Below are 57,671 nucleotides of genomic sequence, written 5' to 3'. Positions count from 1 at the left end.
CAGTTTGATCTTTTCAATAATATAGCTGAGGGTGAACAAATCATAATCTCTGATAATGATAAAGTAACATCCGTATTAAAGAGTTTATTAATGAATGCGATAAAATTCTCATCAAAAGGCGATAAAGTTACCTTAAGCTGTGATCGTGGTAGTTCTGAATTGCAATTCATTATTTCCGATACAGGTGTTGGAATTCCAAATGATAAAATAGATGTTGTATTTAACCCATTTTACCAAGTCGATTTACAACAGACTAAGGCATTACATGGGTCTGGAATTGGTTTGTCTGTAGCTAAAGCTTATGTAGAATTGCTAGGTGGGAAATTAACCTTAGAAAGTAAAGAAGGAGAAGGTGCTACTTTTATGTTTAGTATATCCGATAATGTTAATCGTTAATGTTTAAATAAAGAAAGCACTTCTACCAAAGACAGAAGTGCTTTATATATATAGACGCCAAAAGGCGGAAAGTATAAGATATACGTTTTAAAGTGAGACTTTAGACGTGAACCTTATACTACAGGTTACAAAAGTAAGTCCTATTTTCGAAAGCCGTATTATTTCAATGTTATTTTTATATCAGTAAAATTCAAATTCCATTTTCCACCCTCTTGTTTATGGTCAGTTGCTATTTTAATGCCGTTAAAGTCTTTGTAATTTTCAAAAGTGGTTGTTAATGATGGTTCATCGGCATTTCCTTTTCTGAAAATCCACTCCCTAATAACATAATCTTTGTCATAAAAAATATCATAAGCATCGCCTGGGGTATATCCACCTTCGTTTGGATAGCTTATAGTAATCTTATGAAGTTCAGTCTTACTTATTGGTGCGTGAACCTTAGTTGCCTTAGATATTTTAGCACTAGAATCCCATACCAATTGAAATGGAACTAACAACCAAAATTTATCATTGATAAAAGCCCTATCGGCAGCAATATGGGTACTATCCATAGCATTTCTGGAATACTTTACAGTGTTCTTAGCAGTAGCCATTATTATATGATTCGTTTTAGGTTGCCATGTCCAAGATCTTCCTTTTCCTTTAATGCTGTCTTGATCCACTTGAAATGTAAATTTGACTTCAGAGACATTATTCCAATTTTCAAAGCCATGAGCATTCGCTATTTTTTCGGCAATAGATAGTTCTTTTGTTTCAATCGTTTTTATGGCTTCTGATTGGTCAGATTTACATGCTGAAAATAAAAGCAAACAGATTAAACTTAGATATAAGGATTTCATTATAAAAGTTATATTAAATTACATGTAAAATTAGCCAAGGATGAAGGAGTACACTAATTATTTTGAAGTAAATAAAGCCACATGGAATAAAAAGGTAGGCATTCATGCCGAAAGTGAGATGTATGATTTAGCTGCTTTTAAAAATGGAAAATCGTCCTTGATGCCTTATGAATTGCGTGCATTAGGAAATGTTGAAGGAAAGTCGTTATTGCATTTGCAATGTCATTTTGGGCAAGATACCTTAAGTTGGAGTAGAATGGGAGCGAAGTGTGTTGGTTTAGATTTAAGTGATGAAGGCATTAAATTGGCGAAACAACTAAATTTTGAACTTCAGCTAGATGCCGAGTTTGTATGTTGTAATGTTTTAGAAGCTTCTGAACATATTTCAGAAACTTTTGATATTGTATTTACCAGTTACGGAACTATTGGCTGGTTACCTGATTTAAAACCTTGGGCGCAAATGATTTCAGAACGACTTAAAGTTGGAGGCACATTTTATATTGTAGAATTTCATCCTATAGCGTGGATGTTTGATTATACTGAAGGTAAGGCTGAATTGAATTATCACTACAGTCAAGATGAGGTTATTTATGAGGAGTACGAAGGTACTTATGCGAATCACGATTCAAAAATGGTCAGTAAAGAATATGGCTGGAATCATGGATTGAGCGAAGTTGTGAATTCACTAATTGAAGCTGGACTACAAATCGATTATTTGAATGAGTATGACGAAAGCCCGTATGATGTTTTTCCTAATTTGAAAAACACAGAATCAGGAATGTATAAGTTGGACAATCAGTTGTATCCATTGATTTTTGAGATTAAGGCGACCAAAAAGTGAGAACGGTTTTGGCTATTGAAGTTTTAAATGACTTAATCTGATGTTAAATTCCATTCTAGATTAGAACCAACTCCTCTTTCATTGTCGCATTATTTATTGTCTTTTTTGAGTAATTCGGGAAACTTAGCCTTAAACCGATTTAATCTCGGAATGGAAACTGATTTAATATATGGGTGATTTGGATTTCGTTTTTCAAAATTTTGATGATAGGCTTCAGCTACCCAAAACTTTTGAAACGGATACACTTCCGCAGCAATTTTAGTATTTAACTGCTTTTCTAATAGAGCAATTTTTTCTTCGATGATTTTCTTTTGTTCATCATTTTGGAAGAAGATAATTGATCGGTATTGCGACCCGTGATCAGGACCTTGACCATTAACTTGACTTGGGTTTTGCGAACCAAAATAGACGTCTACCAAGGTGGCAAAACTTATTACTTCAGGATTGTAGATAACCTCTACGGCTTCAGCGTGACCAGTTCGTCCAGTATTACTTTTTTCATAGGTGGGATTTTTTGTAAATCCGCCTGCATAACCACTTATCACTTCGTCTACACCATTAATACTTTCGTAAATAGCTTCAACACACCAAAAGCAGCCGCTAGCAAAGTAAGCTCTTGCTTTTCCATTTTCAATGGGCACCACAATAGGGTCGGCATTAATTACCTCTTGTTGTTTTGGATTGACTTGTGCTTGGTTATGGCAACTAAAGAATAATGTTATAATTAATAGTGTGATTAACTTTTTCATATTAGTTTTCTAGATAAAATAGGGATTCAATTTAATGATACATTTTGAATGTGATGAACTGCTCTAGAAAGTTACGATTCCAAATCTGAAATTATTCTAAAATTATACTAAATAAAAAAGCCCTTGCGAATGCAAAGGCTTTGATAGTATATGTTGAAATTAATTATTTACTAAGTTTAGCGAATAATTTTTCCATTTTTGCTTTTTCTTCTTCAGCTAAAGCAGCATCAATTAAGATACGACCACTGTGCTCATCTGTAATAACTTTTTTACGAGATGCAATTTCTACTTGAACTTGAGGTGGAATTGTAAAGAAAGAACCTCCAGAAGCACCACGTTCGATAGGTACAACAGCAAGACCATTTTTTACATTATTTCTAATTCTGTTGTAGGCTTTAACTAAACGCTCTTCAATTTTCTTTTGAAATTCTTCAGACTTTAATTTTAAAGCTTCTTCTTCTTTTTCAGTTTCCTTTAAAATATCATTAAGCTCGCCTTTCTTGTGCTTTAAATGCGCAACGCGATCTTTTAAACGATCTTTTGTTTCAGAAATTACTTCTTTTTTCTGCTCAATCTGAACTTTAAACTCTTTGATATGCTTTTCAGCTAATTGAATTTCTAATTCTTGAAATTCAATTTCCTTAGTTAGTGAGTTGTATTCTCTGTTATTTCTAACATTCTTTTGTTGCTCACTATATTTCTTGATTAGGGTTTTTGCCTCTTCGATTAAGTTTTTCTTTCCTTTAATCTCGTCATCAATAATAGTAAGGCTATCGTTTAGCTTTTCTAATCTTAAGTTAAGTCCTTCAACTTCGTCTTCTAAATCTCTAACTTCTAAAGGAAGCTCACCTCTGACATTTCTTATTTCGTCTACTCTAGAGTCAATTAATTGTAAATCATATAGTGCTCTTAATCGCTCTTCAACAGAAACTTCAGCTTTTTTTGCCATAATTATAAATACTTTACCGGATTTGTATTTGTCTTTGATAAAATGATGGCAAAATTAGTGATTTTTTTCGAGAGATACTCTACTAAAAACGTTTTTGTGAACTGTTCGCTTTCATAATGCCCAATATCTGCTAAAACTATAGCGTTCTCTGCACTAAAAAAATCGTGGTATTTTAGATCTGAAGTCACTAAAAGATCAGCACCTGCCGCTTTTGCTGCGGGTATGGCGAAAGCACCAGAGCCACCTAATACTGCAATTCGTTTGATAGGCTTGTTTAAAGACTTCGTATGCCTAATACAGGATGTATTCATCCGTGTTTTAATTAATTTGAGGCAATCTTCTGTTTCTAAAGGTGTTTCTAAGTCGCCAATCATACCAATTCCAATATGCTGATCCGTGTTTTCTAAAGTGGAAATTTCGTATGCAACTTCTTCATATGGATGGGCAGAAAAAAGTGTTCTTAATAATTTTGATTCGATGTGCTTATTAAAAGTCACTGAAACAGCTGTTTCTTTCTCAGTATGCAATACACCTTTCTGGCCAATTACAGGATTAGAATCTTCATTTCCTTTATAAGTGCCAAGGCCATTAATATTAAAACTACAGGATTCATAATTTCCAATATTGCCAGCTCCTGCGTCAAATAAAGCTTGTCTTAAGGCTTCAGCATTGGCTTCAGGAACATAGGTTTGAAGTTTTTTAATCGTTCCTGATTGTGGGATTAAAATCTGTTTATTTGTTAAGCCTAACTGATCACAGATGATAGAATTTACGCCATCAATAGCATTGTCTAATGCCGTGTGAATTGAAAAAATCGCTATTTGGTGCTGTATCGCTTTGATTACAACACGTTCTACATAGGTTTTTCCTGTTAATTTTTTAAGACCGCTAAAAATAATAGGGTGGAAGCTCACAATGAGATTGCAATTGTTTTCAATAGCTTCATCTACAACGGCTTCAAGAGTATCTAGTGTGACAAGGATACCTGTTACTTTTTTGTTTTTATCACCAACCAAAAGACCAACATTGTCAAAATCCTCAGCATAGTCTAAGGGAGCTAAGTTGTGTAAGTGATTAATTACGTCTTGTATGATCATAAGTGTATATTTGTTTCAAAAATAATATAATTTAGTACTTGTGAAGATTATCCGTATCATATTGTTTCCTATTACGCCTGTTTATTACCTGATCACTTGGGTGCGCAATTGGTTGTATGATAGAGGGATTAAGCCATCTAAGTCCTATGATTTTCCTGTAATTTGTGTTGGAAACCTGAGTACAGGTGGCACTGGAAAAACACCCATGATTGAGTATTTAATTCGTTTACTGAAAGATGAAAAGCGACTTGCGACTTTAAGTAGAGGCTATAAACGAAAAACTGAGGGCTTTGTATTAGCAGATCATAGTGCAAATGCGGATACTATAGGTGATGAGCCATTTCAGTTTTATAATAAATTCAATGAAGTTTTAGTTGCTGTTGATGCCGATAGGCAACACGGAATAGCAGAATTAAGGCGTTTAAAAGATGTTCCTGAGGTTATTTTATTAGATGATGCATATCAACATAGAAAAGTAAGAGCGGGTTTAAACATCTTGTTAACAGCTTACAATAATCTTTATTATAAAGATATTGTATTGCCAACAGGAAATTTAAGAGAGCCTAGGTCTGGAGCGAATCGTGCGGATTTAGTTGTTGTTACCAAATGCGATAAAAATATTTCTGAAGAAGAGAAGCAGGAAATTTCGTCAAAATTGAAGTTGAAAAAGCACCAGCAGTTATTTTTTAGCTATGTCGATTATGCATCAAAGGTGATATCTAAATTTGATGAATTAGAATTAACTCAGCTTGAAGAGTTCACTTTAGTAACTGGGATTGCTAATGCAAAACCTTTGGTTGATTTTTTAAAAGATATGGGATTAAAATTCGATCACTTGGAGTATAGCGATCATTATAATTTTAAGACTTCAGATATTGAAAGTATTGATACAAAGAAATTAATAGTGACTACAGAGAAGGATTATGTTCGTCTCTCTAATCATAAGAGCTTAGAAAGTAAATTGTATTATTTACCAATTGAAATAAAAATTGATAAGTCGGAGCAATTCAATGCTGCAGTAAAGAAGTTTGTTAACTAAAGAAACTTGATACTATTTTTTCGCCTGAAAGCGCAGCATATAGTTTAGTTTCAAAATCTTCTTGCTTAAATGGTTTAGAAATAATATCGTCGAAACCAGCTTCGCCAAATTCTTGCATTTTATCCTCTAAAGTAACCGCAGTAAGGGCGAATATTGTAAGCTCTTTGTCAAACGTTCTTATTATTTTAGTAGCTTCTAGCCCACTAATTCCTGGCATGTGAATATCCATTAGAACGACATCGTATTTGGTTGTTTTAACAATCTCTACTGCATCTTCCCCGTTTTCTACAACATCACAGTATAATCCCATTTTGTTTAAGATCTTCTTGGTAATCATTTGATTAATCTTGTTGTCTTCAACAATGAGAATCTTAACTTTACTTAAGTCCAATTCTTCCATCTTATTTGATTTTTTAACTTCTTGCACTTCTGGTTTTAAAGCATCCTTATCATATTCTAATGGAATTTCAAAAAAGAATGTCGTGCCTTTGCCAAGCTCACTCTTTAAATAAATTTTTCCTTTTAGAATTTGAATAAGACCTTTTACAATTGATAAACCTAAACCAGTTCCGCCGTACTTTCTGTTAATTTGTACAGAGCCTTGTGAGAAGCTTTCAAACATGTGGTTTTGTTTTTCTTTTGTAATTCCTATGCCATTATCTTCAATTTCGAAGCGGAGATTATACAGGTCGCCATTTTGGTCAACTTTGTAAGTTCTCACCCAGATGTCTCCACCTTTTGTGAATTTAATAGCATTTCCAAGTAAGTTAATTAGGATTTGGGAAATCTTAAGTTGGTCACCAATAAATGTTTCTGGTAAACCTTTTTCGTAATCTAAATGAATTGTGGTATCCTGATCTTTAGCGGAGTTGCTAAGTGCAGAAATTACATTTTCTAATTTATGTTTAAGATTAAAGTTTTCAGGATCTAATTCAACTTTATTAGCTTCAATCTTATTGATTTGAAGTATATCGTTGATAAAAGTTAAGAGGTAGTCTCCTGAGAATTTTAACGATTTTAAATGCGGAATTTGATGTTCTTTGGGATCTTCATCTAATAACATATTTGTTAACCCTGTTACAGCGTATAACGGTGTACGTAACTCGTGAGTTACTGTAGATAAAAAATTAGCTTTGGTTTTAGATGCTAATTCCGCTTTCTCTTTAGCAATAATAAGTTCATCATTCTTCTTATGAAGCATGGTATTGGTGTTCAACCTGATATTATTGTTCTTATAAAGAGATAATGTTAAAAGGGATAAAATAGTAATTAAAGCAATACTTAAGATTGTAGTTATACGTGTAAAGGTACTTTCAGCGCTCACTTCATCAATTTGGGCTTTTAGTTGAGCGTTTTTGGCATCTTTATAATTACTTATAGTTTGAACCGAAGTACCTGATGCTATATTTTCGCGCTTCACGTTTAATATAGAATCAGATAAGTGTAAGTGTTTTTTAATATAAATTAAAGAATTTTTATAGTCCTTCTTTGTTTCATATATGGTACTCAGCACCATATAAGCTTCATTTATATTTTCTAAAAGGTTAAACTCTTTGGCAATGGCTAATCCATCTTCGGTTTGAGATAGAGCTAAATCTTTATCATTTAAAGTACATGATATTTTTCCACTTTGAATTAGTGCACTACTTAGGCGACGATTTTGATTGTGCTTAGTAGCAATTATAATAGTCTTTTCTAACTGATCTTTAGCCTCTTCATAGCGTTTTTGAGCGATATAAGCTTTAGCTTCATTTAAGGTAACTTCGGAAATATACTGTTCTAAGTCTTCCTGTTCGAATAAGCCTTTGGCTGAATTAAAATAATCGAGAGCAGATTTATATTTCTCTTCGGTACTGTAAATTACCCCTTTAATATTGTAGCTAATTGCTAAATTGGCAAAATCATCATTTTCTCGTTGAATTTTAATAGCCTCGTAGAGGGAGCTATTCGCTTGATCTTTTTCATTCATCAAAAATTGCACTTTTGCAATCTTTGTATGAAGTACACCTTGATTGACTTTATCGTCAATTTTTTTAGCAATTTCTAATGCTTTATCTAAGTTGTCTTTGGCATTGTAATAGTTCCCACGTTCACTATCTAAAGTGGCTTTCTTAATATGACTACGGATGGTCAATGCAAGCATGTCTTTATCTTCAGATACAACTTGTTGTGCGAAAATAAGACTACAAAAACATGCTAAAAAAACAAATATTTTATATTTGATCTGGGACATTCAGCTCCATTTAATTCAAACAAATATAATTATTTATCCGATAAAAGTGGATGTTTGTTCGATATATTGCGAATTAAATCCAGAATTCTAGAGCTGTAGCCTGTTTCATTATCGTACCATCCCACTATTTTTACCATATTTCCAATAACAGATGTCATTTGAGAATCGAAAATACAAGAGTGAGGATTTCCAACGATATCTATAGAAACTATCGGGTCTTCAGTATATTCGAGGATGCCTTTAAGTTGATGATCTGCTGCGTGCTTAAATATTTGATTTACCTCTTCTATAGAGGTAGGTTCCTTAACATTTATAGTAATATCGGTTAATGACCCATTAGCAACAGGAACTCTAATGCCACAACCTCCAATCACTTCTGATAAGTCAGGGAAAATTTTTGTTAGTGCTTTAGCTGCTCCTGTCGTTGTTGGAACTATAGACTGTCCAGCTGCTCTTGCTCTTCTTAAATCTTTATGAGGTTGATCGTGTAAACTTTGGTCGGTAGTATAAGAATGAATCGTAGTTATATAAGCCTGTTTAATACCAAGTTGCTTCTGAATTAAATCAATCATAGGAGCAGCGTTATTCGTGGTGCATGAGGCGTTCGAAATTATTAATTCCGTTCCGTCTATAGTCTCGTCATTGACTCCTAATACAATGGTTTTAATATCATCATCTATGGCAGGAACTGATAATACTACACGTTTTGCTCCATTATCTAAATGATGCTGAAGGTCTTCTTTAGTTTTAAATTTTCCTGTAGATTCAATTACAAAATCAGGTTGAACTTTAGACCAATCTAATGCCTTCGGATGTGATTCTCTGTATAGCGGAATTGAAACATCATTGACAATAATGTTATTCTCATCATGTGAAATGTTTTCCTTTAAAACACCATGAATACTATCGTATTTTAAAAGGTGACTTAAAGTTTTTGTATCCGCTAAATCATTAATAGCAACAATTTGTACCTCGGGATGTTCTAATGCTAATCTAAAAACGCGTCGGCCAATTCTTCCAAAACCGTTAATGGCTACCCTAATCATTAATTGATATGTTTTTGAGCTTTGTAGGATGATCTTACTAATGCGCTACTTTCCACATGTCTAAAACCTAAGTCTAAGCCAATTTCTTCGTATTCCTTGAACTGATCTGGATTGATGAATTGCTGAACTGGTAAGTGTTTTTTACTCGGTTGTAAATATTGACCAATAGTTACTACATCTACGTCATGTGCTCTTAAATCATAAAGCGTCTGAATAACTTCTTCACGTTGTTCGCCAAGACCTAACATAATGCCAGATTTTGTTCTGCGTTGGCCTTGCTCTTTTAAGTATTTTAGAACACCCAAACTACGATCGTATTGAGCCTGAATTCTTACTTCTCGCGTTAAACGTCTTACGGTTTCTATATTATGAGACACTACTTCTGGTGCAACATCTATAATACGATCTATATGTCTTTCAATGCCTTGAAAATCAGGAATAAGAGTTTCTAATGTGGTTTCGGGATTCATTCGTCTTACTGCTTTTACAGTTTCAGCCCACATGATGCTTCCCATATCTTTAAGGTCATCTCTATCTACACTCGTTAAAACCGCATGTTTAATCTGCATGAGTTTTATGGAACGTGCTACTTTTTCTGGTTCATCCCAATCTACTGTTTCAGGACGACCTGTTTTTACACCGCAAAACCCACAAGAACGCGTACAAACATTACCTAAAATCATGAATGTTGCTGTACCTTCTCCCCAGCATTCTCCCATGTTAGGGCAGCTTCCAGAAGAACAAATTGTATTTAATTTGTACTTGTCTACTAATGATCTTAATTCTGTGTATTTTTTACCTGTAGGTAGTTTTACTTTTAGCCATTTTGGCTTACGTTCCGGTAATATATTTGAAGCAGTTGTTGTTTCCATGCAATTTTTCAATTTCAGAAAACAAAGATACAAAGTAAATAATAAAAATAGTTTATCGTAGAGAAAGATACAGGGGTAGAACTCAAATAGAAATTTAGAATTTTAGCTCTATTAGTTTTACTTCTTAATGATAATTTCAGCAAGAAGTTTTTTAGCCCTGAGCAATTTGACTTTTACATTATTAATCGGCTCGTTGAGTTCTTCTGAAATTTCTTTATAACTCAATTCTTGAAAATACCTTAAATTAATTACTTCTTGATAGTGCGGTTTAAGTTTTTTAATATCACGTAAAAGTTTGGCTAAATTTTGTTCGGTAATAATTTTATCTTCAGGCGTAGGTGAATCGTCAACAATATCGAAATAATTATCCTCATTATCTTTAGACGTATTGTTAATGGAGTTTTTCTGTTTTCGAATTAAATCGATATGAATATTTTTCGATATGGTAATTAACCAAGTTTTAAACTTATAATCTTCATTATAGGTGTTAATCTTATCAAATGCTTTGGAGAACGTTTGAATCGTAATGTCTTCAGCATCATTTTCATTTAGTGTACGTTTCAATTGGAATGAATAAACGTCATTCCAAAAGGTGTCTAATAGAAAATTGAATGCGACTTGATTATTCTTTTTTGCTAGATTAATGGCCTCTTTTACTTCCAATGTTTTGGTTTAGATATGAGATTAGCAATAAAGATACTTAATTGTGCACTAATTAAAAATAATTCCAAGAAAGGTGCGAAGATGATAAGGTCTGTTTCTTCAAATTTTCTTGCGGTTAAACCAAAACATAGCCATTGTATAATGAAACGAATGCCTATAAGTATAGCTACCCAAGGCCAATAGATTTGAGTGATTAAAAGAAGAGTCCCTAAAATCCAAAATGATAAATTGGTAAAATAGAATAGAGCTAAAAGAAATTTATGCTTCTGTTTATAAAATTTAGCCGTACTAATATGTCTTCTTTTTTGAAGAATCCAATCCTTAAAAGTAGTTTTGGGTTCAGATATGGTAAAGCTTTCTTTAGTAAAACATAGTGCTGTGTTAGATGGGGTTGCAACTTCATTAATAAACAGATCATCATCTCCAGATTTTAGAGTCATATGACTATTGAATCCACTGTTATTAAAAAATAATTCTTTTCTGTAAGCCATATTTCTACCAACTCCCATATAAGGCATTCCCATTTTAGCATAACTAAAATATTGTAGTGCTGTCATCACCGTTTCAAAGCGTATAAGTTTATTTAAAAAGGATAATTTCTTTTTAGCATAAGCTCCATAACCCAAAACAATTGTTTTACTCTTCGAGAAATTAATAACAATCTGTGAAAGCCATTGATTAGAATTAGGTACACAGTCGGCATCTGTAAATACTAACACATTGTGTGTGGAAGCTTTTATGCCTAAAGTGAGTGCATATTTTTTATTTCCCCAAAAAGCTTCAGTTGGAATGACATTGACAAGCTTTATATGGCTGTGTTTTTCAGCAAAAGCTTTCATTATTTTCAAGGTGTTATCCGAAGAGCCATCGTTAACTAAAACAATTTCGAAATTGGGATACTCCTGATCAATTATTAGAGGTAAATTTTTCTTAAGATTCTCGGCTTCATTTTTTGCACAGATAATTACGGATGCCGGGAATTGATTTGAGTTATGCAATTCTGCACGCTTAATACTAAACGAAAATAAGAAACTAGAATAATAACCTACTTGAATACCAACCACCGCAATAAATGCGTAAAACAATACTGTGGATAGTATCATTGAGACTTAAGAATGTTGAGTTTCGTTGCAGTTTTTGTATTCTTCAGGTGATTTTCCACAAAATCCACAAGCTTCACCGTCTTTATTAAGCATAGGGTTTTGACTTGCGCAAGTGCCAGCAAATTTACCGTCCTTTTTAGCCCATATTTTTATGGTTATTCCTGCTACACCTAAGGCGAGTAATCCAAGAGTAAGAAGTAATAATTTCATTGTAATGCTTAATTTAGTGCAAAGATAATACTTTTGCGTTTATATGCGATAGCTTTTTTAGTCGAGAATTTATAAGGAACCTAACTTTCATAGAAGAACTTTTGATATAAAAAAAGAGGCATAGTTAAAACTACGCCTCTTTAAAATCTTTATTTAATATGTTCTAATTCTCTTTATCTTTTAGAGATATTTCAGCAACTTCCGTGCTATTTTCTTCTGTATTGTCACCTTTGTTTCCAATCTTTATACTTAATGCTAAGGCATCTTCCATATAAGGGATTTGTTTCAACTTACGATCAGACTCATCTAAGATCCCTAAGTTAACCATTCTGTCCTGAAGTTCTGCCCAAATTTGGTATTGCTGCTCTTCTGGTAAACGAGGTAATGTAATAACATCAATCATAGATGTTTTTTCAACAGGGTTGATATATGCAACCGTCTTTAAATTCTTTGCACGTTCGTTACCGTTTATGACATATTTTTTAGAATTCGGATTGTTTAATTTCAATAACTCTCTTGATAATTCATCCAGTTTCGAATTGTTATATTCGATATCACTACGCAAATCATAAATTTCTTCAACGACGATATTGTTTTCACTAGTTAGTTGAAGATTTTTTTGATAAAGCATAAATGAGGTCACTGCAAATACTACAGCAGCTACACTCGCCGCAAAACTAAACCAAGGTGTTCTTCTGCTCTGAGCCATATGAATTACTTTAGAATCCGTAGGTTTATCTTCTATGGCATCTAAGATATTGCTTAAGATATGATTTGGTGCTTCTTCAGCTCCAACTTTTGCTACAATTTCTATATTATTCTGAAGCTCATCAAATGCTTGTGCTGCTTTCGGGTAATTCGAAATAAAATGTTCTACCTCCTTAGATTCTTCCAAAGAAGTGTCTCCGACCAAATACCGACTGAGAAGGTCTGAGTTTAAAAAGTTGTTTAATTTTGTTTCCATGATCAAATAATTTATGGATGGTAAACTTTTCTAAGTTCGCGCAGTCCTATTTTTAATCTAGATTTAATCGTGCCAAGAGGAATGTCTAATTCTTCGCTAGCCTCTTGTTGTGTCATGCCTTGAAAAAACAATGCGTCTAACACAATTTGATATTTTTCTTCTAGTTTTCCAACATGTTCTTTGATGTCCATGACATCTTGATTAAAGTTCGATGTTGGTAATATATATACGTCTGAAGTTTCAATTTGGACTTCTTTATGAAAGCGATTATTGAAACTTCTGAGTTTATCAATGGCTGTATTCCTCGCAATACGAAACAACCAAGTAAATAGCTTAGCTTTTGAAGCATCGTATTTTGAAGCGTTTTTCCAAACTTTAACAAAGGTTTCCTGCAAAGCATCTTGAGCGATCTCTTCATTGATGGTGATTTTTAGAATCACACCATAAAGACTATTGGAGTAATTTTCGTAAAGTAAGTTTAAAGCACGCTTATCTCCTTTACCAAGGAGTTCAATGATTTTATCTTCTGTAGGAGTAGTGCTCAAAATGTTAAATTATAGTTATTTTCTGTTATGAAACGTCCAAATTGAACTTATTCACGTAAATATAAATAATTAATTACACCATTAATGGTGATAATTATACAATATTAGAATGGTTTTACCTTAGTAAGAGTTTGATTAATAGCATTTTTAAACCAAATTATTCTAAAGTCAAAAGTCGCAATGAAAATTGTGACTTTTGTTTTATATTATATTAACTTCAGTCTCAATTTTAATATCAAATAGTCGCTTAATAGTTTTTTGGATTAACTGTGCTAGTTCAAAAATTTCTTTTCCACTTGCGTTGCCATAATTAACTAATACCAAAGCTTGATTACTGTGTACCCCATGATCATTAAATCGCTTTCCTTTAAAACCGGCTTTTTCAATAAGCCAACCTGCTGGTACTTTTATGTGAGTATCTGAAACTTTATAGGATGGGACATCAGGGAAATTACTTTCTAATTCTAAAAACGAATCTAAAGTAATTATAGGGTTTTTGAAGAAGCTTCCACAATTACCAATTTTTTTTGGGTCTGGTAATTTACTTTGTCTAATGGCTATAATCGCTTCAGAAATATCCTGTATAGTTGGAGTTTCTATTCTGCGATTTTTTAATTCGGTTTGAATGGCTCCGTAACCCGTGTTTAATTGATGATTGTTTTTTGTGAGCTCAATTTGGACACTTGTTATTATATATTTCCCTTTTAAGTCTTGTTTAAAAATAGATTCTCTATAAGCGAAATGGCAATCTTCTTTTGTAAAGCTGTCTATAGTTTGATTTTCAATATTCATGGCTTCACAGCTCACAAAGACATCCTTTAGTTCAACTCCATAAGCACCTATATTTTGAATAGGAGCAGTACCTATATTTCCAGGTATTAAAGATAAATTTTCAATGCCGCCATAATTATGTTTTAAACACCATAGGACAAAATTATGCCAGTTTTCACCAGCCATAGCTTTAACAATTACGGTGTTTTGAGTCTCGCGTACAACTTCGATTCCTCTTAAATTGATATGAAGAACTAAAGCATCGATATCTTTTGTGAGGAGCATATTGCTGCCACCTCCTAAGATAAATAACGCCTCTTGCCGATGTTTTTTTAAGACATCGGCAAGGACGTTAATTGATGTAATATTGCAAAACGATTGTGCTTTGGCGTCTATTCCAAAGGTATTATACGCTTTTAATGAGACATTATTATTAATGGTCATTAGTCTTTATAAACTTTTAAGGCTTCCTCTAATATTTTAACAGCAGTTCTTAAACTGTCTTCGTTTAATACATAAGCAATTCGAATTTGGTTTAGGCCAACGCCAGGAGTAGAATAGAATCCGGCAGCAGGAGCCACCATTACCGTACTGTTCTTATAATCAAAAGATTCTAAAAGCCATTTCGCAAAGTCGTCAGAATTTTTCACTGGTAATTCTGCGATACAATAAAATGCACCATTAGGTTTTGCGACTTTGACTCCGTCAATCTTTTCTAATTCTTCAATTAAGGTGTTTCTACGCTTTACATATTCTTCTTTTACCTCGTCAAAGTAACTTTGTGGCGTGTCTAAAGCAGCTTCACAAGCAATCTGAGCTAGAGTTGGAGGACTTAATCTTGCTTGAGCAAATTTTAAAGCTGTTTTGATAAAGGCTTTGTTTTTTGAAACTAAATATCCAATACGTGCGCCACACATACTATAGCGTTTAGAAACGGAATCAATAACAATAGCGTGTTCTTCTAAACCAGGTTCTTGTAAAATTGAATAATGTTCAATGCCATCGTAAACAAATTCACGGTAGACTTCATCTGCAATTAGAAATAAATCATGCTTTTTTACAATCGAAGCAAGTTGTTTTATTTCTTCTTTTGAATACAGATAACCTGTCGGGTTTCCCGGATTACAAATTAAAATAGCTTTAGTTTTTGGAGTGATTAATTTTTCAAATTCCTCAATAGGAGGTAATGCAAAATTATCTTCAATCTTAGAAATAACAGGAACAACGTTTACACCAGACGCCGTTGAGAATCCGTTGTAGTTCGCATAAAACGGTTCTGGAATAATAATTTCATCACCAACATCCATAATGCTACCAAAAGCAAATAAAAGTGCTTCACTACCACCAGTTGTAACAATTATATCGTAGTGTTTAACTTCAATAGAGTTATGCTTATAGTATTCTGCGATTTTTGTTCTGTAACTTTCAGAACCTTCCGATCTGCTATAAGCGATGGTTTCAAGAGTGTTATTTTTAATCGCATCGAGAGCAACTTGAGGCGTTTTTATGTCAGGTTGACCAATATTTAAGTAATGTACTTTTTTTCCCTTTTTTACTGCTTCTTCTGCGTATGGTACCAATTTTCTAATTGGTGATTCTGGCATATTAGTGCCTTTTTTAGATATTGCTGGCATGTGATATTGTTTTTAAAATGCTAAGGTCTGAAATTTATTAAAGCTTACAGAAAAATTACTGTAAAAAAAATGAGCTCTCAATTTGAGAACTCACTTATAAACTTATTTTATGACTGATTATTGTTCAATCATACTTTTGCTTTTCTTTTCTAAAACACTTGTTTTATTAGGGTCAACTACTAAACCTTTAATCTTTAAGGCTACGGTTGGTGTTTCAGCATTAGAAATAACAGTAATTGTTTTTCTAATTGGGCTTACTCTGTTTGTGTCATATTTTACTTCAATCTCGCCAGTTTCTCCAGGCATGATAGGACCTTTAGGCTTTTTAGGGATTGTACATCCGCAAGTCGATCTTACATTAGAAATAATTAAAGGTGCATCTCCAGTATTTGTAAATTCAAATACGCGCACACCATCAGCACCTTTTTCTATAGTACCATAGTCAATAACATCTGTTTTAAACTCGATCTTTGCTACTTTTTCTTGAGCAAAAGAACCTAAGCTAATTAACCCTACAAATAAAATTGTTATTAAATTTTTCATCATTTTAATTTTAAAATTGATTATTCAAAACTACTCACTTTTTGCCTCCAATCAAAATATATTAGTTGTAATGCATTCCATTTAACAGAAATTATGGTTTTCTCACCTATATTCTTACACTAATTAATTTCTAAAAAAAGGAATTATAAGTACTTTTGCCTATTACAGTACAAAAACAATACCAAAATATGGAAATCCCATCTAAATATAATGCATCGTCAGTAGAAAGTAAGTGGTACGATTACTGGATGCAGAACAAATACTTTCATTCCAAACCAGACGAAAGAGAGCCTTATACCATTGTTATACCTCCGCCAAACGTAACAGGAGTCCTGCATATGGGGCACATGTTAAATAATACAATTCAGGATGTATTAATCCGTCGTGCTCGATTATTAGGTAAAAACGCGTGCTGGGTACCGGGTACCGATCATGCTTCTATTGCTACTGAAGCTAAAGTTGTTGCTAAACTCAAAGAACAAGGAATTGACAAAAACGATTTATCTCGTGAAGAGTTTTTAAAATATGCTTGGGAATGGACAGATGAGTATGGAGGTGTAATCCTGGAACAATTAAAAAAGTTAGGTTGTTCTTGTGATTGGGACCGAACCAAGTTTACCATGGATGACGAAATGTCTGAAGCTGTAATTAAGGTGTTTGTTGATTTATACAACAAAGGCTTAATCTATCGAGGCTACAGAATGGTGAACTGGGATCCAGAAGCGAAAACGACTTTATCGGATGAAGAGGTTATTCATGTAGAACAACAAGGTTCACTTTATTATTTAGAATATAAAGTGGAGGGTAGTGATGAAAAATTAACGATTGCTACAACGCGACCAGAAACCATATTTGGAGATACTGCTATTTGTATCAACCCGAATGACGAACGTTTTACACATTTAAAAGGGAAGAAAGCTATTGTTCCTATCTGTGGAAGGGTAATTCCTATTATTGAAGACGACTATGTAGATGTTGAATTCGGAACAGGATGTCTAAAAGTGACACCTGCTCATGATGAAAATGACAAAGTTTTAGGTGATAAACATCAGCTTGAAGTTGTAGATATATTTAATGATGATGCAAGTTTAAATAGCTATGGAATGCATTACGAAGGTCAAGACCGTTTCGTAGTAAGAAAAGCTATTGTAAAAGAATTAAAGGATGCCGGTGTTTTAGTAAAAACAGAAACGCACCTTAATAAAGTAGGAACTTCTGAACGAACTAAGGCAGTTATTGAGCCTCGTCTAAGTGATCAATGGTTCTTAAAAATGGAAGATTTAGCGAAACCTGCTATTGATGCCGTTTTGAAGACTGGAGAGGTTAAGTTGTTTCCAAAGAAGTTTGAAAACACGTATAGACATTGGATGGAAAATATTCGCGATTGGAATATTTCTCGTCAGTTACTTTGGGGACAACAAATTCCTGCTTATTTCTATGGCGATGGAAAAGAAGATTTTGTTGTTGCAGAGTCGCTAGAAAAGGCTGTGGAACTAGCAAGAGAGGCTACGAGTAATCCAAGCTTAAAAGCAGAAGATTTAACTCAAGATACAGACGCATTAGACACATGGTTCTCATCATGGTTATGGCCAATGAGTGTTTTTGATGGTATCAGGAATCCAGAAAACGAAGAAATTAAATATTACTATCCTACTAACGATTTAGTTACAGGTCCAGATATTTTATTCTTTTGGGTAGCGCGTATGATTATTGCGGGTTATGAATATAAAGACCAAAGACCATTTGAAAATGTTTACCTAACGGGTTTAGTTAGAGATAAACAACGACGTAAAATGTCGAAATCTTTAGGAAACTCTCCTGACGCATTAAAACTTATTGAGGAATATAGTGCTGATGGTGTTAGAGTTGGACTATTATTAAGCTCTGCGGCTGGAAATGATTTAATGTTTGATGAAGCTTTATGTCAGCAAGGAAAAGGATTCGGAAACAAAATATGGAATGCCTTTCAGTTAACTAACCTTTGGGAAGTTGCCGATATTGAGCAACCAAATTCAAGTAAAATAGCTTTAGAATGGTACGAAGCGAAATTCCAAAAAGTATTAATCGATATTGAAGATCACTTTAGTAAATACAGATTAAGTGATGCTTTAATGGCCATCTACAAATTAATCTATGACGATTTTTGTGGTTGGATGTTAGAGATGGTTAAACCAGCATATAAGCAACCTATTGATACTACAACTTATAATAAAGTGATGTCTATTTTTGAAGATAACTTAAAAATAGTGCATCCTTTTATGCCATTCTTAACTGAAGATATTTGGCAATATATCAAGGAACGTTCTCCTGAAGAAGCTTTAATCGTTGCAAAATGGCCGGAAGCTAAGCCAATAAACGAAAATTTGATTTCTGAATTCGACTTCGCTTCAGATGTCATTACTGGAATCAGAAATATTAGAAAACAAAAGAATATAGCATTTAAAGATGCAATCGATTTTTCTGTAGTTAATAATGAGAAGGTAGCCAATACATTTGATGATGTTATTGCTAAGTTAGGCAACCTTAAGAGCTTCGAATATGTTACAGAAGCGGTTGAAGGTGCTTTAACTTATCGAGTTAAATCGAATGAATACTTTATTCCGATGGAAGGCAGTATTGATGTAGAAGCCGAAATTAAAAAGCTAACAGAAGAATTAAACTATACTGAAGGATTTCTTAAGTCTGTTCAAAAGAAATTATCTAACGAACGATTTGTTGCAGGAGCACCAGAGCAAGTAGTAGCTTCGGAAAAGAAAAAGGAAGCAGATGCTTTAGCTAAAATCGAAACCATAAAGGCAAGTTTAGCAAGTTTGAAATAAAACTAGTTTATAAGATGATAAAAAAGACTGCTGTAAAGCGGTCTTTTTTTGTTTACCATTCGTTGATCTTATTGCTATCTAATTTAACAAATATAAATAAGAGAATTGTAAAGCCCCAAAGTCCAGAACCACCATAACTAAAGAAGGGTAGGGGAATCCCAATAGTTGGAATTAATCCCATAACCATACCAATGTTAATAGTGAAGTGAATGAATAGAATAGAAGCCACGCCATAACCGTATACCCGACTAAATTGCGACTTTTGGTCTTCAGCTAAGTATAGCACTCTTAGAATTAAGAGTACAAATAGAATTACAACAGAACTTGTGCCTATAAAACCCCATTCTTCGCCTACTGTACTAAAAATATAATCTGTATGTTGTTCGGGAACAAATTTACCTGTTGTTCTTGTACCTTGTAAAAATCCTTTTCCGGAAAAACCACCAGAGCTAATTGCTTGTTCGGATTGAAGAAGGTTATAAGCTTCTTCTTTCTTCATTTTCTCTAATTTAGCAGGGTCTTTTTCTAAACGTAACCATAAGCTAATTCTGTTTTGTTGATGTACTTTAAGAATATTCGTGTAGAAGAATTTAATTCCGAAAGAAATAAGAACTGAAGCTAAAAATATCACAACAAATCTAGGTATCAAACCTCGTTTTTTTCGTCTAAAGAAATAAGCTATTACAAGTATTAACGCAGTGGCTATTGAGGTTATGATAATTCCAAATTTAAGTGATAAGACAGCTAGTATGATTAACGATATTGCAATTATTAAATACACTTGTTGTAAGCCTTCTCGGTAAAAAACAAAAAAGAAAGCTAAATAAACTAATGTACTTCCTGCATCATTTTGTAGTAATATTAATAAGGCAGGAATTAGAATAATGGCAGCAACTCTCAACTGATCTTTTATGGTTTGCATATTGGTCTGCAGGTCGCTAATGTAGCGTGCTACAGCCAGTGCTGTGGCAAATTTCGCAAATTCGGCAGGTTGTATGGTCATGCTTCCAATGCCATACCAAGCACGGGCACCATTCACTTCCTTTCCGAATATAAACAGTCCTACTAAGGACAACATGGCGACTATATATATAATACTAGCAAACTGTTCATAGAACTTGGCCTCTAAGGAGAGGGTTAATACTATAAGTATAAGAGTTAGTGAGATAAAAATTAGATGTTTGCCGTAAGACTGACTTGTATCAAAATAACTTGTGATTTCTCCTTCGTGTGAAGCAGATAAGATATTTAAATAACCAAAAGCTACTAATAGTAGAAATAGGATAATAGTTATCCAATCAAATTTAAAATGTCTTTGGTTTTCTCTCAGCATGAATGGTTATTGTTTTACCTCTAATTATTTTGAGTTGTCAATGGCATAATTCTCTATGACCTGTAGTGAGGATTGTCCATTTATTTTAAAAGGTTCTCCCGACTGTGGTTTTTCATATTCGTTTTCTAAACTGTGGGTGAATATCCATTGTTCCAAATCGGTTCTTGTAATATGGCCTCTTATATATTTTTCAATCATCAAACTAGCCATCCTGCCTGCGAAACGGCTTCCCCAATATCCATTTTCAACAAAGATAGCTAAAGCGATTGTTGGATTATCTTTAGGTGCAAATGCCACAAAAATTGAGTGATCGGTAAGTTGAGTTCGAACATTATCAATTTTTACAAAGTTTTCTGCCGTACCTGTCTTACCACAAATATCTATACCTGGAACCTGTAGATATTTAGCTGTTCCCTTGGTGTAAACATCAAACATACCTTGTACTACTGGTTCAAAATGTTTTTTGTCTATAGTTGTGTATTTAGGTGTAGTATATTTAGATGGAATAGTATCGTCTTCAATTTCTTTGATAATATGAGGTGTATAAAAATAACCTCGATTAGCGATTGCAGCGGTCATATTTGCGAGTTGAATTGGAGTTGTTTCAACTTCACCTTGTCCAATAGCATTAGATACAATATAAGTTGATCCCCAACGGTTATCACCATAAGCTCTATCGTAATAATTTCCATCAGGAATTCTACCTGGGCGTCCTATATTTAAATCGTATCCTAAAAAGTCACCTAATCCAAAGCTCTTAGCATGATCTGCCCATTTATTTTGACCTACACCAGCATCATCATATTTGTCAATAATTCTTCGATATATATTTACAAAATAAGCATTACAAGATTGTGCAATACCATTTACCATGGCAATAGGACTAACATGATGGTGGCAGCCCGTAAGTTTTCGGCTTCCATAATAATATCCTAATCTACAGGTTACTTGATCGTCTACGTTAACTACGCCTTCTTGCAATCCAATGAGTGCATTAATTACTTTAAATGGCGATCCTGGAGGATATTGTGCTTGTAGACCTCTATCGAATAAGGGTTTCGCAATACTGTCCCTAAATAGCCTTGTGAAATTTTTTGAACGATCTCTACCTACTAAAAGATTTGGGTTATAACTGGGAGCTGATACTAATGCTAAGATTTCACCCGACCTAGGATCTATAGCGACAATACCCCCTCGCTTATTTTTCATTAATAATTCACCGTATTTCTGCAATTCAGCATCAATAGTGATTTTGATGTCTTTACCAGGCTGAGGTAAAGTGTCAAATTTTCCGTCTTTATAAGGGCCTATGTTTTTATTGAATCTATCTTTTTGAATAAATTTAATTCCTTTAACGCCGCGTAGCTGTTCTTCATAAGATAACTCTACTCCTTGTTTTCCTATGAGGTCACCCATTTTATAATAGGGTTGTTTAGAAATAATAGAACGGTTAACTTCCCCTATATCTCCTAAAACATTCGCTCCAATTGAAGTTTGATAGGATCGTAATGAACGTTTTTGAATATAGAATCCTTCAAATTTTCGCATTTTTTCTTGGAGTACGGCATAATCGCTTTTGGATAACTGTGGTACGAAAGGAGATGGTAATCGCGGCGAATAATTGGTCGCTTTTCTAAGTTTACTATCGTACTCTTCTCGAGTTATTTTTAAAAGAGCGCAGAATTCTTCAATATCTAGAGAGTCTAAAGGAGCAACTTCTCTTGGAATTACCATGACATCATAAGATGGTTGGTTAGCTACTAATAATTTACCATTTCTATCGTATACATATCCACGTTTGGGGTAATTGTATACCTTTCGAATTGCGTTGTCTTCAAATATATTGTACGCAGAGTTATCGTAAACTTGGAGGTAAAATAAACGAGCAATAAAAATGAGTCCAACAAGTATAACCGTGGTTATTAATAACAGTTTTCTCATTTACGTTTTCGGCTAAATAGAATTATAATTAATACACTAAGAATTATAGTGAAAATACTCGAGAATAACGTCTTTTTTAGGACTAATAGTATATGGGTAATGTTAAAAGTTTCCAGAGAGAACATTATGAAATGATGTATAACCGTACCCAATGAAATATAAGTTATTAAGCTGCCAATATCCGTGGAGTTAAATTTAATACTTTGGTGTTCGTACAGCATTCCGTAAGAACTTTTAAGCAATACAGGTCTTATATAAGCCAAGCTAACTGCCGCCGCCGCATGTACGCCTCCTGAATCTGAAAACACATCTACTAAAAGGCCAAGCATGAAGCTTACGATTAATAGAATCAAGCGTTCTTCACGGATTGGAAATAGAAAGATGAAAATGATATAAATGTAAGGATTCACATAACCGAAGAAGTTGATATGGTTACATATCACCACTTGCACTAGTAATAGTATGATAAATCGAATGATATTTGAACCAGCAATATTATTCATTACCATCGTTTTCTAATGAAAGGATTTCAGCACGATCCAAATTTTCTAAAATATAAACTGTTCCAAGGTTGGTCATATCATTGAATAATTTAACTTCGATAATATAAGTATCGCCACTTATATCTGTTTCAAAACTATCAATAGTTCCTATTCCAATTCCTTTTGGAAAAATTGTAGACTCACCACCAGTTTGTATAGTATCACCAACTTTTATAGGCGCAAATTGAGAGACGTCCTCCAACTGAACATAAATTGGAGATTCTCCATTCCAGGTTAAAGAACCGATATGATTTGATGATTTAATTTTAGCATTAATTCTACTTCTTCTGTTAAGAATGGATAGTACCGTTGAATAATTTTTAGAGGTGTTGTCAATGATTCCAATAATACCATTAGAGTTTATCACTCCAAAATCCTGTTTAATACTATCGTTTTTACCTTTGTTTAAGGTGAGATAATTATTTGGGAGCGAGTAACTGTTTTTAAACACTTGTGCGATGGTGATTTTATACCTACCCTCGGCATAGGTTGTGTCTACAAATGAAGAATCCAATGAGGCTTCTCGAATAAGAAGTTGTTCTCTCAAGCGTTTGTTTTCCTCCGCAAGTAATTCGTTCTCGGTTTTTAAATGAAAATATTGATCTACAGAATTTACGGTACCATAAACCCCACCAGTTAAAGCATTGGCCGAATTTATGAATTTACTCCTGTGATAAGAATGCGATTGAATGGTTAAACCTAAAGCAATACTAAAAAGCAATAAAAACAACAGAAAGGTTTTGTTTTTTATAACAAAATTTAAAATTTGTTGCATTATTTACGTCTTATTTAATCAATATGCTTTTGTATTTAGGTAAATTTTTAAGCACTATTCCTGTACCTCTAACCACAGCTCTTAATGGATCTTCTGCGATGTATACTGGTAAATCTGTTTTTTGAGATAAACGCTTATCAAGACCTCTTAACATAGAGCCACCACCTGCTAAATAAATTCCAGTATTGTAAATATCTGCTGCCAATTCTGGTGGCGTTTGAGATAAAGTTTCCATAACAGAATCTTCAATACGTAAAATAGATTTATCTAAGGCTTTAGCAATTTCACGATAAGAAATTTGAACTTGCTTTGGTTTTCCGGTTAACAAATCACGACCTTGAACACTCATGTCTTCTGGTGGTAATTCTAAATCTTCCGTAGCTGCACCAATTTGAATTTTAATTTTTTCCGCAGTTCTATCTCCAACATATAAGTTATGTTGAGTTCTCATGTAGTATATAATATCGTTGGTGAACACGTCACCTGCAACTTTTACAGATTTATCACATACAATTCCTCCAAGAGCAATAACTGCAATTTCCGTTGTTCCACCACCTATGTCAACAATCATATTCCCTTTAGGCTGCATAATATCTACACCAATACCAATTGCTGCTGCCATTGGCTCATGGATTAAGTATACTTCTTTTCCATTAACACGTTCACATGATTCTTTTACCGCGCGCATTTCTACTTCGGTAATACCAGATGGAATACAAACGACCATACGCAATGCTGGATTGAAAAATTTCTTTTTCAATGCAGGTATGTTCTTTATAAACATACTAATCATTTGCTCAGAAGCATCAAAATCAGCAATAACTCCGTCTTTCAAAGGACGAATAGTTTTGATGTTTTCATGTGTTTTACCTTGCATCATGTTGGCTTCCTTACCAACGGCGATGATTTTACCGGTAATTCTATCTCTGGCTACTATAGATGGATTATCAACAACAACTTTATCGTTATGTATTATTAATGTATTCGCGGTTCCTAAATCTATGGCTATTTCTTCCGTTAGGAAATCAAAAAATCCCATGTGCTATTATTAATTATTTGGGTTATTCGTGTCTTCTAAGTAAGACTATCTGTAAATGTACTAAATTATACGATATTTAAAGGATTCTAGATGTTTATTGCTCAATTTTTTTTGAATTTAAAATAGAGCTTAAAATTGATACAAAATTTGATCAAATTTTAAGCTCTAATTAAAAGACATATTTTCTGTCATTTTAGTGTTTGAAATGACGTGTTCCTGTAAATACCATAGCTAAATCATTTTCATTACAATAGTCAATGCTCAACTCATCTTTTATAGATCCACCTGGTTGAATAACAGCGGTTATTCCTGCCTTATCAGCTATTTCTACACAGTCTGGAAAAGGGAAAAATGCATCGCTTGCCATAACTGCTCCATTTAAATCAAAATCGAAAGATTTTGCTTTGTGAATCGCTTGATTTAAAGCATCAACACGGCTTGTTTGTCCTGTTCCACTTGCACATAATTGCTTGTTTTTTGCAAGAACGATTGTATTTGATTTCGTATGCTTGCAAATTTTTGAAGCAAATATTAAATCGTCTAGTTCGTTAGAGCTTGCTGTCTTCTTTGTAACTGACTTTAAGCCTTCCAGTGTATCTGTAATATTATTTCTGTCTTGTACTAAAAGGCCATTTAAACAAGTTCTTACATTTGTTTGTGGCATTTCAACATCTTTTAAAACTAAAAGAATTCTGTTCTTTTTACCTTTTAAAATTTCTTCCGCTTTAGCAGTGAATGAAGGAGCTATAACGACCTCACAGAATAGTTTGTGAATTTCTTCAGCAGCAGCCTCGTCTATTTCAGTATTGCTAATTAAAACGCCACCAAAAGCAGAAACTGGGTCACCAGCTAATGCATCTAAGTAAGCTTCTTTCACAGTTTCTCGTTGAGCTAAACCGCAAGCGTTATTGTGTTTTAATACGGCGAATGTAGGAGCGTCATTTTTAAATTCTAACATTAAATTTACAGCTGCGTCAACATCTAAAAGATTGTTATAACTTAATTCTTTACCATGAAGTTGCGTGAAAATTTCATCAAAATTCCCGAAGAAAAATCCTTTCTGATGTGGGTTTTCACCATATCGTAAAACTTTACCGTTGTTTTCCGAAAGTTTTAATGATGGAATCTCATGGTTTTTATTGAAGTAATTAAAAATCGCAGAATCGTAATGTGAAGATACGTTAAATGCCTTCGCAGCAAAACGCTTTCTATCTTCTTCAGAAGTTTCTCCGTTTTTAGTTTCTAATAACTCTAAGAACTCTGCATAATCATCAACAGAGGATACGCATGTTACGTCTGCATAATTTTTAGCAGCTGCTCTAATTAGGGAAATTCCTCCGATATCAATTTTTTCAATAATATCTTGGTTGCTCGCGCCAGAAGCTACCGTTTTTTCAAATGGATATAAATCTACGATGACTACATCGATTTGTGGAATGTCGAACTCTTTCAATTCTGCTACATCACCTTCATGATTTTGACGATTTAATATACCACCAAATACTTTTGGATGTAAAGTTTTTACGCGTCCTCCCAAAATTGAAGGATAAGACGTTACATCTTCAACAGGTACGACGTCGATACCTAAATCTTTGATGAATTTTTCAGTGCCACCAGTGGAATAAATTGTAACGTTAAGGTCATGTAATTTTTTAACGATTGGTGCTAATCCATCCTTGCTAAATACTGAAATTAAAGCCGATGAAATGGTTTTGTTGCTCATAATGTTGTGTTGTGTTTTTAGTTTTGCAAAAGTACATATATTCGAAATGAAAAGCTAAGCCATAAAACGAGTTTCTTTAAGTTTTTTGTAACAATAAATTGTTGAAAACGTCCTATATTTAAAATGTTATAAAAAACCGAAGCATGCTGGTCTATTTACGCTTACTAAAAGAGAGTTTTTCATTCGCTATAAATGCGCTTAGGACCAATAAATTAAGGACTTTTCTGTCGCTACTAGGTGTCACTGTTGGGATTTTTTCTATAATCGCAGTTTTGGCGGCTGTAGATTCGCTTGATAAAACTATTCAATCTCAATTAAGTTCTTTAGATAGTAATACCATGTATTTGGCAAATATGTCTTTTGGACCAACTGATGTACCGCGTTGGCAACGTGAAACATTTGACGAGGTATCTTATAGCGAGTTTAAAAGTTTACAATCTTCGCTTTCGGATGCAGAACATGTGGCTTTACAGTTATTTGTAAAGCGTGAAAATATTAGATATGAATCGGAATTGGTAAGCAGTGTAAATACCGTTGTTGTATCTCATGAATTTATTGATATCCAAGTGATGGAGTTTGAAAAAGGGCGTTTTTATAACGAATCTGAATCCAACTCAGGTCGTCCAGTTGTGGTCATTGGTTCGGAAATAGCAAAATCTCTCTTTGGAGAATTGGATCCTATTGGGAAAAAAGTTCGTCTTTATGGACAAAAATTTACGGTGATTGGAGTCGTGAAAAAAGAAGGCTCAGGTATTTTTGGGGATAGTAATGATGTTTCTATTTTTCTTCCAGCAAATTATGTGAGGAATCGGTTTGGTGATAATAACCCGAGTATAAAATATGTGGTTATTCTAAAGCCGAAAAAAAATGCAGATATCGAAGGGTTAAAGGCTGAAATTACTCAAGTCATGAGAAACAGACGAGGTTTAAAACCTGATGAGATTGACACTTTTTTTATAAGTGTAATTTCAGGACTTCAAGATGTTATTGATAAGATTATTGGGAGTTTAAATTTAATTGGTTGGGTAATCAGTGGCTTCTCTCTCTTAGTTGGTGGATTTGGTATTGCAAATATTATGTTTGTTAGTGTTAAAGAACGAACTAATCTAATTGGAATACAAAAATCATTGGGAGCTAAGAATAGATTTATTTTATTTCAATTTTTGTTTGAAGCGGTAATTCTTGCTCTAGTGGGTGGTGTAGTTGGTTTGTTTTTGGTATGGATTGGAACTATCATAGGAAGCAACCTTGTTGATGACTTTGAATTTGTTCTATCGCCTCAAAATATGTTGTTAGGATTTTTCGTATCGTCAATGATAGGACTGATTTCTGGAGTGATTCCGGCGTTAACAGCATCAAGATTAGATCCTGTTGAAGCGATTCGGACGGGAATGTAAGTCTTGATTTATAGAGGTGCTCTCGCTTTTAAGTTAAGGTATTAACTTCGAATTTCTTTCAGGTATAATTCTAAGATTTTAGAATAGTAGCCACCTCTTTACAAACAAATTCTAAAAAACGTTCGTCAGCTTCTGTAAAAGGATCTGCTGTATTAGAATCAATGTCTATTTGTCCAATATTATCATTATTCACAAAAATAGGAATCACAATTTCAGCTTTAACTGTAATACTGCAGGCGATATAATTGTCTTGAGCAGATACATCTGGGACCACAAAATTCTGATTACTTATAGCAACTTGTCCGCAAATGCCTTTTCCAAATGGAATAATAGTATGATCTGTAGGCTCGCCAACGTATGGACCTAACTTTAATTCGTCTTTATCACCATTTTTGAAGTAAAAACCAACCCAATTATAATAGCTTATATTTGTTTCAAGGGTTTCGCAAATCTTTAATAAACGTTCGTCAACACTTAGGTTCTCCTGTGATATAATCGATTTTATTTTAGGTTTTAATTCTTGTAAGGTCATAGCTGTAAATTACTTTATGTAAAAGTATCTATTTTCGTCTATTTTGAATTACTCTTTTTATAAATTTAACACCAAACTAACATAGCTCATTTTTGAAGTCACTTTTACTAAAATATAAATCGGTTATTCGCTTTATAGTTACCTTTCTAATTGTATACGGTGTATTGACCATTAGTTATAATATGTATTTGGATGCTTCCGTTGGATCGAAGTTTTATCCAGATTACATGACTAATTTAGTTGCTAAACAAACAAATACCTTGTTAAATGGATTAGGTTACAATGCTAGTGTTGTGCCTCATCCTAATGAGCCATCGATGAAGGTGATTATAAATGGTAAGTTTGTAGCTCGTGTGATTGAAGGTTGTAACGCGGTTAGTATCATCATTTTGTTTTTGTCTTTTATCGTTGCTTTTGCGGGTAAGTTTAAAACCACATTGTTATTCGGATTAGCGGGAAGTATTATTATCTATGTGTTTAATTTAATACGGATTGTTATTTTATCTGTAGGACTTTACCATTATCCTTGGCGTAGAGAAATATTACACACGGTAATTTTTCCAATGCTGATTTACGGAACTGTGTTTTTATTGTGGATGTTTTGGGTCAATCAATTTTCTAAAAATACGTCTAAAAGCAGATGAATAAAATAGTCACTTTTATACTGGTTGGTATTTTAGCTTTGTGTTTAATTTTGATAAGAGCGTATGAGAATGTTTTATTTTACGATCCGTATTTGAGCTTTTTTAAAAATGATTATTTATATATAGATAGCCCAAGACGTGAAGTGGCTAAACTTGTCTTTTATACAACGTTGCGATATGTGCTAAATTCAGTTATTTCCTTAGGAATTCTATATCTTATATTTAAGGAAAAAAGCGTTATCAAATTTTCAGTTTTGATTTATGTTTTTGGCTTCATTTTGTTAATGATTCCCTTCTTGTATTTCGTAATTAATCCGAAGCAAGAAGATTATTATTTGTTTTTCAATATTAGACGATTCCTTATTCAGCCAATTGGCTTGATTCTTCTGCTACCAGCCTTCTATTATTATAAACTCAATCTTAAATAGCAATCAATTATTAATCTTGAAGAATTTTGTAACTTTGAGCTGTGAATTTCACCTTTACACATAAGGCTATTTCTTTTGCACTTTCAATTTTAGTGCTGTTTTCTACATTGTCTTTAACTGTGACGAAGCATTTTTGTGGCGATGTATTAATTGATGTCGCTATTTTTTCTGAAGGTGAAAATTGTGGAACTAAAATTTCAGGAATTGAATCAGATGCCATGCTTCAAAAAAGCTGTTGTAAGGACGAGATTCATGTAATTGACGGACTTTCAGAAACAACTATTTCATCTTTCGACGACTTAGATGTCATTCAGCAACACGTTTTAATCGCTTATAGTTTATCGTATGTAAAGCTGTTTAAAGATTTGTCTGAATATGTTGTTCCACATCAATATTATTCGCCACCAAAACTTATTAGAGACATCCAACTTTTGGATGAAACCTTCCTCATTTGATTTAGTTATAACCCTCAAGTTTAAGTATGCGCTTCTGTAAGTGCTATTAGTTATACCCTAAATTAAAAACATGAAAAAAATATTATTTTTTATTAGCCTTGTGTGCTTGTCATACATGGCCGAAGCTCAAGAACAATTAAAAGGCGTTATTTACGAATCTAGCAGCGGAAAAGAAATGCCATTACAAGGTGTCAACGTATATTGGTTAGATTCATCTGTTGGAACAATTACCAATGAAGATGGTACTTTCAGTTTGCCTTATAAATTTTCATATAATAAATTGGTGATTAGTTATGTTGGTTTTAAGACCGAAACGATTACCGTAAACGAGAACAGATACATAACACATTTGCTTCAAGCAAGTGAAGAGTTAGACGTGGTAGAAATTTCATCTCGTAAGCAAGCTACAAGAAAATCGTATTTGGAAGCTTCAAATACATTCACAGTTACAAGTGATGAATTATTAAAAGCAGCCTGTTGTAATTTGGCTGAAAGTTTTGAAACCAACCCGTCTATTGATGTGAATTTTGCCGATGCGATTTCAGGATCGAAACAGATTAAAATGTTGGGGTTAAATTCACCATATATATTAATAGCCACTGAAAATATTCCAGCAATCCGAGGTGCTTCTCAAGCTTATGGATTAAGTTTTATACCCGGAACTTGGGTTGAAAGTATTCAAATTACAAAAGGAACAGGAAGTGTGGTGAATGGTTTTGAAAGTATTGCTGGGCAAATTAATGCCGAACTTGTAAAACCTTCTACCGATGATAAATTGTTTGTGAATTTATATGCGGGATCTAACGAACGATTAGAACTGAATACTCATATTAACACTAAAGTATCTGAAAAATGGAGTACTGGCCTGTACTTACATGGCAATACAAGCCAAGAAAAGCATGATGTTAATGATGATGGTTTTTTAGATATGCCACTTTACAATCAGATTAATGTGATGAATCGTTGGCAATATGTAAACGGTGAAAAAGGTCTTGTAAGTTTTATTAATTTGAGATATCTCAATGATGAAAAACAAGCAGGTCAAGTTAATTTTAATCCAGAAACAGACAAAGGCACCACTAATTTTTGGGGTAGTGAAATTAATACCGAACGTTTTGAAGTAACCACAAAAATAGGTTATGTAAATCCAGAAATTCCATATCAAAGTATCGGATTTCAAACGGCATTTAGCCACCACAAACAAGATTCTTATTTTGGATTGAATTTATATGATATAGAACATAATAGCTTCTATTCAAATATTGTTTATAATTCAATTATATCTGATTCTCGACATAAGATAAAAACAGGTTTAAGCTTTACTTACGATCATTTTGACGAATTAGTGAATACAAGCATTTACAAGCGTATTGAGAATTCTGTAGGAGGATTTTTTGAATATGCTTATGATAATTTAGATAAGCTTACCATGACGGCGGGAGTGAGGGTTGACCAACACAATAGGTTGGGCTTTTTTGTAACGCCTCGTTTGCATGTGCGTTATACGCCTTGGGAGAAGTCGGCCATAAGAGCTTCTGTAGGAAGAGGGAAACGCAGTGCCAATATTTTTGCTGAAAATCAGAATATGTTTTCAAGTTCTCGACAAATCAATGTTTTGGATTCCGGTGGAAGTATTTACGGTTTAGATCCAGAAATAGCGTGGAATTATGGGCTTAGCTATCTGCAAGGATTTAATTTATTTGGAAGAAAGGCAGATGTAACTTTCGATTTTTATCGAACAGATTTTCAGAATCAAGTTGTAGTAGATTGGGAAAACCCTTTTGAACTTAATTTTTACAATCTAGAAGGTGAAAGTTATGCTAATAGTTTTCAATTTGAATTTAATTATAATGCCTTTGAAGGCTTCCATTTGAGAACAGCCTATAAATATTATGATATACAAACAGATTATAAATCTGGGCAATTTGAGAAACCTTTAACTCCAAAGCACCGATTATTCGCAAATGCTGGTTACGAAACTAATATGAAAACAAATGGTGGACAATGGAAGTTTGATGCTACCTATAATTGGTTAAGTTCTCAACGTTTTCCTAATACTGAAATGAGCAATCCAACATTTCAAGTGGATAGTCATACACCAAGTGTAGCGACATTGAATTTGCAAGTGACTAAAGTTTTTTCTCCAAAATTTGAAGTATATTTAGGAGGAGAAAATGTAACAAATGTACGTCAAGATAATCCAGTAATTAGTGCCGACAATCCGTTTGGTGCCAATTTTGATAGTAATTTTGTCTATGGACCAATTTTTGGAAGTATGTATTATGCAGGATTACGATATCGAATAAAGTAGGGTCTAATTAGCTTAAAAACTCGTTGAAAGAAATCTCAACTCAATAAAATACAATAAATATAATTTCTTTAATAAAGGATTTAAAAACAATTAACAATGAAAAAAATAATCACACTTACAGTATTATTTATGGGAATGCTAGCATTCTCTCAGAACAAAAACGCAAAAGCAAGCATTGAAGTAGATGGTGTTTGTGGTATGTGTAAAGAGCGTATAGAAAAAGCAGCGGTTAGAACAAAGGGTGTAAAATCTGCGGTATGGAATATAGACACGCACGAGTTAAAACTAATTTTTGATGAGCGTAAAACAGATTTAAAAACAATTTCGAAAAGTATCGCAGCTGTTGGTCATGATACCAAAGAAATTAAGGCGACAGATGAGCAATATAACACGGTTCATGCTTGTTGTAAATATCGTGATGAAGAAGTTGTAAAGGATCACGAAAACGAAGGGAAGCAGAAGTAAAATTAAAGTTTAAGAAAAAGCCTGAATGATATGTTCAGGCTTTTTTATGATTATGTTATTTAGAATAATGCGAAGAATCGCCTAGATACCTTAGAATAATTATATGTGAAATTTGTTAGAAAGATCCAACTATTCCTATAGTATTAAAACCAGCTTGAAGGTTCCATGTTATGGTTTTAGGCTTTTTGCTATAGTCATAGAATTCTTGCTTCTTCATAAAATTATCAATTCCATCTACCACGATAATACTTAGTGCCATTCCTAGACCAACATCGCTAATCCAATGTGCATCTGCCCATAATCTTGAAATTGGAGCAATTGAGCCTACAGCATATATTCCAGCTTTTGTCCAAAAACTATCAAATTGTTTAGCGATAGCATGAGCCATTGTAAAAGTCAAAATAGCATGGCCAGATGGAAATGAATGATATTCAGAGGCACTACTAAATGGGCTGAATTCATCATGAGGACCATGTTTAGGTCTTGCTCTACCAACAATAGTTTTTGATAATGACTGTATGATACCAGTGGTAACAGCCCCTGAAATGATTAGTATTCCAGTCTTTCGTACTTTTTCATTATCCGTAATTAAGCCGTAACCATACACACCTGTGGTGACCATAAAAAAGTTCTGAGGGCTTCCAAAATACCACCCAAACTCCTTTAAAACATTAGGAACATCTTTATTTTGTTTTAAAAAATAACTGTGGGCTTCATTGTCCGCTAAGTACAAAAGACCTGTTCCAGCTAAAACTCCACCAGCAGTAATAAAATCATCACTTTTCCAACGTAATGGTTGCGTAAAAGCATTACCTATACTTCTAACACTAACTTTTGTATCATATTTAAGTGATTCCCATATTTTTACTTTATTCTCAGATATAGAATCCGTCTGAGAAAAGGAAAACATGGAGATAACAAATGCTAAGAGGGTTATTGTCTTTTTCATTCGGCAAATATATTAAGCTATAGAATGATAATTAATTATTTTACAGTTAAAATAATTGCAAATTTTATGATTGAATGGAGTAGAGGGGTTGGTTATATGTTTAAGAGAATCGATACAGTTAAAATTTCAATAGAAAAAGCCTCTGATTTTCATCAAAGGCTTTTAAAATTATAATTGACCTAGGTCAAAAACTTCTTTATTGTAATCAACTATTACATCATTCCTGGCATTCCGCCGCCACCCATTGGCATAGCTGGAGCATCTTCCTTGATGTCAATTAAAGCACACTCTGTTGTTAGAATCATACCAGCTACTGAAGCGGCATTTTCTAAGGCTATACGTGTTACTTTCTTAGGATCAATAATACCTGCTTTTAGCATGTCTACATAAGTTTCAGATTTAGCATCGTAACCGAAGTCTTTTTTACCTTCTAAAACTTTATTGATAACTACTGAACCTTCTCCGCCAGCGTTTTCCACGATAGTTCTTAAAGGAGATTCAATGGCTCTGTTAACAATTTGAACACCTGTAGTTTCGTCTAAGTTTTGAGTAGTAATTTTTTCTAAAACTTTTTTAGCACGTACTAATGCAACTCCACCACCAGCAACAATACCTTCTTCTACTGCAGCACGAGTAGCATGAAGAGCATCGTCAACACGGTCTTTCTTTTCTTTCATTTCAACTTCAGAAGCAGCACCAACATAAAGTACAGCAACACCACCAGCTAATTTAGCTAAACGCTCTTGTAACTTTTCTTTGTCGTAGTCTGATGTTGTTGTTTCAATTTGAGCTTTAATTTGGTTAACTCTAGCCTTGATATCTGCTGCTTTACCTTCACCATTAACAATTGTAGTATTGTCTTTGTCAATTGTTACAGTTTCGGCAGTACCTAACATAGAAAGATCTGCATTTTCTAAAGAGAATCCTCTTTCTTCAGAAATAACAACACCCCCAGTTAAGATAGCGATATCCTCTAACATTGCTTTACGTCTGTCACCAAAACCAGGAGCTTTAACAGCTGCGATTTTAAGTCCACCACGTAATTTGTTCACCACTAAAGTAGCTAAAGCTTGTCCTTCAACATCTTCTGCAATAATTAATAATGGACGACCAGATTGTGCAACTGGTTCTAAGATTGGAAGAATTTCTTGTAAGTTAGAAATCTTTTTATCAAATAATAAAATGTATGGATTTTCTAAATCTGCAATCATTTTATCAGAATCAGTCACAAAATAAGGAGATAAATAACCTCTGTCGAATTGCATACCTTCTACAACATCAACATAAGTGTCCATTCCTTTTGCTTCTTCAACTGTAATCACACCTTCTTTTCCTACTTTGGAAAAAGCAGTAGCGATTAGATCACCAATAGTGTCATCGTTATTAGCAGAAATAGCAGCAACTTGTTTAATTTTTTCAGAAGAGTTACCAACTTTTTGAGTTTGCTTTTCTAAATCTTTAACTATAGCTTCTACGGCTTTGTCTATACCACGTTTTAAATCCATTGGGTTTGCACCAGCAGCAACATTTTTAAGACCTTCTTTTACAATTGCTTGGGCAAGAACAGTAGCTGTTGTTGTACCGTCACCCGCCAAATCATTTGTTTTAGAAGCTACTTCTTTTACCATTTGAGCTCCCATGTTTTCAAGCTCGTCTTCTAGCTCAATTTCTTTTGCTACAGATACACCATCTTTAGTCACCTGAGGTGCCCCAAATGATTTTCCTATAATTACGTTACGACCTTTTGGTCCTAAAGTTACTTTTACTGCATTTGCTAAAGCATCAACACCACGTTTTAACCCGTCGCGTGCTTCAATATCAAATTTTATATCTTTTGCCATTGTTATTTGTTTTACTATTAGCTTTGAGCGCTTGGCTTTTAGCTAAATGTTTTAATTAATAAATTTAATTTTGTTTGGAGTGAGCTAGTGGCTGGAGGCCAATAGCTAAAGGTTTTCTAGATTATTGCTAATATGTCGCTCTCACGCATCATTAAATAATCTTTACCTTCTAATTTAAGGTCAGTTCCACCATATTTACCATAAAGAACCGTGTCACCAACTTTTACTGTTAAAGGCTCGTCTTTTTTACCATTACCAATGGCTACAACAGTTCCTTTTTGTGGCTTTTCTTTTGCATTGTCTGGAATAATAATTCCTGAAGCTGTTTTCGTTTCAGCTTCCATTGGTTCTACAAGAACGCGGTCTGCTAAAGGTTTAATGTTTAAACTCATTTTAATATATATTTTTAAGTTATTTAATGAATAATTTACGCCTTAGCGTAGTTCGAAAATTGTGCCAAGTCAGGATGACTGACAAAGTTTCAGACGTGTTTATTGGTAACTAACGGAAATAAAAAAGCCAACTATAAAAGCTGGCTTCTTGTTTATATGAATAAAACAGAAATATTATTCTGGTGTACCGTCTGTAGTTGAGTTATCTAATGCTGGTGCAGGTAAAGTAGGTAGAGTAGTTGGCTCATTAGTATCTAGAGCTTTAGACTCTACAGTTCCTCCAGATCCAATCGTTAGATTAGAAGCTAAAATTAACACAATTAAAGCTGTTGCTAAAAACCATGTACTCTTGTCTAAAAAGTCACCTGTCTTCTTTACACCACCCATTTGTTGAGTGCCACCGCCACCAAAAGATGATGATAAACCTCCACCTTTAGGGTTTTGTACCATTATTACTACAACAAGTAAAAACGCAACGATTACGATTAGTATTAAAAATATTGAAAATGCACTCATTTTATAATGTATTATTGTCCTTTAATTCTTTTACCAATTTAATTTGGTGTGCAAAGAAACTACTTTTTTCTGGATATTTCAAACTTAAAATTTTGTAAGATTGAATTGCTTGGTCATAGTTTTTTTGTTCTAAATAAATTCGAGCTAAAGTTTCGGTCATCAAACTGTCTGAAACTGGGTCGTCATTGTTGACTAGCTTGGGTTTGGGAGCACTGCTTGTAACGGGTTTTATTTTTGGGTTTTCAGAAATAAATTTGTCAATTATTGCAAATTTTTCTTGTAATGGGGACGAAATTTCTTGTTTTGAATCCTCATTGATGCTTTTAGTCTCAACATTGCTTTCAGTTTTAGCTTCAATTTGATTTTTACCTTCATTCTCGACTTCACTTTCGGTTTCAACTTCAACTTTATCCCGAACAATCGGTTTAAAACTTGTGATTTTTAACCACTCTGAAAATGAATGATTTTCAGACTTATCAAAATCTAAAGGTTTCCCAATATTGAGTTGCTCTTCAGGTGTGATATTTTCAACATCAACAGAAATAATAGAATCTCCTATATTGGAATTGTTAGATTCTGATTTCGAATCTGGTATTGGCACTGCTTCAAATAAATCGGGATCCAAAACCCCTTCCGTTGCTTTTATTTGTTCTTTTAAAGCATCGTCAAGTTCAACTCTTTTATTGACTGAAATATCTTTAACCTCATGAACTTCAAGTGCTTTTATATCTTCTAGGTTTTTTTTAATCTGTTCAGATATTTCATTCTGGTTAAATACAGCTGACGTTATATAATCAAATAATACGCTGCGGTCTGTTGTATGCGCCGCAGTGACTTTTAAAGCATTATTGTATTTATAACTTTCTTTTTGTTTTAATCCTTTTAAATGTAAGGCTCTTAATGGTTGGAAGTAGGGATATTCTTTAATGGCGGAAGAAAGCTCATCTAATTGAGAAGCAGTAACGGCTTCCGGACGTTTCAATAAATATGTAAGATCTTGAATTTGCATAATTTACCAATCAGCTAATGAAGCGTTAAGAATATCTTGAGTAAGACGTTCTAAGATTTCTTCAAAGGCAGTATCTTTTACACTTCCTGTAAGTTGAGCATTGGCAGGATAGTCATAAAAGAAAGAAAAAACTCTTTCAAAATCTTTTTCTTCGTCTTTGGTATTTATATAGCGCACTCTAACTCCAATAGTCAATCTGTTTTGAGCTGCTTTATTTTCTGCTGTTGCGGTCATTGGAGCAATACGATACTCAACTATTTCTCCTTCGTAAATTACTTCTCCTCCTGAATTTACTAATTGTGCACTTGTTTGGTTAAGAATTAATACTTGAAGAGCATCTGTGAATTCTCTATCTAAACCAGGTTCTACTAAATCAGCATTATTCTGAAAAAAATTAACTTGAAACGTTTCTGGTGTTTCTGTAATTCCTGTAAATGAATATTTTACTTTACATCCGACTAATGTGATACAAATTAATAGAATTCCAATGTATTTTAAATGCTTCATTCGTTTGTTTTAGGTAAAGTATTGTTTAAATTTAAGGCTTAGAGATCGTATTGCTTAATTTTTCGATATAAAGTTCTTTCGCTAATGCCTAATTCTGCAGCAGCTAATTTTCTTTTGCCGTTATGTCGTTCTAAAGATTTTTTAATTAACTCTAATTCCTTGTCGTGTAAAGATAAGGTTTCCTCTTCTTCAATTTCTTCAGCAAAATGATATTTATCTTCAACTGTTGCAGTTGTCTCTTCAATATTGTTTTGATGAGCAGGAATTGAAAGTACTTCTAAGTCTTCTATTGCTGCTTCAAAATCATCAATATTATCTTTTTCTTCTGTGGTCTCTCCATAAATTTTTTGGATGAGATGTTGATTGTCTTTTTGAACTTCGGCTGCGCTTCCAGTTTCCATGAGTTTCATGGTGAGCTTTTTGAGATCATTCAAATCACTCTTCATATCGAATAAAACTTTGTATAAAATTTCACGTTCGCTACTAAAATCACTGTCAGACTTTGTGCTGCTTACAATAGCAGGTAAATTACTGCTCGTTGTAGGAAGATAATGTTGAAGTGTAGGACCATTAATTGTTCTACTCTGTTCTAAAACAGAAACTTGCTCTGCTACGTTTCGTAACTGACGAATGTTACCATTCCATCTGTACTTAGTCAATAGATTTATAGCATCTTCTGTTAGTTTAACCGTTGGCATTTTATATTTTATAGCAAAGTCGCTTGCGAATTTTCTAAATAGTAGATGAATATCGTCTTTTCTCTCACGTAAGGGAGGTAAATTGATTTCAACTGTACTTAATCTGTAGTATAAATCTTCTCTAAACTTCTCTTTTTTGATGGCTTCAAACATATTAACGTTGGTTGCAGCCACGATTCGCACATTGGTCTTTTGAACTTTACTTGAGCCCACTTTGATAAATTCACCATTTTCTAAAACACGAAGCAATCTTACCTGTGTAGTTAATGGCAATTCGCCAACTTCATCTAAAAATATGGTTCCGCCGTCGGCGACTTCAAAATATCCAGAACGCGTTGCCGTAGCTCCAGTAAAGGCCCCTTTCTCATGTCCAAATAATTCACTATCTATTGTGCCTTCTGGTATAGCTCCACAGTTAACAGCAATATATTTACCGTGTTTTCTATGAGATAGTTGATGAATGATTTTTGGGATGCTTTCCTTACCAACACCACTTTCTCCAGTAACTAAAACCGAAATATCTGTAGGAGAGACTTGAATTGCCTTTTCTATTGAACGATTAAGTTTTGGATCGTTCCCAATAATGCCGAAGCGTTGTTTTGTAGCTTGAACAGATTCCATAATTAATTGATGTAGTTAAACCTTTCATTAAATTCAAAAGATAATTCTGGACCTAAATTATAGGCAATTTTTCGAGATTGTATTCTTCCAGCTGAATTGTATTCTAAATCGAAATTAAAGGCATCACCATTAAATGTGGCACTTGTCCAATTGTTTGTAGATAAGAACTGAGCGATAAGTGTACCGATCTCATCTGAGTAATCATCCGCTAAAAAGCGAAGAAGGTAATTATCCTCATAAACCACCTTTAGTGGATTTGTTTGATTGTCAAATTGATAGATTACATTGTTGTTTGTTTCGCCAGTTGTAGTACTACTAGTTATATTCCCAATTGCGTTGTAGGCTATAGTTTCCTTAAGTATTAAGTTTCCATCATCAAAAGATTCCTTTTTAATAATACGGTTAGAACCATCTGTAGTAAATATTGTAGAAATTGTAGAGCCTTGTTCAGTTCTTGTTATGGTGTTTCCTTCATAGGCAAAATTATAGATGAAATCGTCCTCGTCATCTCCATAGTAATTGTAACTAATTTGAGAAATCCTTCCATTAGTATATGTAATTAAGGTTTCGTTGGTTGTTGTACCTGATGCGTTTACAGAAACATCACTTGTAATTTTACCAGAGCTATTACGAGTTAAAGTTTGATTCTCAGTTATAAATGGACTTCCGTTTGTAGATACGGCATTTGAGCTTGAAACAAATTTATTATTTGTAATCATTAAATCTGAATTTGTAACCGTCTCAAAAGGGGTTCCGAAAAAAGAAAAATTAATTTTCGTATCTAATTCGTACATATATAATCCTAAATCAGGATTTTCACTAGCACCTCCACCATTCATTAAGTCAGGGTCTAGGGGCTCGTTGTCACAAGATGTAACTAACGCAAGTGAAAATAAAAGGTATATGATTTTCTTCATAATTTAATTCAATTAATTGTTTTCAGAATAGCCAACAGCTTTTCCGATGAGTGTTGCGCTTGTACAATCTGTTATATGGACATTAACAAAATCTCCAACTTTATAGTGTTCTTTCGGGAATACAGCAACAGTATTATCTGAAGTTCTTCCCGACCACTCTAAATCCGATTTTTTTGATTCTTTTTCTATCAGTATTTCAACGGTTTTGTTGAGATGCTGACGTGTTCTTATTTCGCTATGTTTACGTTGTAGTTGAACAATATCGTTTAATCGACGTTTCTTGGTTTCCTCAGGAACATCGTCTTCCATTTTACGACCAGCTAATGTGCCAGGGCGTTCAGAATAGGTGAACATATATCCGAAATTGTACTTAACATATTCCATTAAGCTAAGCGTGTCTTGATGGTCTTGTTCGGTTTCAGTTGGGAAACCTGCAATTAAATCTTGACTAATAGAGCATTCAGGTATTAAACGACGAATATTATCAATGATTGAAAAATATTCTTCTCTTGTATGTAAACGATTCATTTCTTTTAAAATACGATCGCTTCCACTTTGCACAGGTAAGTGGATGTGCTTACAAATATTATTGTATTTCGCCATGGTTTCTATAACATCTATAGTAAAATCTTGTGGATTAGAAGTAGAAAAACGAATACGCATTTTAGGTTGTGCTTTAGCACATAACTCTAAAAGGTTAGCGAAATTGACTGCAGTTGCCTTTTGTAAGTCTGAAGCTTTATCAAAATCTTTCTTTAAGCCTCCGCCATACCAAAGGTAGCTATCGACGTTTTGACCTAAAAGCGTAATTTCTTTAAATCCTTTAGACCATAAATCGTTTACTTCTTCAACTATACTTTGTGGATCCCTGCTACGCTCTCTTCCTCGTGTAAATGGAACAACACAGAACGTACACATATTATCACAACCTCTTGTAATAGATACAAAAGCTGTAACACCATTGCTGTTTAATCTTACGGGCGAAATATCGCCATAAGTTTCTTCTTTAGAAAGTATAACGTTAATAGCATCTCTACCTTCATCAACTTCCGCTAATAAGTTTGGTAAATCTTTATAAGCATCTGGGCCAACCACTAAATCTACAATCTTCTCTTCCTCTAAGAATTTAGTTTTAAGTCGTTCTGCCATACAGCCTAAAACACCCACTTTCATTTTTGGGTTAATTCGTTTTACCGCGTTATACTCTTGTAAGCGCTTTCTAACGGTTTGCTCTGCTTTATCTCTAATAGAACATGTATTTACCAAAACAAGGTCGGCTTCTTCCAATACTTTTGTAGTATTATAACCTTGATTAGATAATATGGAGGCTACAATTTCACTGTCGCTAAAATTCATAGCACAGCCATAACTTTCTATAAATAGTTTACGTTGGTTGCCTTCTTTGTTGTCGAGAACTAAAGTTTCTCCTTGTTTTGTTTCGTCTATAATTTTTTCCATCAGCTGTCTTGTATACCTTAAATCGTATTGAGCTTGCAAAGGTAATATTATTTTTATTGACTGTGACAAAGTGGCAGTTATATTTTAGTTAAGGTTGTGTTTTAATATTTAAGCTTGTTGGAAATCTGAGGTTCTTCAATATGTAAAAAGCTTGGTGTAAAAAAAAAGGAAGTTTTAATTATTCAACATGAATAGGTGTGTCTATTATTTAATCGAATGACGTTTGATAACCATTGTGGAATTGCTATACCTTGATAGATATGTGTTTTAATGAATTCTTATAAGACTGTAAATTTGATTCAAATGATAAGAAGTAATTTTATACTTTATTACTTTTAAAAGCAACCTTTTTTGCTATTCAACATCTATATATAAATGCATATTATGAAATCGATTAAACTATTAGGATTAATTCTTCTTTCTTTTACTCTATTAAATACACAATGTGAAGAGGATGATGTTTATGTAGCTTCTTGCGATTTAAGTGTTATAGTGGATAATGAAGTTTATAATACTATTGAGTCGGATGACTATACTTTAAACGATTATTATTTTATAGGTGATTGTTTAAAAATAATCATTGACGCTAGTGGTTGTGATACAAGTAATTGGGAAATGACACTAGTCGATTCTGAAAATATTGGAGAGTCTATACCACATCAACGCTTTTTGAAATTATCTGTAATAACAAATCAAGCTTGTCAAGTAGTATTTTCTAAGACCGTATCTTTTGATGTAAAATCGTTGAGGTTGCCAGGTGTAAATGAAGTGGTCTTAAATATTGAAGGATTTAATGAATCAATATTGTATTCCTATTAAATGAAAATTATTTTTTTTCAGTTTAAAGCCTTGCCAAGTGTGAGGCTTTTGCTATTTGATTCTGATTTAATTTGGGGTTAAAACGTTTGCTATTTGCGACGAAATTAGGATTGTAACTTTATTTTCATATACATTTGTAAACACAAAAAATGAAGAATGTCAAAGAATCTAGTTATTGTTGAGTCACCTGCTAAGGCTAAAACCATTGAGAAATTTTTAGGAAAAGATTATAAAGTAGCGTCCAGTTTTGGGCATATTGCAGATCTACCATCCAAAGAGTTGGGCGTGGATGTTGAAGGCGACTTTATGCCTAAGTATCAGGTTTCAAAAGACAAGAAGGATGTCGTAAAGAAATTAAAGGAATTAGCAAAGAAAGCAGATGTTGTTTGGTTAGCGAGTGATGAAGATCGCGAGGGTGAGGCCATAGCATGGCACTTAGCTGAAACTTTAAAATTAGATAAAGAAAAAACAAAGCGTATTGTTTTCCACGAGATTACAAAGAGCGCTATACAAAAGGCTATTGCTAATCCAAGAAGTATTGATTATAACTTGGTGGATGCGCAGCAGGCCAGACGTGTTTTAGATCGTATTGTAGGATACGAATTGTCTCCGGTTTTATGGAGAAAAGTTAAGGGCGGATTATCTGCAGGTAGAGTACAGTCTGTTTCGGTTCGTTTAATTGTAGAACGTGAAAGAGAAATTCAAGAGTTTAACTCTACGGCGTCTTATAGAGTAGATGCAGAATTTACTACATATGATGGTCGTTCATTCAAAGCTAAATTGCCAAAGAATTTTGATTCGGAAGAGGAAGCTCTACAATTTTTAAAGAATAATATAGGAGCAACCTATAATGTTTCAGACTTACAAAAGAAGCCGGCAAAAAAATCTCCAGCAGCACCATTTACCACGTCAACTCTTCAGCAAGAAGCGGCGCGTAAATTAGGTTACTCTGTGAGTAGAACAATGAGTAATGCTCAGCGTTTATATGAAGCAGGTCTTATAACATATATGAGAACAGATAGTGTAAATCTATCTGATGAAGCTAAAAAAGGAGCAGAGAACGAAATTGTTTCGGCCTATGGAGCTGAATATAGTAAACCTCGTAACTATAAAGGTAAGACTAAAGGTGCACAAGAAGCTCACGAAGCGATACGTCCAACAGATTTTTCAAATCATACTGTAAGCGTCGAGCGTGATCAAGTGCGTTTATATGACTTAATTTGGAAACGTGCGATTGCGTCACAAATGAGTGATGCTAAATTAGAACGTACCAATCTTAAGGTGGAAATTAATTCTAGCAAACCAGTTAGTGAACAATTTACAGCTAATGGTGAGATTATAACTTTTGAAGGGTTTCTAAAAGTTTATTTAGAAGGCACGGATGATGAAGATACAGAACAAGAAGGGATTTTACCAGATTTAAAAATTGGTGAAGAACTTCAGAATAAATACATCACGGCAACACAGCGTTTCGCAAGACCACCTGCAAGATTTACCGAAGCATCTTTAGTTAAACAGCTAGAAGAATTAGGAATTGGTCGTCCATCGACTTATGCGCCAACAATTTCTACGATTCAAAATAGAAATTATATTGAAAAAGGAACTAATGAAGGAGACGAAAGAGCGTACAAGCAATTAGTTTTTGAAGGACAAGAAATAAAAGACAAAACGCTTTCTGAAAAAGTGGGTTCAAACAAGGGGAAATTAGTCCCTACAGATATTGGAATTATTGTAACTGATTTCTTAGTGAATCACTTTGGAAGTATTTTGGACTATAATTTTACAGCGAAAGTTGAAGATCGTTTTGATGATATAGCAGAAGGTAAAGAAGATTGGCGTGTAATGATGAAAGACTTTTATAAAGGTTTTCATCCGCAGGTTGAAGATGTTCAAGAGAACGCAGAGCGCGAATCAGGTGAGCGTATATTAGGTGTAGATCCAAAATCGGGACGTCAGGTGAGCGTGCGATTAGGGAAATTTGGACCAATGGTTCAAGTTGGAACAGTGGACGATGAAGACAAACCTAAATTTGCAAGTTTATCTCCAGATCAACAGTTAAATTCAATTACTTTTGAGGAAGCCATGGATTTGTTCAAACTTCCAAAAGCATTAGGACATTATAATGAGGAAGAAGTTGAAGTGAATAATGGACGTTTTGGACCTTATGTAAGGTATGGTGACAAATTTGTTTCGCTTCCAAAAGGTGTTGACCCTTTAAGTGTAGAATATGATGAAGCAGTTATATACATTAAGGAGAAAGAAAAAGCTGACGCTCCTATATATATGTATAAGGATTTAGAAGTTACAAAAGGAAAGGGGCGATTTGGACCATTTATCAAATGGAACGGTATGTTCATTAATGTGAACAAGAAGTACGATTGGGATAACTTATCAGAAGAAGATATTATTACGCTTATTGAAGAAAAGATTCAAAAAGAAATAGATAAGGTTATTCACAATTGGGAAGATGAAGGTATTCGAGTAGAGAAGGCAAGATGGGGAAGACACAATATCATCAAAGGCAAGCAGAAAGTAGAGTTAGCGAAAACGGTAGATGTGACTGAAATGACCTTAGAAGATGCGAAGGAAATTTTAGAAAAGAATGCGCCTAAGAAGAAGGCCACAAAAAAGAAGACGGCGACAAAATCCGCTACTAAGAAAACAGCAACCAAGAAAACTGCTGTGAAAAAGAAAACAACGACCAAAAAGAAGTAATTGAGTATGAATTTTAATTTCCTTACTCCTGTATCAGATAAGGTTTTAGCTCATAATGAACTAACGGCAGAACAAGCGTTAGGCAAAAAAATTAAAGTCCATTCGCGTCAAAATGGAATTCCTGATTTGGAAGGTGTGCAAATGGCCATCATTGGAGTATTGGAAAATAGAAACGACGTGAATTTCTATGGTGAAAGGTTAAACTTTGACACTATTAGAAATACATTGTACACATTATTTCCAGGAAATTGGCATAGAACATTAGCTGATCTTGGAGATATAGAGCCAGGAGAAACTGTGGAGGATACTTATTTCGCTTTAAGAACTTCAATCTCTGTATTAGTAGAGCAAAACATTATACCTATTATATTAGGAGGAAGTCAAGACTTAACATACGCTAATTATCGTGCATATGACTCTCTGTTACCAATGGTAAATGTTGTGAGTGTAGATACTAATTTTGATTTAGGTGATGCTAATCTACCAATTAAAAATAATAGTTATGTTGGTAAAATTATTATAGAAGAGCCTTATAATCTATTTAATTACTCTACTATTGGGTATCAAACCTATTTTAACTCTCAAGAAGAAATAGATCTTATCGAAAAACTTCATTTTGAAGCTTATAGGTTAGGAGAAATATCAGGAGAAATTAGTAACGTTGAGCCTTTGATGAGAGATGCTCATATTGTATCAGTAGATCTTAAGTCTATACGAGCTTCAGAAGTTAGTGTGAACCAAAAATATTCACCAAATGGATTCTCGGGTAAGGAGATTTGTGCTATAAGTAGATATGCTGGTATAAGTAATAAGGTGTCGTCATTTGGAATATATGAATATCATAATTCAAAGAATGATAATGCAACAGCCATGTTAATTGCTCAAATGATATGGTATTTTATTGAAGGGGTTAATTGTCGAGTGAAAGATGATGACTTTCATGATGAAAACTATTATCAGAAATATAATGTTCTTGTTGAAGACGATGAACTTATATTTTTTAAAAGCTTGAAAACTGGTAGATGGTGGATAGAAATTCCTTTTTTACCAAACGTTAATAATAAATTAAAAAAGCATACGTTATTACCTTGCATGCATTCCGATTACGTGCACGCAACTCAAGGTGAAATACCAGAGAGATGGTATAAAGCTTATCGGAAGAATAGCTTCTAAATTTGACGTTTAATCGATATTTAACATTTTTTTAGTCGATGAAATGCTTATTTTTAGGATGAAGTGTAAAAAAAATAAGAAAAAAGTTGTTTATTCGAAATTATATAAATATGTTTACGACCTTAAAATAATTAAGGACTAATTTAACCTCGAGTTACTATGAATATTAAAAAGTTTATTTTACTAACCGCAGTACTAGTTTTGGTAGCCAGTTGTAATTCTGGAGACCGTGGACAATTGGTAGGTGTTAAAGGTAAAAAATGGCATCCAGAGAAGCCCTACGGGATGACATTAGTGCCTGGCGGAGCCTTTATTATGGGTAAATCTGACGACGATTTAGCTGGAGTGCAAGATGCACCAACTAAAACTGCTACTGTGCGTGCATTTTATATGGATGAAACAGAAATTACAAACAGTGAATATAGACAGTTTGTAAACTGGGTAAGAGATTCTACTCTTAGATTAAAATTAGCTGAAATGGCTGATTTAGAAGGTAAGACTCCTGGTAATGGTGATATTGGTGAATTTGCTTATGTAGATTCTGATCCAGAAAACCTAAACGCTTATGAAACTTATATGGTGAATACCTATGGTAATGAGCAAAGAAAAATTAATCGTGACGCGAAATTAATTTTCGACACGGATGACTATCCAGATGAGTTATATGCTGAGGTTATGGATGGTATGTACTTACCACTAGAAGAGTCTTATAACGGACAACGTACGTGGGATGTTAAGCAATTTAAATTCCAGTATACATATATGGATATCCAAAAGGCAGCTAAAAATAGAGGTTTAAAGCGTTCTGAGGTTATCGTACAACAAGAAGTTGAGGTTTATCCAGATACTACGGCTTGGATTAGAGATTTTGCATACTCTTATAATGAGCCAATGCACAACGATTACTTTTGGCATGATGCCTATGGAAATTATCCAGTAGTGGGTGTGTCTTGGAAGCAAGCTCAAGCCTTCTGTCAATGGAGAACTTTATATCACAATGCTGATAGAAAGAAAAGAGGTAGACATGCTGTGAATGCATACAGATTACCTTCTGAGGCGGAATGGGAATACGCTGCTCGAGGCGGTCTTCAAGGTGCAACATATCCTTGGGGTGGTCCTTACACTAAAAACGATAGGGGTTGTTTTATGGCAAACTTTAAACCATTACGTGGGGATTACGCAGCAGATCAAGCTTTATATACTGTAGAGGCAGATGCATATGATCCAAACGATTTTAACTTGTACAACATGGCAGGTAACGTATCGGAATGGGTAAATGGTTCTTACGATCCTGCATCTTATGAATATGCTTCATCAATTAACCCTAATGTTAACGATCCTAATAATTCACGTAAAGTGGTAAGAGGAGGATCTTGGAAAGATGTCGCGTATTTCTTACAAGTAAGCTCTAGAGATTACGAATACGCTGATTCAGCAAGGAGCTACATCGGATTTAGAACAGTTCAGGACTATATGGGTACTGAAGTGACTAGACTAAACTCAGCAACTAACTAATTAAACTTAACTTTAACCAAATATTAATCCAAAATCGAGCTTAAACTAACCAGGCTCATTTGAAAAACTAAATTTAAACATCATGGCAAAAAAGAAATTATCAACAATGAATATGGTCTATGGACTAGGAGCTGCAATCGTAATTCTAGGAGCTTTATTCAAAATTCAACACTGGCCGTATGGATCCCTTATCCTTACTATAGGTATGATTGTTGAAGCACTAGTATTTACTGTATCAGCTTTTGAGAAGCAAGGTGATGACTTTGACTGGTCTTTGGTATACCCTGAATTAGCAGGAGGCCAATCTCAAGGAAATAGAAAACAAAAATTAGTAGAAGAGCCTAAAGATGCTGAAGGTTTATTATCTAAGAAATTAGACAACTTATTAAAAGAAGCTAAAATCGATGGTGAGCTTATGGCAAGTTTAGGTGCTAGTATCAAAAATTTCGAAGGTGCAGCAAAAGGAATCTCTCCAGCAGTTGATTCTATGGCAGCTCAGAAAAAATATAGTGAAGAAATGTCTTTAGCGGCAGCTCAAATGGAGTCATTAAATAGCCTTTACAAAGTACAAGTAGAAAGCGCTAATCGTCAAGCAGCTATTAATGAAGAAGCAGTTGAAAACGCTACAAAATTAAAAGAACAAATGAAGTCTTTAGCGTCTAACCTTTCATCTTTAAATGGTGTTTATGGTGGTATGCTTTCTGCAATGAACAAAAACTAATTAGTTTTTATTATCGAATGAATAAATTAACTTTTAAAACTAATTAGAAAATGGCAGCAGGAAAACTATCCGCAAGGCAACGAATGATTAACTTAATGTACTTGGTATTTATTGCTATGATGGCAATGAATATGTCAAAAGAAGTACTATCCGCTTTCGGATTAATGGAAGCAAAATTTGCCGATGCTAACGTAGCTACAGCAAATAGAAATGAGGCGATGCTCACTGACCTTAAAAGTAAAAGTGAAGAGAAGCCAGAACAATTTAAAGTACCAGCAGCAAGAGCACAACAAGTGCAAATTGCTTCAGATAAATTTTATAGATATATAGAAACTTTAAAGACCGATCTTGTAAAAGCAGGAGGGTACGAAGAAGCTTTAGCAGAGAATAACTTTGAAGCAATGGATAAAACTGATATCCTTGATGAAGCTTGGTTTACGGGAGACCGTTTAACTAAGAAAGGTGAAGAAGTTATGGCTCAAATTAAATCTTATAAGGAAGAAATCAAAAAGATCTTAGCTACTGACGAAAGTTATAGAGGTGAAAGTGAAACTTTTGAAAATACGTTTAGCACTAAACCAGTTGCAAACCAAGATGGTAAAGAAATCGATTGGTTAAGCTATAACTTCCAAGGTTACCCAGCAATTGCGTCTTATACAAAATTGACGGCATTACAAAATGATGTTAAAGTAACTGAGGCTAATTTATATAACCTTTTCTTAGGTAATACTTTATCTGAAGCTACAACACTTAATAACTATAAAGCTATTGTATTAGCTGATAAATCGGCATTCTTTGCAGGTGAAAAGTTCCAAGGACGTGTTGTTATTGGTAAATATGCAAACGTACCACCAGTTAAACTAGTAGTACAAGGAGAAGAAGTTGATTTATCAAAAGCTATTGATTCTTCAGGAGCGGCAACATTAGATTTTAATGTTGGTAATGTTGGAGAGCACAAGATTTCAGGACAGTTTACTTTTATTGAAAATGGTGAGGAATTACCTATTCCAATTGAAGCTAACTATGTGGTTGTACCTAGACCAAACTCTGCTACAATTTCTGCAGATAAGATGAACGTTGTTTATCGTGGTGTTGCAAACCCAATGACTATTTCTTTTGCTGGTGTACCAGATAATAAAGTAAATGCTTCTGGTGCTGGTTTATCTAAGACTTCAGGTATTGGTAAATATGTAATGAATCCAGGATCTGGGAAAGAAGTTACAATTAATGTAACTGCGACTTTAGATGACGGAACAAAAGTTGGAGATAAACAAACATTCAGAATTAAAGATATTCCAAAGCCAACAGGTACTATTGCTGGACAAGATGGAATGGCTAGATTACCAAAGCGTAACTTAGAGATAGGTACCGTAGGGGCTAAACTAGATGACTTTGTATTTGATTTACCAATTTATGTAACATCATTCAAAGTAAAAGTTCCTGGTCAACCAACAGTTTCTGTTACAGGTACTAAAATGAATGCGCAAGCAAAAGCGGCTATCGGTAGAGCACGTGCAGGAGATGTGATTTCAATCTTTGATATTAAAGCTAAAATCCAAGGGAATACGAGCTATAATTTAAAAGGTGTTGCTCCTATTGCAGTAGAGGTATCTAACTAATTAATAATAATAAAAACAGTTTAGACGATCTCATTTAAAACGAAATCCCAAATTAAAATACACTATAAGATGAATTTAAAAAGCTTTTTATGTATAGGAATAGGTGTTTTAGCCGCAAATACAATGTTTGCACAGGCTAATATCCTAAATGCCAAAATACCAGAAGAAATTGGTATGAAAACCGAAGCGCAGTTACTTCTAGATAACGACAAGCCTTTAGAATATGGATATGTCGGAGATAGAGATATCTTATTTTCAAAAATGACTTGGGAAAAAATCGTTTTAAACGAACGTGCTAACTTTCCTTTATATTTTCCTATCGAAGAAAACTTAGGGGATGATAGAAAATCATTATATAGAGTCCTTTTGGATAATATAAATAATGGATCAATTCCAAAAGTTTATGCCGATTCTTACTTTACAGAAGAGCGTACTATGAAAGATCTCGCACCTACTTTAAAGAAGGAAGAGATTATGGATGCTGGAATAGAGTGGATGAACCAACAAGGGGTTACAGACCAATCTTTGGTTCCTGAAGAGTACGTAATTCGTAGAGAAATAGGCGCAGCTGATATTAGTTCTTATTTGGTGAAGGGATTATGGTATTTTGATAAACGCCAAGGCGAATTAAAGTATCGTATCTTAGGTATTGCACCTGCAGCACCAGATGTTAACTTTATCGATTCTGATGACGAGGCTAACAAAGAACCAATCGGATTATTTTGGGTATTCTTTCCTGAAATAAGAGATATTCTTCATGATGCTAAAGCTTTTAATAATAAAAATAGTGCTGTTCCTTTATCTTTTGATCACTTGTTAAACAGTAGACGCTTTAGTGGTGTTATCTACAAAGAAGAAAATGTTTACGGTGACAGAGAAGTAAAAGAATACGTAGCTGAAAACGCATTAATGCAATTATTAGAATCTGAACGTATCAAGGAAAAGATTAGAAACTTTGAACAAGATATGTGGAGCTACTAAAAGTAGAATTCACATAAAATATATAAACGCTCACTTTTAAGTGGGCGTTTTTATTTTGCTGTCTTTTTATCCTATGTTCTAAGTTTTTCAAGACTTAGATTTATTTACTTTTGTACTTATGAAAGAAGTTGATTATATAATTGTTGGTTGTGGTTTAGCGAGTATTGCCTTTTGTGAGCAATTAAGAGCGAATAATAAATCGTTTGTAGTATTCGATGATAATTCACAAAAGTCGTCCGTTGTAGCCGCAGGTTTGTATAATCCCGTCATTTTAAAACGCTTTTCAGAAGTATGGAAAGCTAAGGAACAGTTAGAAGTGGCATTGCCACTATATGCTCAAATTGAAAAGGATTTAAATATTAAAATTGATTATAAGCTTCAAATTTTAAGACGGTTTGCATCAATTGAAGAACAGAATTTATGGTTTAATGCTATGGACAAACCTAGCTTAGAACCGTATTTGTCTTCAAAACTTATAAAAGAATTAAACGATAAGGTAGATGCACCTTTTGGGTTTGGTGAGGTGCTTCATGCAGGTCGATTAGATACAGAAACCTTAATTCATTATTATAAGAAATTTCTAGAACAAAATCACAGTTTAAAAGAGGTTGAATTTAATTACGATTTGCTTCAAATTAATACGGAATACATTCAGTATGTTAAGCTAAAAGCAAAACAAATTATTTTTTCAGAAGGATTTGGTGTGAAAAAGAACCCCTATTTTAAGGATATTCCTCTTAATGGTACTAAAGGCGAGGTTTTAACTATTAGCGCTCCAGACTTAAAAATAGACTATGCTATTAAGTCTTCCGTTTTTATTATTCCTTTAGGTAACGATTTATATACGGTTGGATCTACATACAATTGGAACGATAAAACCAATACACCCACAGAAGCTGGTAAAGAAGAACTACTTTCTAAATTAAAAACTTTTATAAAGTGTCCGGTTGAAGTAGTTAATCATACAGCGGCCATAAGACCTACTGTAAAAGATAGAAGACCCTTAGTGGGTAGACATCCTAAACATTCAAACCTATATGTGTTCAACGGATTAGGAACAAGAGGTGTAATGATAGCACCGTACGTGGCTAAAAAGCTATTTCAATACATAGAAAACGATATCGAATTAGACTCCGAAATTGATATTGAAAGATTTAACTAGTTAAGAGCTTTCCGAAAAATTCTTGTTAAAAATCCTATTTCTTTACAAGCGTCTTATCATAATGAAGAAAGAGGTTAATCCAGATGTTTCTAGATAATCTCATGATAATTGGCATTAAAGCTATAAGCGTTAATATAATAACAATAAAAGCCGTTGTTAAAGATGAATCAAATATAGAGTGACTGATTACAAAAGCAGTTACTGCGAAGGCAACACCAACAGCATAACTAACATACATGGAGCCGTAAAAAAAGGAAGGTTCAATCCTATACTTAGTGTTGCAGTGAGAGCATCTTTCGTTAATCTTAAGCGTATCGCTTAATACATATGGGTTCTTATTTGAATACATAGATTCTTGATGACATTTTGGACAAGCTCCAAAAAGAATACTATAAAGTTTCATTCCTTTTCTAATCATAACTAAAACCTTTACTTTTGCCTTTTTAAAACAGTGCAAAGATAAAATATATATTACGAAGCCCTGTAACAATTGTAACTCAATTCGCAATTGTAATATCCAATAACACTTATGCTAAACATACACAATCTATCCATATCATTTCAAGGAGAGTATCTTTTTGAGGAAATCACATTTAAACTTGGTCTTGGTGATCGTATTGGTTTAATTGGTAAAAATGGTGCTGGTAAATCCACCATGCTAAGAATCCTTTCTAAAGAACAAGAGCCAGACACAGGACAAATCGCTGCAGATAAGGAACTAAAAATAGGATTCTTAAAACAAGATATCGATTTTGTATTTGGTAGAACAGTGTTAGAGGAGTCTTATGAAGCATTTGGTGAAATTAAAGAATGTGAAGCTAAGCTCGAAAAAATAAATACACAACTCGCTGAGCGTACCGATTATGAAAGTGAATCTTATAATCAATTAATGATTGATTTAAATGATATTCAGCATCAATATGAAATTTTAGGGGGTTATAATTATCAAGGTGAAACGGAAAAGATTCTTCAAGGTTTAGGTTTCAAACGTGAAGATTTTAATAAACTTACGGACACATTTTCTGGAGGGTGGAGAATGCGTATTGAATTAGCAAAACTTTTACTTCAAAATAACGATTTATTGTTATTAGATGAGCCTACTAACCACTTAGATATAGAATCTATTATTTGGTTAGAAAACTTTTTGAAGGGTTATAGTGGGGCTGTAGTTATAGTTTCTCACGATAAGATGTTTTTAGATAACGTCACCAACCGTACTATTGAAATTTCTTTAGGTCGAATTTATGATTATAATAAGCCTTATAGTCAATTTTTGGTATTGCGTGAAGAGATGAAAATTCAACAATTGGCGGCTCAAAAGAATCAAGAAAAACAGATTCAACAAACAGAAAAGCTAATTGAAAAGTTTAGAGCAAAAGCATCAAAAGCCACAATGGCTCAATCGCTCATTAAAAAATTGGATCGAATTGATAGAATTGAAGTTGATGAAGATGATAATAGTGTGATGTCTTTAAACTTTCCAGTTTCTATAACACCAGGAAAGGTAGTTGTAGAACTAGAAAACGTTTCTAAGAGATATGGGGATTTGCAAGTCCTTCATAATGTAAACTTAACAGTTCCTAGAGATATTAAAACGGCATTTGTTGGTCAGAATGGTCAAGGAAAATCTACGTTAGCCAAAATAATTTTTGGTGAATTAAAACATGAAGGAAAATTAACTTTAGGACACAATGTGCAAATAGGTTATTTCGCGCAAAATCAAGCTGAGTATTTAGACGGAAATAAAACCGTTTTAGACACCATGATTGATGCCGCTAATGAAACCAATAGGAGTAAGGTAAGGGACATACTAGGCTCCTTTTTATTCAGGGGAGAAGAGGCCGAAAAATATGTCAGGGTACTTTCAGGTGGTGAACGTAATCGATTGGCTTTAGCAAAACTGTTACTTCAACCATTGAACGTTCTTGTCATGGATGAGCCAACCAACCACTTGGATATTAAATCAAAAAACGTGCTTAAAGAAGCGCTTAAGAAATTTGAAGGAACTTTAATACTAGTGTCTCATGATAGAGACTTTCTTCAAGGATTAACGGATACTGTTTACGAGTTTAAAGATCAAAATATCAAGGAATATTTAGGTGATATCGACTTTTACTTAGAACAACGTAATCTCGAAAACTTAAGAGAAGCCGAAAAACGGACAGTTATTGCAGATAAACCCAAAGAAAGCAATAAACAGAGCTACGAAGATCAGAAAAAATTAAAATCCCTTAATAATAAGTTGAGTAATATTGAATCAAAAATAAGTCAACTTGAAAAGGATATAAAAGCTGACGATTTGAAGCTAGAAACGGACTATGATAAAACAGCTTCGGATCCGAAGTTCTTTGATGCTTATCAGAAGAAAAAGAAAAGCTTAGAAGACTTAATGGCCGACTGGGAAGACGTGCAAGAACAATTAGATTTAATTTCATAAGATGATAGAGCATTTTTTTCAATGTCCTTATTGTTGGGAACAAATCTCAATGTTAATTGATGTATCTCAAAATCATCAAAGTTATATTGAGGATTGTGAAACTTGCTGTAAGCCTATAAAAATAATAGTTCAACTAGAGCATCAAGAAATTATTAGTTTTCAGGCTGAGAATATAGAACAATAGTCTTAATAATTTTTTAAGAGCGTGTAGTTCGTCGAAAATTATTGCATTTTGTAGAATTAGGTGTTATATTCGTACTGATATTCAGACCCTCAGAAAACTACAATAATTATGAAGACTATAAAACTGACACTATTATTTTGTTTAATATCAGTGTTTTCCTTTGCCGATATTTCTCAAGACCAGAAAGCCGCACTTGTAGATTTATATAATTCAACAGATGGGGATTCATGGAATAATTCATGGGACTTAAATAAACCAATATCAAAATGGTATGGTCTAACTATAGAAGGTGATAAGGTCGTTGGGATAAACTTGAGCTTTAATGGCTTAAAAGGAACTCTTCCAGAATCAATCTCAAAATTGAACTATTTAAAAGTTCTTAATCTAGCTTTTAACAAGTTGGAAGGTGAAATACCGAAGTCGTTATTTACTATGACGAATCTAGAAGAGTTGAGACTCTTCTCTAATACTTTTAGTGGAGTCATATCTTCAGACATTGGAAATCTATCAAATTTAAAAGTTTTAGAATTATATAATAATTATTTTTCAGGTGAGATTCCTGAAAATATAAGTCAGCTAACAAAGTTGGAAAACTTGATGTTGAGTAGTAATAACTTAATAGGTAGGCTACCTTTAAACATTGCACAGTTAAAATCTTTAAAAGTTTTAAGTGTATTTGATAATAACTTAATAGGAACTATTCCGTCTTCTATTGGTGAGCTTCGAAACTTAGAAGAGTTAGTATTATCTAATAACGCTTTTTATGGAAGTATTCCAAATGAATTAGTGCAGTTAACTAATTTAAAGACCTTGTTGCTCAGTGAGAATCAGTTTAAAGGTAATTTTGCTGAATTAAGGGATAAGCTACCTAATATTGTAAATTTCGATTTAGATGAAGTTAACAGAAAAGGTTCGTTGGCAACTTTAGATGAAGAAGAAGTTGATAATTAAAATTCCTCTTATCTAGTCCTTCTTAATATAATTTATCGTTTTTATACAATAAACCAACAGTATCCCTACTTAGGCTATTAAGGCCTTTCAATGGGGTCACTTTGAGTTATAAGATTAAGATTGCTTTTATCCTGAAAATAATAGTTAAATTAGCTAATAGAATCTATTGAAGCATGTTTAAAAACGCTCAATTAAGGTGATTATTTTTTTTATTTTAATATTTTTTTACTTAATATTTGATATTTTAAAAAAAAGTATTATCTTTGCAGTCCTAAAATGATTGAGTCGGCATTATGAACCGAAAGTTAAAAGCTAAGAAAATCATTTTAATTTGAAATCGCGGGATAGAGCAGTAGGTAGCTCGTCGGGCTCATAACCCGAAGGTCACAGGTTCGAGTCCTGTTCCCGCTACTAAATTGAATCACTTCAAAAACAACGGTTTGGCTTTCGCTAAACCGTTTTTTTATGCATACGATTTTTGATTATCTTGCACAAGAATTGCAAAATGAATACGAAAGTGAATACGATTTAACCTTGAAAAAAAACTTTTCTGCCCCTAAAATTTACTCTGCCAACGGTGACCTCAGGAAAAGGTGGTATGTCTATTTTTCTTATCGAGACCCTGAATCAGGAAAACTCAAACGTCAGACTCCAATTTATGCTAATGCTAATAAGTTTAAGACAAAAGAAGACAGGCTTTCTGTTTTAGTAACTTATAGAAAAACATTACTTAAACTTCTTAATAAAGGATACAGTCCCTATTCAGATAACAAAGAAATATTATCGAATATTAACGATAATAAAAGCCAAACACCACCTTCAAATAATCAAAGTTTGCCTAAAGAGGTAGAACAAATACAAGAGCCAGTTATGACCTACGAGGAAGCTTTTGATTTTGGTTTGAAACAAAAGGAGAAGTTTATATATGCAACGACCAAAAGAAGTTTTGAAAACAGGTTAAAAAACTTTAAGAAATGGGTTAAGGAAACGCATCCAAATGTTGTTGGAATTGATGAAATAAATAAAAAACTTATTTCACACTTTTTAAGTGATATATTGGAAAGGACAAGTCCTCGCAATAGAAATAATTCTAGAGCAGATTTAAGTAGTATCATGCAAGTATTATTTGACAATGATATTGTAAAAGCAAATGTTATAAAGCAGATACCAGTTTTAAAAGCAATTGCACAAAGAAATAAAACTTATACTTAGGATAAACAAGAAGAAATTTTTGAATATTTAGAAAAAGAGGATACCAATTTACTACTGTTCATTAAATTTATTTCATATAATTTTCTAAGACCAATTGATGTATGTAGGCTCAAAGTGGGAGATATAGATTTAAAGACTAAAACGGTAAAGTTTAAAGCGAAGAATAGTCCTATGAAGACTAAAATTATTCCAGATTTATTAATCAAGGAATTACCAGATCTTTCTAAATGTATTATACTGATATAGGTTGACTCTTTTTTGTTATTGTTTACACGTTCAAAAGATTTTTTTTAAGCCGTTTAGAAGGCAAAAAAATAGTTTGAACTAGGTCTATTTTTAAATCTTAAGCTCAGGTAAATTTACCTTATTTTTTCGA

54 protein-coding genes and 1 tRNA gene (1 of these 55 running past the window's edge) are annotated in these 57,671 nt (G+C 33.6%); 23 read left to right on the top strand and 32 right to left on the bottom strand.

The annotated features are described in order from the left end of the window. Positions 1-396 carry the 3' portion of a sensor histidine kinase gene (locus DFQ11_RS00275; RefSeq protein WP_110473646.1) on the top strand. Its footprint begins 987 nt before the window's first position, so 396 of the gene's 1,383 nt are visible here — the last part of the coding sequence; its start codon lies beyond the left edge, outside the window; its stop codon occupies positions 394-396. Between the two features lie 158 nt (positions 397-554). Here the strand turns inward: DFQ11_RS00275 and DFQ11_RS00270 are convergent, their stop codons facing one another. Beyond that, on the bottom strand, positions 555-1,235 hold the full coding sequence (locus tag DFQ11_RS00270; protein WP_110473645.1) for a hypothetical protein: 681 nt from the start codon (positions 1,233-1,235) through the stop codon (positions 555-557). Positions 1,236-1,275: 40 nt separating this feature from the next. Between DFQ11_RS00270 and DFQ11_RS00265 the strand changes: the two genes are divergently transcribed. Next, positions 1,276-2,076, top strand: coding sequence for a class I SAM-dependent methyltransferase (locus DFQ11_RS00265; RefSeq protein ID WP_110473644.1), 801 nt, complete (start codon positions 1,276-1,278; stop codon positions 2,074-2,076). Positions 2,077-2,165: 89 nt separating this feature from the next. Here DFQ11_RS00265 and msrA read toward each other — a convergent pair whose 3' ends face one another. The 3 genes from msrA to DFQ11_RS00250 all read right to left on the bottom strand — a co-directional run bounded on the left by msrA (position 2,166) and on the right by DFQ11_RS00250 (position 4,871). Further along, complete coding sequence (gene msrA, locus DFQ11_RS00260) at positions 2,166-2,825, bottom strand: peptide-methionine (S)-S-oxide reductase MsrA (protein ID WP_110473643.1); 660 nt, start codon at positions 2,823-2,825, stop codon at positions 2,166-2,168. Between the two features lie 163 nt (positions 2,826-2,988). Further along, positions 2,989-3,774, bottom strand: coding sequence for a zinc ribbon domain-containing protein (locus tag DFQ11_RS00255; RefSeq protein WP_110473642.1), 786 nt, complete (start codon positions 3,772-3,774; stop codon positions 2,989-2,991). 2 nt (positions 3,775-3,776) lie between these two features. Continuing rightward, a complete protein-coding gene (locus DFQ11_RS00250; protein WP_110473641.1) occupies positions 3,777-4,871 on the bottom strand; it encodes a Nif3-like dinuclear metal center hexameric protein in 1,095 nt (364 codons plus the stop codon). Between the two features lie 40 nt (positions 4,872-4,911). Here DFQ11_RS00250 and lpxK point away from each other — a divergent pair, with 40 nt between their 5' ends. Next, positions 4,912-5,910 carry a tetraacyldisaccharide 4'-kinase gene (gene lpxK, locus DFQ11_RS00245; protein WP_110473640.1) on the top strand — a complete coding sequence of 333 codons (999 nt, stop codon included), beginning with the start codon at positions 4,912-4,914 and terminating at the stop codon, positions 5,908-5,910. Here lpxK and DFQ11_RS00240 read toward each other — a convergent pair. The 11 genes from DFQ11_RS00240 to DFQ11_RS00190 all read right to left on the bottom strand — a co-directional run bounded on the left by DFQ11_RS00240 (position 5,903) and on the right by DFQ11_RS00190 (position 16,494). Next, a complete protein-coding gene (locus DFQ11_RS00240; RefSeq protein WP_110473639.1) occupies positions 5,903-8,143 on the bottom strand; it encodes an ATP-binding protein in 2,241 nt (746 codons plus the stop codon). The two genes, lpxK and DFQ11_RS00240, sit on opposite strands and share 8 nt — an antisense overlap. A gap of 29 nt (positions 8,144-8,172) precedes the next feature. Then, positions 8,173-9,189: a type I glyceraldehyde-3-phosphate dehydrogenase gene (gap, locus tag DFQ11_RS00235; protein ID WP_110473638.1), complete on the bottom strand. Its 1,017-nt coding sequence runs from the start codon at positions 9,187-9,189 to the stop codon at positions 8,173-8,175. Next, positions 9,189-10,061, bottom strand: coding sequence for a lipoyl synthase (gene lipA / locus DFQ11_RS00230; RefSeq protein ID WP_110473637.1), 873 nt, complete (start codon positions 10,059-10,061; stop codon positions 9,189-9,191). Before lipA ends, gap begins: the two co-directional genes overlap by 1 nt. 117 nt (positions 10,062-10,178) lie before the next feature. Continuing rightward, entirely contained in the window at positions 10,179-10,724 is a 546-nt protein-coding gene (locus tag DFQ11_RS00225) for an RNA polymerase sigma factor (RefSeq protein ID WP_110473636.1), read from the bottom strand. Beyond that, positions 10,715-11,827 carry a glycosyltransferase gene (locus DFQ11_RS00220; RefSeq protein ID WP_110473635.1) on the bottom strand — a complete coding sequence of 371 codons (1,113 nt, stop codon included), beginning with the start codon at positions 11,825-11,827 and terminating at the stop codon, positions 10,715-10,717. The genes DFQ11_RS00225 and DFQ11_RS00220 overlap by 10 nt, the downstream gene beginning before the upstream one ends. A 6-nt stretch (positions 11,828-11,833) precedes the next feature. Further along, entirely contained in the window at positions 11,834-12,037 is a 204-nt protein-coding gene (locus DFQ11_RS00215) for a membrane or secreted protein (RefSeq protein ID WP_110473634.1), read from the bottom strand. A 163-nt stretch (positions 12,038-12,200) separates the two neighbouring features. Further along, entirely contained in the window at positions 12,201-13,001 is an 801-nt protein-coding gene (locus DFQ11_RS00210) for an anti-sigma factor (protein ID WP_110473633.1), read from the bottom strand. An 11-nt stretch (positions 13,002-13,012) separates the two neighbouring features. Further along, positions 13,013-13,546, bottom strand: a complete 534-nt coding sequence (locus DFQ11_RS00205; protein WP_110473632.1) for an RNA polymerase sigma factor — start codon at positions 13,544-13,546, stop codon at positions 13,013-13,015. 201 nt (positions 13,547-13,747) lie between these two features. Next, positions 13,748-14,761, bottom strand: coding sequence for a UDP-N-acetylmuramate dehydrogenase (gene murB / locus DFQ11_RS00200; protein WP_110473631.1), 1,014 nt, complete (start codon positions 14,759-14,761; stop codon positions 13,748-13,750). Continuing rightward, a complete protein-coding gene (locus DFQ11_RS00195; protein WP_110473630.1) occupies positions 14,761-15,951 on the bottom strand; it encodes a pyridoxal phosphate-dependent aminotransferase in 1,191 nt (396 codons plus the stop codon). Before DFQ11_RS00195 ends, murB begins: the two co-directional genes overlap by 1 nt. A gap of 117 nt (positions 15,952-16,068) precedes the next feature. Next, positions 16,069-16,494, bottom strand: a complete 426-nt coding sequence (locus tag DFQ11_RS00190; protein ID WP_110474780.1) for a DUF1573 domain-containing protein — start codon at positions 16,492-16,494, stop codon at positions 16,069-16,071. Between the two features lie 188 nt (positions 16,495-16,682). Here DFQ11_RS00190 and DFQ11_RS00185 point away from each other — a divergent pair, with 188 nt between their 5' ends. Continuing rightward, on the top strand, positions 16,683-19,313 hold the full coding sequence (locus DFQ11_RS00185) for a valine--tRNA ligase (protein WP_110473629.1): 2,631 nt from the start codon (positions 16,683-16,685) through the stop codon (positions 19,311-19,313). Between the two features lie 52 nt (positions 19,314-19,365). On the opposite strand, the gene rodA is transcribed toward DFQ11_RS00185, so the two are convergent. The 6 genes from rodA to purH form a co-directional block, all read right to left on the bottom strand. Then, a complete protein-coding gene (rodA, locus tag DFQ11_RS00180; RefSeq protein WP_110473628.1) occupies positions 19,366-20,646 on the bottom strand; it encodes a rod shape-determining protein RodA in 1,281 nt (426 codons plus the stop codon). Between the two features lie 24 nt (positions 20,647-20,670). Next, positions 20,671-22,587, bottom strand: a complete 1,917-nt coding sequence (mrdA, locus tag DFQ11_RS00175; protein ID WP_110473627.1) for a penicillin-binding protein 2 — start codon at positions 22,585-22,587, stop codon at positions 20,671-20,673. Beyond that, complete coding sequence (gene mreD, locus DFQ11_RS00170) at positions 22,584-23,090, bottom strand: rod shape-determining protein MreD (RefSeq protein WP_110474779.1); 507 nt, start codon at positions 23,088-23,090, stop codon at positions 22,584-22,586. The genes mrdA and mreD overlap by 4 nt, the downstream gene beginning before the upstream one ends. After that, positions 23,083-23,904 (bottom strand): rod shape-determining protein MreC, encoded by an 822-nt coding sequence (gene mreC, locus DFQ11_RS00165; RefSeq protein ID WP_110473626.1) that lies wholly within the window; start codon positions 23,902-23,904, stop codon positions 23,083-23,085. Before mreC ends, mreD begins: the two co-directional genes overlap by 8 nt. A gap of 10 nt (positions 23,905-23,914) precedes the next feature. After that, on the bottom strand, positions 23,915-24,943 hold the full coding sequence (locus tag DFQ11_RS00160) for a rod shape-determining protein (protein WP_110473625.1): 1,029 nt from the start codon (positions 24,941-24,943) through the stop codon (positions 23,915-23,917). Positions 24,944-25,136: 193 nt separating this feature from the next. Then, complete coding sequence (purH, locus tag DFQ11_RS00155; protein WP_110473624.1) at positions 25,137-26,666, bottom strand: bifunctional phosphoribosylaminoimidazolecarboxamide formyltransferase/IMP cyclohydrolase; 1,530 nt, start codon at positions 26,664-26,666, stop codon at positions 25,137-25,139. Positions 26,667-26,809: 143 nt separating this feature from the next. Here purH and DFQ11_RS00150 point away from each other — a divergent pair, with 143 nt between their 5' ends. Then, a complete protein-coding gene (locus DFQ11_RS00150) occupies positions 26,810-28,063 on the top strand; it encodes an ABC transporter permease (protein WP_110473623.1) in 1,254 nt (417 codons plus the stop codon). Between the two features lie 70 nt (positions 28,064-28,133). Here the strand turns inward: DFQ11_RS00150 and DFQ11_RS00145 are convergent, their stop codons facing one another. Further along, positions 28,134-28,595: a GAF domain-containing protein gene (locus DFQ11_RS00145; protein ID WP_110473622.1), complete on the bottom strand. Its 462-nt coding sequence runs from the start codon at positions 28,593-28,595 to the stop codon at positions 28,134-28,136. Between the two features lie 92 nt (positions 28,596-28,687). Here DFQ11_RS00145 and xrtF point away from each other — a divergent pair, with 92 nt between their 5' ends. The 5 genes from xrtF (at position 28,688) to DFQ11_RS00120 (ending at position 32,898) form a co-directional block, all read left to right on the top strand. Beyond that, positions 28,688-29,239 (top strand): exosortase family protein XrtF, encoded by a 552-nt coding sequence (gene xrtF / locus DFQ11_RS00140; RefSeq protein ID WP_110473621.1) that lies wholly within the window; start codon positions 28,688-28,690, stop codon positions 29,237-29,239. Continuing rightward, entirely contained in the window at positions 29,236-29,667 is a 432-nt protein-coding gene (locus DFQ11_RS00135) for an exosortase F system-associated membrane protein (protein ID WP_110473620.1), read from the top strand. Before xrtF ends, DFQ11_RS00135 begins: the two co-directional genes overlap by 4 nt. 41 nt (positions 29,668-29,708) lie before the next feature. Beyond that, entirely contained in the window at positions 29,709-30,122 is a 414-nt protein-coding gene (locus DFQ11_RS00130; RefSeq protein WP_110473619.1) for an HYC_CC_PP family protein, read from the top strand. Between the two features lie 70 nt (positions 30,123-30,192). Next, on the top strand, positions 30,193-32,433 hold the full coding sequence (locus tag DFQ11_RS00125) for a TonB-dependent receptor (protein ID WP_110473618.1): 2,241 nt from the start codon (positions 30,193-30,195) through the stop codon (positions 32,431-32,433). 96 nt (positions 32,434-32,529) lie between these two features. Continuing rightward, positions 32,530-32,898, top strand: coding sequence for a heavy-metal-associated domain-containing protein (locus tag DFQ11_RS00120; RefSeq protein ID WP_110473617.1), 369 nt, complete (start codon positions 32,530-32,532; stop codon positions 32,896-32,898). Positions 32,899-33,013: 115 nt separating this feature from the next. Here DFQ11_RS00120 and DFQ11_RS00115 read toward each other — a convergent pair whose 3' ends face one another. The 9 genes from DFQ11_RS00115 to miaB form a co-directional block, all read right to left on the bottom strand. Beyond that, positions 33,014-33,847 carry a phosphatase PAP2 family protein gene (locus DFQ11_RS00115; protein ID WP_110473616.1) on the bottom strand — a complete coding sequence of 278 codons (834 nt, stop codon included), beginning with the start codon at positions 33,845-33,847 and terminating at the stop codon, positions 33,014-33,016. A 212-nt stretch (positions 33,848-34,059) separates the two neighbouring features. Continuing rightward, on the bottom strand, positions 34,060-35,688 hold the full coding sequence (groL, locus tag DFQ11_RS00110; RefSeq protein WP_110473615.1) for a chaperonin GroEL: 1,629 nt from the start codon (positions 35,686-35,688) through the stop codon (positions 34,060-34,062). A 116-nt stretch (positions 35,689-35,804) separates the two neighbouring features. Further along, entirely contained in the window at positions 35,805-36,080 is a 276-nt protein-coding gene (locus tag DFQ11_RS00105) for a co-chaperone GroES (protein WP_110473614.1), read from the bottom strand. Between the two features lie 174 nt (positions 36,081-36,254). Next, positions 36,255-36,596 carry a preprotein translocase subunit SecG gene (secG, locus tag DFQ11_RS00100; RefSeq protein ID WP_110473613.1) on the bottom strand — a complete coding sequence of 114 codons (342 nt, stop codon included), beginning with the start codon at positions 36,594-36,596 and terminating at the stop codon, positions 36,255-36,257. Position 36,597: 1 nt separating this feature from the next. After that, positions 36,598-37,605 (bottom strand): hypothetical protein, encoded by a 1,008-nt coding sequence (locus DFQ11_RS00095; RefSeq protein WP_110473612.1) that lies wholly within the window; start codon positions 37,603-37,605, stop codon positions 36,598-36,600. A gap of 3 nt (positions 37,606-37,608) precedes the next feature. Beyond that, positions 37,609-38,112: an LptE family protein gene (locus DFQ11_RS00090; protein WP_110473611.1), complete on the bottom strand. Its 504-nt coding sequence runs from the start codon at positions 38,110-38,112 to the stop codon at positions 37,609-37,611. A 38-nt stretch (positions 38,113-38,150) separates the two neighbouring features. Continuing rightward, positions 38,151-39,431, bottom strand: a complete 1,281-nt coding sequence (locus DFQ11_RS00085) for a sigma-54 interaction domain-containing protein (protein WP_110473610.1) — start codon at positions 39,429-39,431, stop codon at positions 38,151-38,153. Between the two features lie 2 nt (positions 39,432-39,433). After that, positions 39,434-40,348, bottom strand: a complete 915-nt coding sequence (locus DFQ11_RS00080; RefSeq protein ID WP_146221484.1) for a hypothetical protein — start codon at positions 40,346-40,348, stop codon at positions 39,434-39,436. 12 nt (positions 40,349-40,360) lie between these two features. Beyond that, the gene (miaB, locus tag DFQ11_RS00075) at positions 40,361-41,806 is read right to left on the bottom strand and encodes a tRNA (N6-isopentenyl adenosine(37)-C2)-methylthiotransferase MiaB (RefSeq protein WP_110473608.1); all 1,446 of its coding nucleotides are present in this window, start codon (positions 41,804-41,806) and stop codon (positions 40,361-40,363) included. A 384-nt stretch (positions 41,807-42,190) separates the two neighbouring features. Between miaB and DFQ11_RS00070 the strand changes: the two genes are divergently transcribed. From DFQ11_RS00070 to DFQ11_RS00035, 8 genes are all read left to right on the top strand, one after another. After that, positions 42,191-42,625 (top strand): hypothetical protein, encoded by a 435-nt coding sequence (locus tag DFQ11_RS00070; protein ID WP_146221483.1) that lies wholly within the window; start codon positions 42,191-42,193, stop codon positions 42,623-42,625. 156 nt (positions 42,626-42,781) lie between these two features. Further along, positions 42,782-45,340 carry a type I DNA topoisomerase gene (topA, locus tag DFQ11_RS00065; RefSeq protein WP_110473606.1) on the top strand — a complete coding sequence of 853 codons (2,559 nt, stop codon included), beginning with the start codon at positions 42,782-42,784 and terminating at the stop codon, positions 45,338-45,340. A 6-nt stretch (positions 45,341-45,346) separates the two neighbouring features. Continuing rightward, a complete protein-coding gene (locus DFQ11_RS00060) occupies positions 45,347-46,513 on the top strand; it encodes a formimidoylglutamase (RefSeq protein ID WP_110473605.1) in 1,167 nt (388 codons plus the stop codon). Positions 46,514-46,678: 165 nt separating this feature from the next. After that, positions 46,679-48,028 (top strand): T9SS ring complex lipoprotein PorK/GldK, encoded by a 1,350-nt coding sequence (porK, locus tag DFQ11_RS00055; RefSeq protein WP_444545818.1) that lies wholly within the window; start codon positions 46,679-46,681, stop codon positions 48,026-48,028. An 82-nt stretch (positions 48,029-48,110) separates the two neighbouring features. Continuing rightward, positions 48,111-48,749 carry a type IX secretion system motor protein PorL/GldL gene (gene porL / locus DFQ11_RS00050; protein ID WP_110473603.1) on the top strand — a complete coding sequence of 213 codons (639 nt, stop codon included), beginning with the start codon at positions 48,111-48,113 and terminating at the stop codon, positions 48,747-48,749. A gap of 50 nt (positions 48,750-48,799) precedes the next feature. Further along, the gene (gene porM / locus DFQ11_RS00045) at positions 48,800-50,368 is read left to right on the top strand and encodes a type IX secretion system motor protein PorM/GldM (RefSeq protein ID WP_110473602.1); all 1,569 of its coding nucleotides are present in this window, start codon (positions 48,800-48,802) and stop codon (positions 50,366-50,368) included. 69 nt (positions 50,369-50,437) lie between these two features. After that, positions 50,438-51,349, top strand: coding sequence for a type IX secretion system ring subunit PorN/GldN (gene porN / locus DFQ11_RS00040; RefSeq protein ID WP_110473601.1), 912 nt, complete (start codon positions 50,438-50,440; stop codon positions 51,347-51,349). 118 nt (positions 51,350-51,467) lie between these two features. Then, positions 51,468-52,511, top strand: a complete 1,044-nt coding sequence (locus tag DFQ11_RS00035; RefSeq protein WP_110473600.1) for an NAD(P)/FAD-dependent oxidoreductase — start codon at positions 51,468-51,470, stop codon at positions 52,509-52,511. A 34-nt stretch (positions 52,512-52,545) separates the two neighbouring features. Here the strand turns inward: DFQ11_RS00035 and DFQ11_RS00030 are convergent, their stop codons facing one another. Next, on the bottom strand, positions 52,546-52,929 hold the full coding sequence (locus tag DFQ11_RS00030; protein WP_110473599.1) for a DUF983 domain-containing protein: 384 nt from the start codon (positions 52,927-52,929) through the stop codon (positions 52,546-52,548). Between the two features lie 111 nt (positions 52,930-53,040). Here DFQ11_RS00030 and DFQ11_RS00025 point away from each other — a divergent pair, with 111 nt between their 5' ends. The 5 genes from DFQ11_RS00025 to DFQ11_RS00005 all read left to right on the top strand — a co-directional run bounded on the left by DFQ11_RS00025 (position 53,041) and on the right by DFQ11_RS00005 (position 57,295). Beyond that, positions 53,041-54,948: an ABC-F family ATP-binding cassette domain-containing protein gene (locus DFQ11_RS00025; protein WP_110473598.1), complete on the top strand. Its 1,908-nt coding sequence runs from the start codon at positions 53,041-53,043 to the stop codon at positions 54,946-54,948. A 1-nt stretch (position 54,949) separates the two neighbouring features. After that, positions 54,950-55,132: a CPXCG motif-containing cysteine-rich protein gene (locus tag DFQ11_RS00020; RefSeq protein ID WP_110473597.1), complete on the top strand. Its 183-nt coding sequence runs from the start codon at positions 54,950-54,952 to the stop codon at positions 55,130-55,132. Positions 55,133-55,240: 108 nt separating this feature from the next. Beyond that, positions 55,241-56,083 carry a leucine-rich repeat domain-containing protein gene (locus DFQ11_RS00015; protein ID WP_110473596.1) on the top strand — a complete coding sequence of 281 codons (843 nt, stop codon included), beginning with the start codon at positions 55,241-55,243 and terminating at the stop codon, positions 56,081-56,083. A 338-nt stretch (positions 56,084-56,421) separates the two neighbouring features. Beyond that, positions 56,422-56,494, top strand: a tRNA-Met gene (locus tag DFQ11_RS00010). A 54-nt stretch (positions 56,495-56,548) separates the two neighbouring features. After that, on the top strand, positions 56,549-57,295 hold the full coding sequence (locus DFQ11_RS00005; RefSeq protein WP_110473595.1) for a hypothetical protein: 747 nt from the start codon (positions 56,549-56,551) through the stop codon (positions 57,293-57,295). The last annotated feature ends 376 nt before the right edge of the window (positions 57,296-57,671 follow it).

This window comes from Winogradskyella epiphytica (assembly GCF_003217215.1).
Lineage (GTDB): Bacteria > Bacteroidota > Bacteroidia > Flavobacteriales > Flavobacteriaceae > Winogradskyella > Winogradskyella epiphytica.
Note: the sequence above shows the minus strand (reverse complement) of the source record. Positions and strands in the feature narration are given on the sequence as shown.

Bases quoted from the DNA above. Each gene is read 5' to 3' on its own strand.
- DFQ11_RS00270 (WP_110473645.1), bottom strand. From the start codon at position 1,235: ATGAAATCCTTATATCTAAGTTTAATCTGTTTGCTTTTATTTTCAGCA.
- DFQ11_RS00265 (WP_110473644.1), top strand. From the start codon at position 1,276: ATGAAGGAGTACACTAATTATTTTGAAGTAAATAAAGCCACATGGAAT.
- msrA (WP_110473643.1), bottom strand. From the start codon at position 2,825: ATGAAAAAGTTAATCACACTATTAATTATAACATTATTCTTTAGTTGC.
- DFQ11_RS00255 (WP_110473642.1), bottom strand. From the start codon at position 3,774: ATGGCAAAAAAAGCTGAAGTTTCTGTTGAAGAGCGATTAAGAGCACTA.
- DFQ11_RS00250 (WP_110473641.1), bottom strand. From the start codon at position 4,871: ATGATCATACAAGACGTAATTAATCACTTACACAACTTAGCTCCCTTA.
- DFQ11_RS00240 (WP_110473639.1), bottom strand. From the start codon at position 8,143: ATGTCCCAGATCAAATATAAAATATTTGTTTTTTTAGCATGTTTTTGT.
- gap (WP_110473638.1), bottom strand. From the start codon at position 9,189: ATGATTAGGGTAGCCATTAACGGTTTTGGAAGAATTGGCCGACGCGTT.
- lipA (WP_110473637.1), bottom strand. From the start codon at position 10,061: ATGGAAACAACAACTGCTTCAAATATATTACCGGAACGTAAGCCAAAA.
- DFQ11_RS00220 (WP_110473635.1), bottom strand. From the start codon at position 11,827: ATGATACTATCCACAGTATTGTTTTACGCATTTATTGCGGTGGTTGGT.
- DFQ11_RS00215 (WP_110473634.1), bottom strand. From the start codon at position 12,037: ATGAAATTATTACTTCTTACTCTTGGATTACTCGCCTTAGGTGTAGCA.
- DFQ11_RS00210 (WP_110473633.1), bottom strand. From the start codon at position 13,001: ATGGAAACAAAATTAAACAACTTTTTAAACTCAGACCTTCTCAGTCGG.
- murB (WP_110473631.1), bottom strand. From the start codon at position 14,761: ATGACCATTAATAATAATGTCTCATTAAAAGCGTATAATACCTTTGGA.
- DFQ11_RS00195 (WP_110473630.1), bottom strand. From the start codon at position 15,951: ATGCCAGCAATATCTAAAAAAGGCACTAATATGCCAGAATCACCAATT.
- DFQ11_RS00190 (WP_110474780.1), bottom strand. From the start codon at position 16,494: ATGAAAAATTTAATAACAATTTTATTTGTAGGGTTAATTAGCTTAGGT.
- DFQ11_RS00185 (WP_110473629.1), top strand. From the start codon at position 16,683: ATGGAAATCCCATCTAAATATAATGCATCGTCAGTAGAAAGTAAGTGG.
- rodA (WP_110473628.1), bottom strand. From the start codon at position 20,646: ATGCTGAGAGAAAACCAAAGACATTTTAAATTTGATTGGATAACTATT.
- mrdA (WP_110473627.1), bottom strand. From the start codon at position 22,587: ATGAGAAAACTGTTATTAATAACCACGGTTATACTTGTTGGACTCATT.
- mreD (WP_110474779.1), bottom strand. From the start codon at position 23,090: ATGAATAATATTGCTGGTTCAAATATCATTCGATTTATCATACTATTA.
- mreC (WP_110473626.1), bottom strand. From the start codon at position 23,904: ATGCAACAAATTTTAAATTTTGTTATAAAAAACAAAACCTTTCTGTTG.
- DFQ11_RS00160 (WP_110473625.1), bottom strand. From the start codon at position 24,943: ATGGGATTTTTTGATTTCCTAACGGAAGAAATAGCCATAGATTTAGGA.
- purH (WP_110473624.1), bottom strand. From the start codon at position 26,666: ATGAGCAACAAAACCATTTCATCGGCTTTAATTTCAGTATTTAGCAAG.
- DFQ11_RS00150 (WP_110473623.1), top strand. From the start codon at position 26,810: ATGCTGGTCTATTTACGCTTACTAAAAGAGAGTTTTTCATTCGCTATA.
- DFQ11_RS00145 (WP_110473622.1), bottom strand. From the start codon at position 28,595: ATGACCTTACAAGAATTAAAACCTAAAATAAAATCGATTATATCACAG.
- DFQ11_RS00135 (WP_110473620.1), top strand. From the start codon at position 29,236: ATGAATAAAATAGTCACTTTTATACTGGTTGGTATTTTAGCTTTGTGT.
- DFQ11_RS00125 (WP_110473618.1), top strand. From the start codon at position 30,193: ATGAAAAAAATATTATTTTTTATTAGCCTTGTGTGCTTGTCATACATG.
- DFQ11_RS00120 (WP_110473617.1), top strand. From the start codon at position 32,530: ATGAAAAAAATAATCACACTTACAGTATTATTTATGGGAATGCTAGCA.
- DFQ11_RS00115 (WP_110473616.1), bottom strand. From the start codon at position 33,847: ATGAAAAAGACAATAACCCTCTTAGCATTTGTTATCTCCATGTTTTCC.
- groL (WP_110473615.1), bottom strand. From the start codon at position 35,688: ATGGCAAAAGATATAAAATTTGATATTGAAGCACGCGACGGGTTAAAA.
- DFQ11_RS00105 (WP_110473614.1), bottom strand. From the start codon at position 36,080: ATGAGTTTAAACATTAAACCTTTAGCAGACCGCGTTCTTGTAGAACCA.
- secG (WP_110473613.1), bottom strand. From the start codon at position 36,596: ATGAGTGCATTTTCAATATTTTTAATACTAATCGTAATCGTTGCGTTT.
- DFQ11_RS00095 (WP_110473612.1), bottom strand. From the start codon at position 37,605: ATGCAAATTCAAGATCTTACATATTTATTGAAACGTCCGGAAGCCGTT.
- DFQ11_RS00090 (WP_110473611.1), bottom strand. From the start codon at position 38,112: ATGAAGCATTTAAAATACATTGGAATTCTATTAATTTGTATCACATTA.
- DFQ11_RS00085 (WP_110473610.1), bottom strand. From the start codon at position 39,431: ATGGAATCTGTTCAAGCTACAAAACAACGCTTCGGCATTATTGGGAAC.
- DFQ11_RS00080 (WP_146221484.1), bottom strand. From the start codon at position 40,348: ATGAAGAAAATCATATACCTTTTATTTTCACTTGCGTTAGTTACATCT.
- miaB (WP_110473608.1), bottom strand. From the start codon at position 41,806: ATGGAAAAAATTATAGACGAAACAAAACAAGGAGAAACTTTAGTTCTC.
- DFQ11_RS00070 (WP_146221483.1), top strand. From the start codon at position 42,191: ATGAAATCGATTAAACTATTAGGATTAATTCTTCTTTCTTTTACTCTA.
- topA (WP_110473606.1), top strand. From the start codon at position 42,782: ATGTCAAAGAATCTAGTTATTGTTGAGTCACCTGCTAAGGCTAAAACC.
- DFQ11_RS00060 (WP_110473605.1), top strand. From the start codon at position 45,347: ATGAATTTTAATTTCCTTACTCCTGTATCAGATAAGGTTTTAGCTCAT.
- porL (WP_110473603.1), top strand. From the start codon at position 48,111: ATGGCAAAAAAGAAATTATCAACAATGAATATGGTCTATGGACTAGGA.
- porM (WP_110473602.1), top strand. From the start codon at position 48,800: ATGGCAGCAGGAAAACTATCCGCAAGGCAACGAATGATTAACTTAATG.
- porN (WP_110473601.1), top strand. From the start codon at position 50,438: ATGAATTTAAAAAGCTTTTTATGTATAGGAATAGGTGTTTTAGCCGCA.
- DFQ11_RS00035 (WP_110473600.1), top strand. From the start codon at position 51,468: ATGAAAGAAGTTGATTATATAATTGTTGGTTGTGGTTTAGCGAGTATT.
- DFQ11_RS00030 (WP_110473599.1), bottom strand. From the start codon at position 52,929: ATGATTAGAAAAGGAATGAAACTTTATAGTATTCTTTTTGGAGCTTGT.
- DFQ11_RS00025 (WP_110473598.1), top strand. From the start codon at position 53,041: ATGCTAAACATACACAATCTATCCATATCATTTCAAGGAGAGTATCTT.
- DFQ11_RS00020 (WP_110473597.1), top strand. From the start codon at position 54,950: ATGATAGAGCATTTTTTTCAATGTCCTTATTGTTGGGAACAAATCTCA.
- DFQ11_RS00015 (WP_110473596.1), top strand. From the start codon at position 55,241: ATGAAGACTATAAAACTGACACTATTATTTTGTTTAATATCAGTGTTT.
- DFQ11_RS00005 (WP_110473595.1), top strand. From the start codon at position 56,549: ATGCATACGATTTTTGATTATCTTGCACAAGAATTGCAAAATGAATAC.